Below are 54,583 nucleotides of genomic sequence, written 5' to 3' on the forward strand. Positions count from 1 at the left end.
GCTCGCCCGGGTAGTTGAGCAGCAGGACGTCGCCGCTCTCGGCGAAGGCGTCGGCGCTGGGCGCCGCCCCGGGGTCGAGGGTGGTGAGGGCGGCGTTCCACTCCGAGGTGAAGGAGTCGCGCACACGCTCGCAGAGGGAGCGGAGCGCATCGAGGTCGTCCGGCTCCGGAGCGAAGGCGTCCGGCCAGACCGGGGGGAAGCCGTAGACCTCGCCGGGCACCGTGAGCGCGCTGGGGTGGCCGAGCACGACGTCGCCGTAGGGCACGCGGAGTGCCTTCAGCGCCACGCGCGCGGTGAAGGCGAGGTGGTCGACCACGATCGCGTCGGGCTGCACCTCGTCGAGGATCACGCGCAGGCGCGCGGCGACGCCGGCCGGATCCCAGAGCAGGTCGGTGAGCCGCTCCCGTGCCTGGTAGGCGAGGGTCGGGACCATCCCGCGCCGGGTGGCGTCGAAGAAGCCGCGGAGGGACGCGCCCTCGTCGGGCGCCTGCTCCTCCGCGCGGATCGTGCCCGGGTTGGAGCCGCGCCCCAGCCGGAGCGCGATGTGCTCGAATCCGAAGCCGTCCACGATGGAGCGCGTCGCGTCGCCGGTCGCCACGACGACGCGCTCGCCCGCCTCCTGCCACGCTGTGCCGAGGGTCGCCAGCGGCAGCAGGTGCGACGCGTAGTCGGGGCTGATGATCAGCAGGGTCACGAGGCCCCCAGCACGAGCGGCGAGCGGAGAGGACGCTCCTGGTCCGCGGTCGCGTGCGCGTAGACGCCCGAGAGGGCATGAGCCATGGCCTGCACCGTGTAGCGCTCGGCGACCATCGCACGCCCGCGGGCCGCGGCGTGCTCGCCGAGAGGCCCTCCTGCGAGATCCAGTGCGGCGGCGGCGCCGGCGGCGAGCGCCGCGGGGTCGGCGGTGTCGACCAGGAAGCCGGTCTCCCCCTCCTCGACGTAGGTCGCGGGCCCGCCTGTCGCCGGAGCGACGACGACCAGTCCTGCGGAGAGCGCCTCGAGGAGGGCGATGCCGAACTCCTCCTTGACGCTCGCGCAGACGTAGGCGCCTCCCGGAGCAGAGAGCCCCGGTCGGCCGTGCCGGATCGCGCCGAGCCAGCGGGCCACGGTCCCGTTCGGGCGGTGGCCGGCCAGGAGCAGCCCGTCGGACGCGACGGCGCGGATGCGGTCGAGCTGCTCGCGCTCGTCAGGACTCGGGTCGGCGAGGTCGCCGCCGACCAGGAGCAGGTTGGCGCGCTCCCGGAGCGAGGGGTCGGACGCCCAGGCCTCGGCGAGCGCCGCCATCCCCTTCACCCGGTGCAGGCGGCCCACGCTGAGCAGCAGCGGGAGGCCGCGGCGGTGCTCGGGCAGCTCCTCCAGCAGGAGGTCGAGCGAGGCCAGGTCTCCGCCCTCGTCCAGCGCGACCGGCTCACCGGCGGCGGAGGCGCGCGCAGCCGCCTCGCCGCGCTCGACCAGGCCGACGTCGATCCCCTCCGGGACGATCGTGTGCCGCTCCGGGTGCGCGGTGATGTCGACGCCGATCAGCTCGCGGATGGTCGCCGCCAGCTCCTCCCGCGGGAACAGGACGGTGTGCGCGGCGTCGGCGGCCAGGCGCTGCACCAGGCGCACGCGGAACCAGAAGTGCTCGGCGGCGTCGCGCTCGCCGAAGTCCGCGCGGGTGAGGGCGCCGGACGCGTCCAGGCCCGCGATCAGGGCGTGCGGATCCGGAGCGAGGGTGAACACGACGGGGATCTCGAGCTCCCGGGCGACCGCGGCCGCCGCGAGGGATCCGACGTCCGCCATCCGCAGGTGCAGCACGTCGACCCGGCCGGCCTCGCGCAGGATCCGGCGGATGCCGCGCTCGGCGGCGATGCGGCGGCTCCACGCCTGGGGCATGGCGACGTGCGGCCCCACGAACGGGACCGGAGCGAAGCCGTGGCCGGAGTCGGGCAGCTCGCCGAGCGCGCGCTCGGCCTCGGCCGGGGTCCCGCGCGAGAGCGTGAGCACCCGGTCGATGCCCTCCTGCTCGACGAGCGAGTCGCCCAGGCGCACCAGCAGGGTCGCGATGCCGCCGTTGTCGCCGGCGCCCACCCGCGTCAGGGTGCCGTCGATGTCGGCGTGGACGAAGAGCTGCGCGACCGTCGGTCCGGCCTCCACGGCCGGTGCGGGGGCGAGGTCGCCCAGGGCGAGCCGGGCGAGGGGCCCGATCGGCGCCGCCTCCTCGGCCAGGCCGGTGAGCAGGAGCTCGGCGTCGTCGGAGCCGCGCTCGCCGAGCGCGTCCGTCGCGGCGGCCCGCGCCTCCAGCCCCTCCGCGCGATCGGCGGCCACGTGCAGGAGGGTGCGCTCGGCGATCGTGCCGGGCACGAGGCCCAGGGTCTCGACGAGCCGTGCCCGGGCCGCCGCTTCGCGCTCGCCGAGCAGCGCGCCCTCGAGCGCGACGGCGACGAGGTCGGGGGTCGAGGAGGCCCAGAGCAGGACGGTGCGCTGCGCGAGCATGCCGGAGAAGCCGCCGTCGCGGACCAGGCGCAGCAGCGGTCCGAGCGCGGCGGGGCGGGGCAGGCGCCCGCCGAAGGCCCAGGCGGCGTGCTCGCGGAGGTACGGGCGCTCGTCCTCGAGCAGCATCAGCAGCGCGAGGTCGGCCTCCTCGTCGAAGACCTGCGCGAGCGAGTGCACGGCCGCGATCGCAGTGAGCTGGTCCGAGGGGTCCAGGGCTGCGCGGGTGAGCAGGCGCACCGCGCGGCCGCCGCCGTCGCTCACCGCGGCGACCGTCAGCTCGTCGGCCATCCGGACGGCCTCGAGCAGAGTGGGAGCGGCGCGCACGGCGTCGAGAGCGGTCTGCGTGGCCATGGTTCACCTGGTCTGTCGGAGCGGAGAGTGCGACGGAGCGCGACTCCCGACCGCTGGAGCGGCCCAGGAGGAGCGGACCGGTACCGAGCATGCCGTGTGGGCGGCTGGGATTTCGCCACTTGCGTCGGATCTCCTCCCGCGGTACGGCCTCCTGTCAAGGGGGTGATGGCCGCAGTTCGTTTGCGCAACGCGCGAGGATCCTCAGCCGCGGGTCCACTCCAGGAGCCGCTCGACCGGCCAGGTGGTCACGATCCGCTCCTCCGGGACGCCGAGCCGCTCCGCCCGCTCCGCCCCGTAGTCGAGCAGGCCCAGCTGACCCGGAGCATGCGCGTCGCTGTCGATCGAGAACAGGCAGCCCTCTTGAGCGCGAGCGCGATCAGCTCGTCCGGCGGGTCCTCGCGCTCGGGGCGGGCGTTGATCTCGACCGCAGTGGAGTGGTCGGCGCACGCGCGGAACACGGCCCGGGCGTCGAAGGTCGACGGCGGGCGGGTGCCGCGCTCGCCCGACACCAGCCGCCCTGTGACGTGGCCGAGGACGTCGGTCCGCGGATCCGAGGCCGCCGCGACCAGCCGGGCGGTCATCTCGCGGGAGGGCAGCCGCAGCTTCGAGTGGGCGCTCGCGACGACCACGTCGAGGCGGTCCAGCAGCTCGTCCGTCTGGTCGAGCGCGCCGTCCTCGAGGACGTCGACCTCGATCCCGCTGAGCAGCCGCAGGGTCCCGGTGTCGAGGCCCGCGAGATGGGCCAGCTGCTCCTCCAGCCGCTCCGCGCTGAGACCGTGGGCGACCCGGAGCCGCGGCGAGTGGTCGGTGAGCGCCAGGTACTCGTGGCCGAGCGCGCGGGCCGCGTCCGCCATCGCGAGGACGGGCGTCGCCCCGTCGGACCACTCGCTGTGGCTGTGGAGGTCGCCGCGCAGCCGTCCCCGCAGAGCACTCGCGGGCGGAGGAGCGGAGCCGCGCAGCTCCGCGAGGTAGTCGGGCACCCGGCCCGACCGCGCCTGCTCGATCACCGTGAAGGTCGTGTCGCCGATCCCGGAGGCCCGCCGCACGAGGGCGAGGTCGTCCCGCTCGGCGGACGCCATCCCCTCCAGCACCGCGGCCGCCCGGCGGAACGCCTTCGCCCGGTAGCGGGAGGCCCGCTCCCGCTCGAGCAGTGCTGCGATCTCCTCGAGTGCCGCGATCGGGTCCATGCGCCCGGTCTACCACGGCGCCCGCCGCGGCCTCACCCCCTCGACGGTGGCCTCGGCTCCGGCCCCCGGCCTCATCCCGCCTCGGCCCCGCCCCGGTCCCGGCCCCTCGACGCTGGGAACCGGCCGAGCCCCGTTGCCGACCGCAACGATCGAGATATATCGTGATTCTCGTCCACTCGCGATGTATCGCGTTTCAGAAAGGCACCCCGGTGCAGGAGGAGGAGCTCATGTCCCTCGAGAAATGGCTCGTACAGGCCGGCGAGACGAAGGTCATCGACCTCGACGTCGTCCGCTCGGTCAAGGTCGCCCTCGTCGGCGGCCAGATCGACGTCATCGCCCACGACGAGCCGACCGCTCGCGTGGAGGTCCACAGCGTCGACGGTCGCCCGCTCAAGGTCTCGATGGACGGCGACCGCCTCGAGATCGACCACGTCCAGCTCCGCTGGGACACCATCGTCGATGTCGTGAAGGGTCTCGGCCGCCGCGGCGACCGCGCCGACATCAGCCTCCTCGTCCCCCGCGGCGTCGACCTCAAGTTCGACACCGTCTCGGCCGACGGCCTGGTCTCGGGTCTCCACAGCGACGCCCGCGTCTCGACGGTCGGCGGCGACATCGTCGTCGACGGCCTGCACGGCGACATCGAGGTGAACACCGTCCACGGCGAGCTCTCGGTCCGCAGCCACACCGGCCGCGTCACCGCGCGCACCGTCTCCGGCGACGTCACCGCGACCGGCGAGCTCACCCGCTTCACCGTCGACGGCGTCTCGGGCAGCGTGTTCGTCGACGCCGAGGGCACCCCCGACCGGATCCAGGCCAACACCGTCAGCGGCGACCTCACGATCCGCGTCGACGAGGGCCTCGGCGCCCGCTACCGCATCAACACCGTCTCGGGCACGCTCCAGCTCGACGGCTCCGTCGTCAAGGGCACCTTCGGCCGGGGCTTCACCTCGACCACGGGCTCGCTCGACTCGAAGTGGGTCGACGTCGCCGCCAACTCCGTCTCGGGAGACGTGGTCGTCGTCCGCCGGTCCGTCGCCGCGTCCTCCGCCTCGGTGGGCGAGGGCTGGGGCTCCCCCGGCGCCGGCCCCGCCGACGGCCGCCGCCCGATGGACGGGAGCTCGCTGTGAGCCCCGTCTTCGCGCACGGCCGCCTGCGCCTCTACCTGCTCAACCTCCTCGCCGAGTCGCCGCGTCACGGCTACGAGCTGATCCAGGCGCTCAGCGAGCGCTTCGGCGGCACCTACGCGCCCAGCGCCGGCACGGTCTACCCGCGCCTCGCGAAGCTCGAGGAGGAGGGACTCGTCACGAAGGAGGCCGACGGCCGCAAGACCGTCTACTCCATCACCGACGCCGGCCGCGCCGAGCTCGCGAACCGCGCGACCGACCTGGGCGACATCGAGGAGGAGCTCACCGACTCCGTCCGCCGGCTCGCCGACGAGGTCCGCCTCGGCGTCGCGGAGGCGATGAAGAGCCTCCGCGCCGACCTGGCCAGCGCCGCCCGCGACTCGCGGGAGCCCGGACGCCGACCGGAGCACTCCGCCGAGGAGCCGCGCCCGCAGGACACGTCCGGCACCCCCTCCGAGCAGCCCGCGCCGGAGCAGACCGCGCCGGTTTCGCCCGACGCGCGCACCGCCTCGCGGATCGCCCTGCGCGACGCCGAGGTGCTGCTCACCGAGTTCCGCGACGAGCTGCGCGCGGAGCTGCGCACCGCCGCCTCCTCGGGATCCGTGACGACCGCGAGCGTCGACGCCCTGCGCGCCGCGCTCGACGAGGCCCGCGCCTCGGTCCGCTCCACCCTGGACTGAGCCCGGACACCTCACCGCCGGGAGGGCGGGGATCCCGCCCGGGGTCCCCGCCCTCCCGGCGCTACTGCCGCCCGACCGCCAGCGCCTCCTCCTCCACGTCGAGGAACGCCAGAGCGCTCACCACCGCCGGCTCCTGGTACCGCCCCTCGGAGCGGGCGCGGAGCACCGCCTCCCGCTCGGCCGCGATCATCACGCGCCGGAGCCGGTTGTAGGCCTGCGGGAGCGGCTCCACACCCTCGCCCTCCGGCGGGTTCTCCAGGGCGTCGGCGAGGAACGTCGCGTTCCGCCGCAGCCGGTCGAGAACGCGGTCCTCCACTCCGTCCTGCGGCTCCGCGTCGAGCCGGGCGAGCCCGGCGGCCTGCGCCTCGGCGAGCAGCATCTGCTTCTCGACGTGCTCCTGCATCTCGTTCGGGGCCGGCAGCTTCAGGGCGCGGACGAGCCGCGGGAGCGCGAGCCCCTCGACGAGCGTCCCCGCCACCACGATGAAGGCGAGGAACTGCAGGAACGCGCGCTGCGGCGTCTCCGCGGGCAGGAGGAACGCGGCGGCGAGGGTGACCACGCCGCGGATGCCCGCGAACGACACCCCGATCGCGGTCGGCCAGGTCCACCCGCGCTGCTGCAGCCGGCGCGGACCGTGCCGGAACAGCAGCGTCGTCATGCACATCCAGGCCACGCGGCTCCCGACCAGCGCCGCGAGCACGGCCGCGCCGATGCCGACCGTCTGCCAGACCCCGATGCCCGAGTCGGCCGTCGCCTCCACCACCGACGACAGGCTCAGCCCGATGAAGAGGAACACCGCGTTCTCGAGCAGGAACTGGATCGTCCGCCAGTTGAGCGACTCCGCGATCCGCGCCTGCGCGGACTGGATGACCGGCGCCCGGTAGCCCAGGTAGAGCCCCGCGACCACGACCGCCAGCACCCCGGAGCCGTGCAGCAGCTGCGCCGGGATGAACGCGACGTAGGGCGTCACCAGCGAGAGGCTCGTGTCCAGGACGGACGACTGCACCTGCTTGCGCACGAACCCGAGCAGCACGGCGATGCCGATCCCGACCCCGCCGCCCACCGCCACGGCCAGCACGAAGTCGAGCGCGATGCGCCCGGGAGTGACCGTGCTGACGATCGCCAGGAGGGAGGCGTTCAGCGCCACCAGCGCGGTCGCGTCGTTGAGGAGGCTCTCGCCCTCGAGCACCGTGAGCATGCGCCGCGGCAGGCGGAGCCGCCCCGCGATCGCCGTGACCGCCACCGCGTCCGTGGGCGCCACGATCGCGCCGAACGCGAGGGCCGCGGCGACCGTGATCGCCGGGACGACCATCCAGGCCACCGCGCCGACCACCGCGACCGTGAAGACGACGAGCCCGACCGACAGCAGGAGGATGCTGTCGCCGCGAGCGCGGACGTCGAGGACGGAGGTGCGGATCGCCGCCGCGTAGAGCAGCGGCGGCAGGATCCCGAACAGCACCACGTCCGGCTCGACCACCACCTCCGGGATCCCGGGGACGAAGGAGGCGAGGGCTCCGACGGCGACGAGCGCCACGGGAGCGGACCAGTTCACCCGCCCCGACAGCCCGGTGACCAGGACGGTCACCACCACGAACGAGACGATCCAGACGATCGCGACGACGGGCTCCTCCATCGCGTCACTCCTCCCGGGCGTCCGCGCGCCACGGCCCCATTGTGGCCGCCCGGAGAGCAGCCCGGACAGCCGCCGGGAGGGTGCGGCTAGCGGCCGGCCTCGTGGATGTCGCGCGCCTTGGTGACCTTCGCCGGGTCCACCGGGTTCATGCCGAGCACGATCTTGCCGCGCGAGTGCCGCTTCTCGAGGTCGTCGAAGGCGTCCTGCACCTGGTCGAAGGGGTAGAAGCCCGAGACGAGCACCCGCAGCTTCTGCTCGCCGACGAGGCCGACCAGCTCGCCGAGGATCTCGGTGTCGCGCTGGGCGGTCTCGGCGTCGGGCCAGACGGCGCGCAGCTCGATCTCCTTGCGGTCGTCGCTGGAGTGGAATCGGCCGGCCGCGATGCCGAGCTCGTCGGCGAGGGCGTCGTTCTCCCCGCCGAAGTTGTCGAGGAACACCGTGACCCCGCCGGGCGCCGCGGCCCGGATGCGGTCGGCGATCCCGTCGCCGTAGACCACCGGCTTCACGCCGATCTGGCGGAGGTAGTCGAAGTTGCGCTCGCCGCAGGTGCCGATCACCGTCGCGCCACGGAGCTTCGCCAGCTGGATCTCGAGACTGCCGACTCCTCCGGCCGCCGCGGAGACGAGGACGGTGTCGTCGGGTCCGACGTGCGTGGCCTCGAGCGCGCGCCACGCGGTCACTCCGGCGAGGAACAGCGCGCCGCCGACCTCCCAGCTCACGGAGGCGGGCTTGGCGACGAGGTTGCGGCGCGGCACCACGACGTGGGTCGCGTGCGAGCCGACGAGCGCGTGGCCGACCACGTCGCTGCGGAGCTTGATGTCGGTGACGCCCTCGCCGAGGGCGACGACGACGCCCGAGAAGTCGGTGCCCTGGCGCATCGGGAAGGCCGCGGAGTGGTCGGAGTCGAACTGGCCCTGCCGGATGAACGCCTCCATGTGGTTCACCCCGGCGGAGAGCACCTCGACCAGCACCTCGCCCGCCCCGGGCTTCGGCCGCTCGACCTCGACGATCTCGAGGACGTCCGCGTCGCCGAAACGGCTGTACTGGACGACGCGGGCGGCGGTGGGGCTCAGACGGGACATGCGCTCATCATCCGCCCCCGCCGCCCGAAGCCCCTGACCCCCGAACGGGGGCGTGCGACTCAGGAGGGGTCGCTCGGGCAGTACAGCTGGGTGCGCGGACCGGAGCGGTCGATGACGTGCTCGGACATCGGCCGGCCGCAGAGCGGGCATGCCTGCCCCGCGGGCGCCTCCTGCTCGGGCTGGTCGTACGGGCCGAGCGGCGGCGGGCCGATCCAGGGGAACAGCCGCGCGTTGAAGCGCTGGTAGAGGGAGCCGGTCTTCTTCCGCGTCATATCCTTAGTGTACTAACCATCAGGGCACGATGAGAGGATGACGCCGTGGAAACCGACCCGCTCGCCCTCCAGAACCAGGTCTGCTTCTCCCTCGCCGTCGCGGCGCGCACCGTCATCGGGCTGTACCGCCCCGTGCTCGAGCCGCTCGGGCTCACGCACCCGCAGTACCTCGTGATGCTCGCGCTCTGGGAGCGGAGCCCCCGCTCGCTCGCCGACCTCGGCTCCGCGCTCCGCCTCGAGCCGGCCACGCTCAGCCCGCTCGTGAAGCGCCTGGAGGCGAGCGGCCACGTCACGCGCGCCCGGAGCAGCGACGACGAGCGCCGCCTCGACGTCGCGCTGACCCCCTCCGGAGCGGCCCTCCGCGAGCAGGCCCTGCAGGTTCCTCCGCAGATCGTGGAGCGGCTCGACGTCCCCCTCGAGGAGCTCACCGCGCTCCGCGACAGCCTCACCGGCCTGATCGGAGCCGCGACCCGCGACGGCCGCTGACCCCCCGCTCGGGGCGCCGGCCGCGAGGACGCCGGCCGTCGCTCCCCGCCGCACCGGGAAACTCCCGGTCACAGCGCGGGATCAGCCTCCGCTCGGCCCGCTCCCGGCCGTCTTGACTGCCCCCTCGCACGGAGTAGTGTCATCGCTCGTGACACACGAGGGGCCCCCGTCCGCCGCGGACGGATCATCGGCCGACGCGACCGAGCTGCGCACCGCCAAGCACTTCTTCATCGGCGAGCCGCTCCCCAGCGACAAGCTCGAGGGACAGCTGCTGCAGAAGCGGCTCGCGCTCCCCATCTTCGCCAGCGACCCGCTCTCCTCCGTGGCCTACGCGCCGCAGGAGCTGCTGATGATCCTGCTGCTCGGCGGGCTCTCCTTCCTCACCTTCGCCCCCTGGGTGGCCGCATGCGTGGTCGTCCTCCTCGTCGTGGTGGTGCTGAGCTACCGCCAGCTGATCCGGGCCTACCCGTCCGGCGGCGGCGACTACGAGGTCGCCCGCACCAACCTGGGCGAGACGGCGGGCCTCACGGTCGCCGCCGCCCTCCTCGTGGACTACGTGCTCACCGTGGCCGTGTCGGTCGCCTCCGGAGTCGACAACATCATCTCCGCAGTACCCGAGCTGGCGCCGCTGCGGGTCGAGCTGGCCATCCTCTTCGTGGTGCTGCTGGCGGCCGTGAACCTCCGCGGCGTCTCGGAGTCGAGCCGCGCCTTCGCCGTCCCGACGTACCTCTTCGTCGCGAGCGTCTTCGTCATGGTCGTCGTCGGCCTGGTCCGCACCGCCTTCGGCGACACCCCGGTCGCGGAGTCGGCGGGCTTCACCGTGCAGGGCGAGCAGCTCACGCAGGCGGCCGTCGTCCTCCTGCTGCTGCGCTCCTTCGCGAGCGGCTGCGCGGCGCTCACGGGCGTCGAGGCCATCTCGAACGGTGTGCCCGCGTTCCGCGCCCCGAAGGTCAAGAACGCCCAGCGCACCCTCGTCGCGATGGGCACGATCGCGATCGTGCTCTTCGTCGGCCTGACCGCCCTCGCCCTGCTCTCGAACGTGCACTACGCCGAGAACGCCTGCCACCTGGTGGGCTTCGCCGACTGCGCCACGACCCCGCAGCGCTCCGTGATCGCGCAGGTCGCCGCCGCCACGTTCGGCAACAACACGATCCTGTTCTTCATCATCCAGGCCGCGACCGCCGCCGTCCTGCTCCTCGCGGCGAACACCGCGTTCAACGGCTTCCCGCTGCTGGGCTCCGTGCTGGCCCGCGACGGCTACGCGCCCAAGTCGCTGAACACCCGCGGCGACCGCCTCATCTACTCCAACGGAGTGATCATCCTGGCGCTCGTCGCCGCGATCATCCTGCTCGTCTACCAGGCCTCGCTCACGAGCCTCGTGCAGCTGTACATCATCGGCGTCTTCGTCTCGTTCACGCTCGGGCAATCGGGCATGGTCAAGCACTGGGTGCGGATGATCCGCAACGGCGAGGGCTCGCGCACCGTCTACACGAGCCTGGCCATCAACCTGTTCGGCGCGACGCTGACGTTCGCGGTGCTCGTCGTCGTCACGATCACGAAGTTCACCCACGGCGCCTGGCTCGTCTACCTGGTGATGCCGATCCTCGGCGTCCTGATGGCCGGCGTCTACCGCTACTACCGCGACGTCGAGAAGGAGATCGAGGTCGACCCGACCACGACCTTCGGCGCCAACGGCGACCACGCGATCGTGCTGGTGGGCCGGATGAACAAGCCCACGCTGAAGGCGCTCGACTACGCCATCGCGGCGCGGCACGAGACGCTGGAGGCGGTGCACTCCTCCATCGACGACGCGCAGACCGCGCAGCTGAAGGCCGACTGGGCGCAGATGGACATCGAGGTGCCGCTGCGCTGCGTGGCCTCGCCCTATCGCGACATCTCGTACCCGCTGATCAAGTACATCAAGGCCCACCGCCTCGAGCACGGCTCCGAGATCACGACGGTCTACATGCCGCAGTACATCGTCGGGCACTGGTGGGAGGCGTTCCTCCACAACCACAAGTCGCGGCGGATCCGCCAGAAGCTCCTGCTGGTGCACGGAGTGACGGTGGCGCTGGTGCCGTGGCTGCTCGACTCGTCCGAGCTCATCTACGGGCGCCGCTCCCGGCCGATCCCCGGCCAGACGCGCCGCGGCGAGCCGGTGCGCCCGGTGACCCGCCGCCCGATCCCGCCCGCGTCCTCGCTCCCCCAGGGAGCCGCCGGCGAGGGCGCTCCGCGCATCCCGCAGCGCCCGGCCGCGCAGAACCGGCCGCGCTCGAAGCGGCGCTGAGGCGACGGGAGCTGCCGGCAGCGGCCCGGAAACGGGTAGAGGGCCCGCGGCGTGTGCCGCGAGCCCCCGATTTCCCCTTAGTGCCTTCCCCCGAAGGCGGCCCGCCCCAACGGGCCGTGTCCGACGCTATCGGTGGGCTATGCACCGGCGCATCCTCCTCGCGACGGATGCCCGTGCTCCCTTGAGACGACAGGCTCGTCCTCCGCCGTCTCAGACGATGGCCCCGCGCACCCCTCGGCCGGTGAGCCACCAGACCGCCGCGACGGCGACCGCGGCCGCCGCGCCGCCGCCCACGAGCAGGATCGCCGCCCGCACCACGTGCGCCCGGTAGGCGGCGTCGAGCGGATCGATGCCCGCACCCGCCAGCACGATCCCGGCGGGAACCACCGCGGCCGCGAGCACCACGGCCGCGGCCGCGATGCGCACCGGCTGCCGGCCGTCGGAGCGGAGCTTCCGGGGACGGCGACCGATGTACCAGACCACCGCGCCGATCCCGAGCCCGAGCAGCCCGAGCACACCGCTCGCGTACTGCGCCCATCGGAAGCCGGGGAAGGGCCCGAGCTCCTTCTGCAGCAGCGGGATCGCCGAGACGAAGAGGCCGCCCCGGTGGGTGAAGCCGTCCCACATCACGTGGCTGGCGGCTCCGATCGCGATGCCGGCGGCCGCGAAGACGAGCACGCGGATCCATGCGGCGGCCCCGCGGGGAGGCGAGCGCCGGGGACGCAGGCGCGAGCGGACCAGCGCGGGCGCGAGGTCGCGCCAGGCCGGAGCGACGACCGCGCTCCACAGCGCGAGGCCGAGCATCCCGAGCAGCAGGTCGACGGTGACGACGCCGAGGAGGGAGTGGGTGGACTCGCGGGCGACGGCGATCGGGAGGTACATGCCGATGTCCGGGACCATCGCGCCGATGGCCACGGCCGCGGCGGGAATCCGGCCGTTCGAGAACGCGAGCGCGACGACGGCGTGGCTCGGCGTGAAGGGCATGACACGCACGCTATCCCGGCAACGCGACCGGCGAGTGTCCGCGTCGCGGAGCGCGCGTCACCGATCGCGGTCCGGCTCCTGCGCTCCGCTCCGGCTCGTCGGCCTCCCGGGGCCGGCGGTCAGTCCGAGGAACGTGATCCCCAGGACGAGGAACACCGGCCAGACCGGATTCCCGAGGACCGCGAAGACCGCTCCCGCCGCGAGGAACAGCGGACCCGTGACCGCGTTCCAGCGCCGGGACGCCTCCTCCGACGAGATCCGACCCGAACCCTTCCCGTGCTGTGCGCGCGCCATCCCTCACGCTAGATCGCCTCCGCGGGGCCCGCCTCCCCCGTCCGGCGGAGCCGCGCGCTCGGGGAGCTCCGAGCGCGGCGACCGTAGAATCGTCCGGAAGTCCGGCCCTCCGGGCCCAGCGGCGACGGATCGGAGCGGGTGTGCGGAAGGCGTTCGCGATCCTCCGCCTGGCCCTCGCCGGGCTGGGCGCGGTCGGACTCGTCGGCGACTTCTTCTACACCCTGGGCTTCCGCGCGTTCCAGATCGACAACTTCTTCGCCTACTTCACGACGCAGTCGAACATGGCCGGGGTCGTGGTGCTGGGCCTGTCCGGCCTGGTCGCCCTCGCGCGCGAGCGGGAGCCGCGCTGGCTCAGCACGGTGCGGGCGCTCGTGCTCACCTACATGGTCGTGTCGGGGATCGTCTTCGGGCTGATCGCGGTCGAGGCCAACAACCGCGGCGTGCGGGTCGACGTGCCCTGGTCGAGCGCGCTCCTGCACTTCGTGATCCCGACGCTCGCGATCCTCGACTGGATCCTCGGACCCGGCCGCCGCCCGGTCGCCTGGCGCGGGGCGCTGACCGTGCTCGGCTTCCCGATCGTCTGGGGCGTCATCACCCTGGTCCGCGGGGCCCTCATCGGCTGGTACCCGTACTTCTTCCTCGACCCCGGCCAGGTCGACGGCCCCGTGATGTTCGTGCTCTACGACGTGATCGTGCTGAGCCTGATCTCCGGCATCGCCGCGTTCGTCCTCGCGCTCAGCCGGGTGCGGCCGCTCGGGGCGGCGCACGCGTCGGAGTGGCGGGGGCCGCTGGCGCGGCTCCGCGAGCTCGTCAGCCGGGGACGACGGCGAACGGCTCGAGCGCCGTCTGCGCGAGGGTGACCAGCTCGTCGTCGCTGAGATCCTGCAGCGAGAGGGCCTGATCCGCTCCGACCAGCCCGACGAGCACCGCCTCGCCGGTCGACGGCTGAAGATTGAGCCACTCGGTGATGCCCGCCTCGGAGCCGACGAGCGACCAGCGCGCGGGGGCGTCGGCCTCCCAGAACGCCTCGTCGAAGCGCAGCCACAGCGTCTCGACGACACCGGAGCCGAGGGCCGCGACGGCCGCGCGCTGCGCGAACGGGAGCGGCGGGTCGAAGGCGATCGCGTCCGTCTGGAGCACCCCGATCGGCACGGTGACCAGCACCCGGTCGGCTGTGAACGACTCGCCGGTGCCCAGGCGGATGCTGACGCCGGTCTCCGTGTAGCCGATGCCGCTCACCACGGCGCGCAGCGAGACCTCGACGTCAGCGAGCAAGGTGTCGACCAGGGGCGCGAGCCCGTCGGTCAGCAGCGCGTCGCCGGAGTCGTCGCTCAGCTCCTCCGCGGTCGTGGCGGCGGAGGCGTCGCCCAGTCCGTACCAGGAGGAGAGCTCCTCGGGAGCGGCGCCGGTGCGCAGTGCGGTCGTCCCGGCGAGGTGCGCCGCCACGCGGGCGGCGTCGCCGTCGCCGGAGCCCGGCTCGGCCTCGGCGGGATCGGGCGCTCCGGAGCCGGCGAACGACTCGGCGAGCGCCAGATCCTCCGGCTGCTCCGCTCCCCACTCGAGAGCACGGGTCAGGGCGTCGGCACCCGTGGTGCCGGTGTCGAGAGCCGCGCCGTCGGCATCGCTCGAGCGGACGTCGGCGAGGTCGACCGCGGTCGTGACCACGCCCGCGTCCGCGATGCTCTCGCGCAGGGCGGCTCCCGCGCCGGTGAGGGCCCAGGCTCCGGTCTCGACGGCGATCGGCCAGCCGTCCGGAGTCGCGGTGGCGATGCGGCCGCCGGTGCGCTCGCGCGCCTCGACCACGGTGACGTCGAAGCCCGCGTCGGACAGGCGCCGCGCGGCGACCGCTCCGGCGAGACCGGCCCCGACGATCGCGATCCGCTCGCCCTCGTCGGCGACGGCGCTGATCTCGGCGGCCGCGCGGACCCCGGAGCTCCAGGCGCCCTGGAGCGTGCCGGGCGCCTCCGTGTCGGTGGCCTCGCCCGCGAGGAAGACGCGGTCGAGGACCGCGGTGCCCAGGTCGGTGCGGTGCTGCGGCGTCGCGCCGACGGGCAGGTAGGAGACGGAGCCGAGCGCGTACGGATCCTCGGCCCAGGCGGAGCGCACGAAGGCGGCCGGCGCGGGGACGGCGGTGGTGCTCGGCGTGGGCACGGGGGCCTTCGTGACCGAGCGGGTCGGCGTCGGACGCGACGGCGTGCAGCCCGCGAGGGCCAGGAGCCCGACTCCCGTGGCGGCTCCCGAGAGGAAGAGGCGGCGTCCGATCGTCATCCCGGACATCCTACGTTCTCGGCGTTCGGCCGGGGCGGCGCGGTGCTGACCCCACCCGGGCACGCGGCCCACTTCGAGGTGCGGGGTGACGGCGGGACGGCGAGCGGATAGCGTCGGGGCAGCGCGGACCGGGCCGCGGCGACGGGGGACGCGGCATGGACACGACACGGACGCGGACCGCGACGACGACGGCCGGGGCCCCTCCCCGCAGTCACCTCCACGCGGTGCTGCTCGGCGCACTGGGGATGATCGTGGCCCCGCTGCTCGTCGTCCTCGCGACCACGGCCTGGTCCTCCCCCGGACCCGAGGAGTACGTCCGCATGGCGCTCGGCTCGGTGGTCGCGGCGTGCGTCTCGGTGGTCGGCGCCTGGTGGCTCGCCTTCGAGCGGCGCAGCGCCGGGGCACCCGGTCGCACCTGGTTCTGGGGCGTCGCGTGCCTCTTCACGGTCAGCGCGGTCTCGACCGTCGGAGCCGCCGCCGACCGCCTCACCGGCCTGATCACGGGCTGAGCAGGTGGACGTCCAGGCGCGGTCACCGCGCTCGCCTCACTCCTCGGCGACCGCCCCGATGGTCGCGAGTCCCTCCTCGAGCGAGCGGCAGCAGCATCGGTGCCGGTGATCGCCCCGACGAGACGACCGAGCGGCTCCGGCTGTTCCGTCCCGCCGAGAGCGATCTGGACGAGCTGTGGCGGCTGTACTCCGACGAGCGGATCGCGGCGGGCGACCCCCTCCTCCGGCACGACTCCGTCGAGCAGACCCGGGCGGTGCTCGCCCGCCGGACGGCGCAGTGGGCACGGGACGACCTCAGCAGCTGGGTCGTCCGGCTGCGGAGTCCCGAAGGCGGCGCGGACGGCGCGATCGGGATCGGCGGATGCACCCTCCTCGCCGACACGGCCTGGAACGTCGCGTTCACCGTTCATCCGGACCACTGGGGCAGGGGGTACGCCCAGGAGGTCGCCTCCGCAGGCATCGCGCGGGCGCGGCGGCTCCGACCCGAGCTCCCCGTGACCGCGGTCGTCGCGGAACACAACGAGCGATCGCACCGCACGGTCGCTCGACTCGGTCTCGACCGGAGGTGGGAGGGCCCCGACGCGCACAGCCCCGACCCCGCGGCTCGCATCGTGCTCTCCTCCGACCGCCTCCTCTCCGACGATGAGATCGGCCGCCTCACGAGCTGAAGGCGCCGCGTAGCGCTGATCGCCGCAGGCAGCAGCGGAGCCGAGACGCCTGCGCGAGACCGGGACGTCACGTTCCGGTGCGCCTCCTGGCCCCATCTTTCTTCCCGGCGGGCGGCGCTGCGCACGAGTGGGTGGGTGGGCGGCGCGGCACTCGCGCTGACCCCTCTCGCGATCGCGCTCGGCTGGCGAGTCGGGGCAGGAAGGGCGCGGAGGTACTCGCCGGACCGGGCATCCGAAGCCGGTCGCCTCGAGGGGCATTAGCGTCGTCGGATGGCGAGCATCACGTACCCCGCACCCCTCCGCGCCGGAGGCCGGGTGGAGGTGCCCGCGCCCTCGATGGGAGTCCCCGCGCACCTGCACGACCGGCTGCAGGACGCCGCGCGCCGACTCGGCTCGGCGGGATACGACGTCCGGGTCCGGCCGCACGCCCTCCTCGGCGGACTCGCTCCGGCGTCCGCCGCGGATCGGGCGGCCGACCTGCACGACGCCTTCCGGAGCGGGGACGCGGTCCTTCCTCCGTGGGGCGGCGAGCTCGCCGTCGAGCTGCTGGAGAGGCTCGACTGGCACGCCCTCGCGGAGGCCCGGCCCTGGTTCGTCGGCTGGTCGGACGTCTCGACGCTGCTCCTGCCCCTGACGACGACGACCGGGCTCGCGACGATCCACGGCGCCAATCTGATGGACGAGCCGTGGGAGCTGCCGGTCGGGTTCCACCGCTGGACGGAGGTCGCCGGCCTCGAGCCCGGAGCCGCGTTCACGCAGCACGCCGCGCCGCGACGCCGGAGCCGTCCGTGGGGTGCGTGGGCGGACGAGCCGCTCGACCGCGATCGGGCCTACGAGGAGCCGGCCCGCTGGCGCTCGCTCGACGGGGCAGCGGACGCGGCGATGTCCGGCCGCTTGATCGGCGGATGCCTCGAGACGGTGTCCCTGCTCGCGGGCACGCCCTACGGCGACGTGCCGGGCTTCGCTCGCCGCTACGCGCCGGAGGGCACCGTCGTCTACTTGGAGGCGGCCGGGTCCGACTCCGTCTCGGTGCTCCGGATGCTCACCTCCCTCCGCCTCGCGGGCTGGTTCGAGCAGGCGACCGGCGTCCTGATCGGCCGGACCGAGGGCGCGTCCCTGCCCGAGCTGAGCCAGGAGGACGCGGTGCAGCGCGCTCTCGGCGATCTCGGCGTGCCGGTGATCCTCGACGTCGACACCGGGCACCAGCCGCCGCAGATGCCCCTGGTCAACGGCGCGCTCGCCGAGATCGCGCTGAGCGGGCCGACGGCCTCGATCACGCAGCGGCTCGTGCCCTGACGGCGCGTGCGGAGAGATCCCGTCGAGCAGTGCCAGCGCCTCGCGGCCCGGTCGTTGCCGCTCCCGGCCCTCCTCCGCCCGCCGAGCGCAAGGCCGAGCGGCGGGGAGGCGCCGAGTGGTAGACCTGGGGGCATGAGCAACGACATCCGCGCACTCGCCGAGGGCGAGAGCTACCTCGCCTTCTTCCAGGGCGGGCCGTTCGACGGCCAGACCGAGAACCGCGTCAGCACCGAGGGGGGCTACGAGAAGGAGGTCGACGTCTACGCCGCCGTCGACGGCCAGGAGACGCACCTCGTGTACAACGCCGTCTCCGCGAAGGAGGTCGGCGAGGCGGTCCACGTGACCTACTCGATCGACACTCCCGACTCCGACCCGATCGAGGACCCGGAGGACCGCGGCGGCGGATTCCAGTAGTCCGCACCACCCTTCGGATGCCGCTCCGGCGTCGCGCTCAGCGCGGCCGGGGTGGCATCGGCATGTGAGGACGCGCCACTCCGGAGACCACGCCTCCCGCCGCTCCTAGGATGATGGTTCCTCACTGTCTCGGCCGATTCAGGTCCGCGTTCCTCGGGAGCCGCCGTGTCCGATCCGCTGATCCGCCCGATGCCCCTCCGCGGCGACTCCGCCCGGCACTGGCTGCGGGCCCGCCACGCCGAGGCCGGGCCCGACCCCGCGTTCGCCGTCACCGGGCAGGAGGCGGCCGCCGAGGGCGTGCTCCTCCGGCGGATCTGGCACACGGCCGGCACGATCGACTTCCGCCCGAGCCCCCGCGCCGACCCGGGGTCGGTGGTGCTCCTGCTCCCGCTCGAGGGCGCGTTCACCGTCGCCAGTCGGGAGGAGCGCGAGTTCGTCGGCCGCGGCACCCTCGCGGTGCTGCCCGCCCGATCGGGAGCGACGATCAGCACGAGCGCTCCCAGCTCCCGGCTCGTCCTGGTCGTGCGGCCCTCGGGCGACACGGATCCGCCCGTCGGCCTCACCGTGGTCTCCTCCCCCGCGGCACCGGTGCTGGTCGCCGCCGCGAACGCGGTGCTCGACGCCGGGCTGCCCATGAGCCCCGGGCTGCACACCGCGCTGCGGGGCCTCGCCGCGGCCGTCGTCGCGGAGTGACAGGAGCTGTCAACCCTCCCCGCCCCGGCCATCCGCTCGCAGGGACGTCCTCGAACATCAAGTGACGCCGATCGTCGGCGCCGGAAGGAGCACTCGCCATGGCCGAGATCACCGCCCACCACGGACTCTTCAAGGACACGGACCTGCACGTCGACGACACCGGCGGATCGGGCCGCCCCGTGGTCCTCATCCACGGCTGGCCCCTCTCGGGCGAGTCATGGAAGGAGCAGGTCCCCGCGTTCGCCGAGGCCGGCTACCGCGTCGTCACCTACGACCGCCGCGGCTTCGGGCGCAGCGACAAGCCGCTCACCGGCTACAGCTACGACACGCTCACCGAGGACCTGCACACCCTCCTCACCGAGCTCGACCTGCAGGACGTCACCCTGGTCGGCTTCTCGATGGGCGGCGGCGAGGTCGCCCGCTACTTCACGAAGTACGGCGCCGAGCGCCTGCACAGCGTCGTCTTCGCCTCGGCCGTCCCGCCGTACCTGATGAAGACGGACGACAACCCGGACGGCCCGCTCGAGAAGGCGCAGGCCGCGCAGATGACCGCGGGCCTCACGAAGAGCGAGGACGACTTCTACGACCAGTTCACCACCGACTTCTTCTCGGTCGACGGCGTGCTGAAGGTGACGGAGGAGCAGCGCCAGGAGGCGATCGCTCTGGCGAAGCAGTCGGCCAAGCACGCGGCCCTCGCCTGCATGACCGCGTTCGCGACCACCGACTTCCGCGAGGACCTGCCCAACGTGTCGGTGCCCGCGCTCGTCATCCACGGCGACGGCGACGGCACGGTTCCGTTCGAGGGCTCCGGCGCCCGCACCCACGCGGCGATCCCCGGCTCCGAGCTGCACGTCGTCCACGGCGCCCCGCACGGAGTGACCGTGAGCCACCCGGAGGAGTGGAACCGCGCCGTCCTGGAGTTCCTCGCGAAGTAGCGGCGGCACTCCCGCATGCTGGTCGAGCAGCCCCGCAGGGGCGTATCGAGGCCCGTCGCACGGACACGGATCTCGATACGCGCCCTGTGCGCTGCTCGATCAGCAGGAACCGGTCACCCACGCGCGATGCTCGCTCAGCAGGAGCCGGAGCCCCCGCGTCAGCCCTTCTCCGCGCCCTCGGTCGTGTTCATGATCCGCCGCTGGAAGACGAAGAACAGGACGGCCACCGGGATCGACATCAGCACCGCGGCCGCGAGCTGCAGCGGGTACTGGTTGCCGGTGCCCAGCTGCCCCGACACGAGCGACGCGACTCCGGTCGTCAGCGTGTTGAGCTCCGGCGACTGCCGAGACACCACGAAGTGCGAGAACTCGTTCCACGAGCCCTGGAACGACAGGATGAACAGCGTCACGATCGCCGGACGCGCCATCGGCACCACGATCGAGCGGAAGGTCCGGAACACTCCGGCCCCGTCGATCCGCGCGGCCTCCTCGATGGAGAGCGGGATCGAGTCGAAGAACTGCTTCATGATGAAGATCCCCGCCGCGTCCACGATCAGCGGGACGATCATCCCCGCGTAGCTGTCGTAGAGGCCGAGCTGCTTGAGGATCAGGAACCGCGGGATCAGCAGCACCACCGCGGGCACGCTCATCACTCCGATGAACAGCGCGAACAGCAGGCCCCGTCCGCGGAAGCGCAGCCGCGACAGCGCGTAGCCGGCCAGCGAGTCGAAGAAGACCCGGCCGACGGTGACGAACACGGTGACGATCACCGAGTTGAGCGTCCACAGCGGCAGCGGGACGTCGGTGAACAGCCGCTCGTAGGAGGCGAACGACCAGGTCGCGGGCAGCAGCGACAGCGGGTTCGCGGTGGCGTCGGCGTCCGACTTGAACGACGACGCGACCGAGATCAGGAACGGGTAGATGTACACCAGCGCCAGCGCGATCAGCAGCAGGTAGCCGCCGATCAGCGACGCGCGGCCGCGGGCGCCCAGGCGGATGCGGCGGTGCGGCACCGGTGCGGCGGGCTCGGGGCTCTCGGGGGCGCGGGTGCCGGGCTCGGTCAGCGTGCTCATCGGATGCCTCCCGTGGTGAGGGTCGTCGCGGCGTCGGCGCGGGCGGCGCGGCGGGGGCGCCGACGCGGCTCCCCCTTCTCGCGGAGGAGCGCCCGCTGCAGGAGCGTCAGCACGACGATGATGAAGAAGAGGATGAAGGCGATCGCGGCGCCCTGACCCCAGCGGAGATCCGTGAACGAGGACTCGTAGGCGAGGTACGCCGGGGTGAGCAGCGTCTTGCCCGGCGCCCCTCCTCCGGTGAGGTAGATCTGGTCGAACACCTGCCAGGTGCCGATCAGTCCGAGGGTCAGCACGGTGAAGAGCGTGGGCTTGAGCATCGGCAGAGTGACCGAGAAGAACTTCCGGAGCGGGCCGGCGCCGTCCATGAGCGCCGCCTCGTCGATCTCGGCGCCGATGTTCTGCAGCGCCGCGAGGAACAGCAGCATGAACGTGCCCGAGGTGGTGAAGATCGCCATCGTGATCAGCACGCACATCGCGACGGACGGGCCGGACAGCCAGTCCCACCAGGTGAGGCCGAGCGGGGCGCCCGCGGCCAGCGGCCCGGAGCCGTCGACGCCGACGGCGCCCAGGAGCGAGTGCAGGACACCGGTCGGGTCGGCCATCCAGGTCGGCCCGTCGGCGCCGAACCAGCCGAGCACCGCGTTGACGACGCCCGAGGCGGAGAAGAGGAACAGGAAGATCACGGTGATCGCGATCGAGGAGGTGACGGAGGGGAAGTAGAAGGCGGTGCGGAAGAAGCCCCGGCCCCGCAGGATCCGCCGGTTCACCTGCACGGCGAGGAAGAGCGCGAGCGCGGTCTGCAGCGGCACCACGAGCAGCACGTAGTAGACGTTGTTGCGGATCGCGGTGCCGAAGTCCTTCTGCGCCAGGCCGGAGTCGGTGAGCACCGCGCGGTAGTTGTCGGCTCCGACGAACTGCGCGGTCGGCCCGAGGGGCGAGCCGAGCCCGTTCCAGTTGCTGACGCTGACCCAGAGGGCGAGGCCGATCGGGACGACGAGGAACACGCCGATCACGACGATCGCCGGGAGGGTGAAGAGCCAGCCGTAGCGGGCCTCGTGCCCGCGGATGCCGGAGCGGCGGCTCCGGGGGGCGGCGGTGGTGCTCATCGATGCGTCTCCTTCGACTCACGTGCGCGGGGTGGGCGTGCCGGTCGGGCACGGGGAGGCGGCGGTCGGGTCCGCCGCCTCCCGGCCGGGCTACTTCGCGTTCGCGGTGTCGAGCGCGTCCTGCAGGTTGGTCTGCAGGTCGCCGAGGATCGACTCCGGGTCGCCGGTCGCGAGGCCCTCGAGCGCCGAGTTGAAGTCGGTGATGACGGTCGCCGCGCCGGCGAAGGCCACGGGGCTCACCGCGTAGTCGTTGCCGGAGACGAAGGCGGCGTTCTCGGGGTACTTCGTCGCGTACTCGGCGGCTCCGGTCTCGGTGGAGGGGATGACTCCGAAGGCGTCCGAGAAGGCGAGCTGCTGCTCGTCCGAGGTCAGGGCCGACACGAGCGACTCCGTCTTCTCGGCCGTGGCGCTGCCGACGGGGATGCCCCAGCAGTTGCTGAAGGTGAAGGTCGACTTCCCGCCGGGGCCGGCGGGGAGCTCGGCGACGCGGTAGTTCACGTCGGGGTAGTCGGCCGCGAGCGCTCCGTTGATCCACGGGCCCTCGATGACCATCGCCGCCGCGCCCTTGCCGAACGCCTCGCCGGACCAGCCGGAGTCGAGCGCGGCCGGGAACTTCAGCACGCCGTCGGTGAGCAGCGTCTTCACCTCGGTCAGGCCCGCGACGTTCTCGGGGGTGTCCGCGGTGACGGTGGTGCCGTCCTCCGAGAGGAGCGATCCGCCGGCCTGGTTCATGAAGGTGCCGATGCGCGCGTACTCGGCGCCGAAGGAGAGCCCGGTCACTCCGTTCGCGGTCAGCTTCGTCGCCGCCGACTCGAGCGAGGCCCAGTCGGTGGGGACGTCCGCGTCGGTGAGGCCGGCCGCCGCCCAGAGGTCCGTGTTGATCACGAGGCCGAGCGTGGAGAAGTCCTTGGGCTCGCAGTAGAACCGGTCGTCGTAGCTGAACGCGTCGCGCAGCGCCGGGTAGAAGGCGTCGGCGTCCCCGGCGTCCTGGGCGTACGGCTCCAGGTAGCGGTTGCTCGCGTAGGTCTGGAACTGGTCCCAGCTCATGTAGAAGAGGTCGGGCGGGTTGCCGCCGGAGAAGCCCTGGCCGAGCTGCTGCGTCAGGTCGCTGGCGGCGACCACGTCGACCGTCGTGCTGTTCTGCTCGCCCCAGGCGTTCACGGCGTCGGTGACGGCGGTCGTCTCGGCGTCGCCGGACGAGCCGATCATCACGGTGAGGGCGGAGTCGCCGCCCGCGTCACCGGAGTCGGAGCCGCTCGAGCAGGCGGCGAGCGGGAGCAGCAGGCCTCCGGCGAGGATCGCGGCACCCCAGCGTGCCGCGCGGTGGGTGGGGGTCATGGTCTGGCCTTTCGTGGGGAGGGGCGCCGGTCGGAGTGACGGCGCCTCAGTCGGCGGGGTGGTGGAGGGGTGTTCGGAGCACGAGGTGGGGCTCGATCAGGCGGTGGGCCTCGCCCGGAGCGAGCGAGCGGTGGACGACGTCGTCGCCGCGCTCGCCCAGCAGGAGCTCGAGCGCGCCCGCGGCCACCGCGTCGAGGTCCTGCTCGATGCTCGGCAGGCCGACGGCCGCGGCGACGGGGGTGTTGTCGAAGCCGACGATCGGGAGGGAGGGCCGGCCGACGGCCACGGCTGCCATCGAGGCGCCGAGCGCGAGCGAGTCGGAGACGCAGACCAGCCCGTCGAGCTCCGGGGTCGAGCGGAGGAACTCGATGGCCGCGATCCGGGCCTGCTGGACGTCGTCCTCGGAGGAGGCGGCGAGCAGTGGCGCGTCGCGGAACCGCTCGCGGTGCACCCGCTCCCAGCCGCTGCGGCGGTCGTCGCCGGTCGCGGATCCGCTCGGCCAGCCGAGGAAGCCGATGCGGGAGCAGCCGCTGTCGGCGAGGTGCGCCGTGGCCTGGGCGAGCCCGGCGGCGCCGTCGACGTCGACCCAGAGGTGCTGCGGGTCGTTGCGGTCGTCGACGCCCCAGGGACGGCCGAAGGTGACGAAGGGCACGGCCTGCTCGATCAGCCAGGCGGTCCGGGGGTCGCCGTAGAAGGTGGAGGTGAGCACGAAGGCGTCGACGTCGGCTCCGTCGCGGAGGCGCCCGATCCGCTCGATCTCCTCCTCCGGGCTCTTCGCCGTGTAGAGGAGGATGCGCATGCCGCGCGCGTCGGCCTGCTCGGTGACGGCGTGGAGGAAGCGGTCGAGCAGGCTGCCGGAGATGCCGTCGAGCACGCGGTCCATCCGGACGCCGATGGTGCCGGACTTGCGGGTGCGGAGGCGGCGGGCCGAGGCGTGCGGCCGGTAGTTGAGGTCGCCGATCGCCTTCTCGACGCGCTCGCGGGTGCTGTCGCGGACGATGTGCGGGCTGTTGAGCACGTTCGACACGGTCTGGCGCGAGACGCCGGCGGCACGGGCGACGTCCTCGACGGTCGGCAGTGCCATGCGTCCTCCTCGACGTGCTCTTGATCGTTCCAATCCGGCGGGATCCACCGGTTTGATCGATCAAATCCTTCGGTAAGGTTACCTCCGACGACGCCGCTGTCAACCGTCCGCCACGCTCCGGCACCTCCGGGGCCGGCGGAGGACGATCGGCGGCACGCCCCCAGCACCGACGATCCAGTGAGGAGTCGACCGTGACGACCGAGCGCGACGACCGACAGACCCCGCCCCGCCAGCCCCTCCTCCACGACTCCCTCGTCCTGCTCCGCGCACCCGTGCAGCTGTGGTCGGACGAGGCGGGCGAGGTCGGCTCCCGCCCCGTGCACGGGCTCTACCTCGGCGACGTGCGCGTGCTCGCGGGCGCTTCCCTCCGGGTGGGCGGCGCGGCGCTCGAGGCGATCGCGACCGGCCGCGACGGCGCCTCCTCCGCCCGCTTCACCGCGCTCGCCCGCCATCTCGACGACGCCGCCGCGGACCCGCGGATCCGCGTGGTCCGCTCGCGGGAGGTCTCCGCCGGCGGCGTCCGCGAGAGCATCCGCCTCGAGTCGGCGCTGCCCGACGAGGTCGCGACCACCGTCGAGCTGACCCTCGACCCCGACTTCTCGCTCGTGCACGTGGTGAAGGCGGGGCTCCGCGACGAGCCCTCCTTCGCGACCGCTCTGGTGGACGGCGGCCTCGACTGGACCCACGGCCCGGTCCGCGCCGAGCTGCGCGCGCCCGGCGCCTCGATCTCGGGCACGGTGCTCACCTGGAGCGTCGTGGTCCCGGCCCGCGGGAGCGTCGAGGTCGTGTGGAGCGTCGCCGCGGAGGACGCCTCCGCCGTGGTCGCCGCCGCGTCCGGACCGGCCGAATGGGCGGGGACCGCGCTCGAGACCGGCGACTCCCGCCTCGCCTCCTGGTGCCGCGCCGCGCTCGACGACCTCGACGCCCTGCGCATGGTCACCGTGGAGCGCCCCGGCGAGCCCTTCCTCGCCGCGGGAGCGCCGTGGTTCTTCACCCTCTTCGGGCGCGACTCGATCTGGGCGGCGCGGATGCTCCTCCCCCTCGGGACCGGGATCGCCGCCTCCACCCTCCGCGTCCTGGCCGGCCTGCAGGGCACCCGCCACGTCGCGGACACCGCCGAGCAGCCGGGCAGGATCATGCACGAGCTGCGCGCCACGACCCTCGAGATCCCCGGCGAGGGCGTCTCGCTGCCCCCGCTCTACTTCGGCACGGTCGACGCCACCGCGCTCTGGGTCTGCCTCCTCCACGACGCCTGGCGCTGGGGGCTCCCGGACGACGAGGTCGAGGAGCTGCTGCCCGCTCTGGAGGCGGCGCTGCGCTGGCTCCGCGACGACGGCGACTCCGACGGCGACGGGTTCCTCGAGTACGTCGACACCACGGGGCACGGGCTCGCCAACCAGGGCTGGAAGGACTCGGGCGACTCGATCCAGTGGCGCAACGGCACGCTCGCCGAGGGTCCGATCGCGCTCTGCGAGGTGCAGGCCTACGCCCACGAGGCCATGGCAGGCGGAGCGGCGCTGCTCGAGCACCTCGGCCGTGACGGCTCGGAGTGGCGCGAGGCGGCGTCGACGCTGAAGGCGCGCTTCGCGGAGGCGTTCTGGATCGACGACGCCGACGGCGGCTACCCGGCGATCGCGCTCGACGCGGCCGGGCGCCCGGTCGACACGATCACCAGCAACCTCGGCCACCTCCTCGGCACCGGCATCCTCTTCCCCGAGCACGCCGCCCGGGTCGCCGAGCTGCTGGTCTCCCCCGGGCTCGACTCGGGCTTCGGCCTGCGCACCCTGGACACCGGCTCGGGCGGCTACTGGCCGCTGTCGTACCACGGCGGCTCCGTCTGGGCCCACGACACCGCGATCGCCGTCACCGGGCTCGCCCGGGAGGGCTTCGGGGCGGAGGCGACGACCCTCTCGCGCGGACTGATCGCCGCGGCCGAGGGCTTCGGCTACCGGATGCCCGAGCTGCACTCGGGCGACCCCGCCGCCGAGGTGCACGCGCCGGTGCCGTACCCGGCGGCCTGCCGACCGCAGGCCTGGTCGGCGGCCGCCTCCGTCGCCGTGCTGTCGGCGGCGCTGGGGCTCGCTCCCGGAGGCGACACCCTGGTCGTCGCGCCGCTCTCGCCCGCGCTCGCCGGGCCGATCCGCGTGGACGGGATCCGCTACCGCGGCTCCGTGGTGCCGGTGGACTGGGACGGCAGGATCTGAGGCGCCGCGCCGCTCAGGGCGGACCGGCTCAGATCAGGCCGGCTCAGGGCAGGCGCGCTCAGGGCAGGCGCGCCACGACCGCGCGCGCGATGCGCCGGCCCGAGCGGTTCGCCCCGATGGTCGAGGCCGTCGGGCCGTAGCCGGCGAAGAAGACGCGCTGATCCGTCAGCGAGGCTCCGTCGGCGACCGCGATGCCGCCCTCGCGCTCGCGCAGCCCGAGCGGAGCGAGGTGGCGCAGCTCCGGCCGGAAGCCCGTCGCCCAGATGATCGCGTCGGCGCGCGTGAAGGAGCCGTCCGGCCAGCGCACGCCCTCCTCCTCGATCGACGAGAACATCCCCCGCTCGTGCAGGAGCCCGCGCTCGATCCCGGCGACCACCCGGCGGGTGCGCTGCACGCCCGTGCCGCCGACGATGCTCGGGAGGGGCAGCCCGGCGCGGGCGGCGCGGTCCTGCTCGGCCACCGCCTCCACCGCCGACTCCATCGCCAGCTGCTCGCCGTCGTGGTAAACCACCGGTCGCCGCGTCGCCCACGTCAGTGAGCGCGCCACCCGCTCGAGCTCCAGCAGGAAGCCGATCGCCGAGGTGCCGCCGCCGACCACGAGCACCTGCTTCCCGGCGAAGTCCTCGGCGCGGACGTACTCGGTCGGGTCGATCTGCACGCCGCGGAAGCGGTCGCGCCCGGGGTAGTGCGGTACGAAGGGCGATCCCCAGGTGCCGGTCGCGTTGACGAGCAGGCTCGCGCGCTCGACCGCGCGGTCGGACTCGACGACGAGCGGCGACCCCGTGTCGTGCGGCGTCGCACTCGTGACGCGCCGCACCGACTCCGGACGGCGGATCTCGAGACCGAGCTCCTCCTCGTAGCGCCCGTAGTACTCGCGGACCACGTCCCGTGCCGGTCGCCGGTGATCGGCCGTGCGGAACGAGAGCCCCATCCGCTCCATGCCCGGGAGATCGTGCACGCGGTGCGCGGAGCCGAGCCGCAGGGCCTCCCAGCGGAACTGCCAGGCCCCGCCGGGCTCCGGACCGCGGTCGAGGACGATCAGGTCGCGCCCGGGGACGAGGCCGAGACGGCGCAGGTAGTAGGCCACGGACAGACCCGCCTGGCCCGCGCCGATCACCACGACGGGACGCGGTGGGGCGACGCTGTCCACGGTGCTCCTGACGCGGTCGAGGATGGGCGGCCGTCCGGCAGATCGAGGCCCGGGGTGGCGTGTCCCCCGTCTGCTAAACTACCGCGTAGATTTCAACTTTCCCTGTCTGCTCTTTTCCCCAGCCGGCTCACTGCCCGTCTGGCCTGTCATCGTGAGGGGGTCACCCATGGGGCGCGGCCGTCAGAAGGCGAAGAACACCAAGATCGCCCGTGAGCTGAAGTCGTTCAGCCCGGCGGTCGATTACAGCGCGCTCGAGCGCGAGCTCAGCCACCCGGACGAGCCGGACTACTCGAAGTGGATCGACGCCGAGGACGACGGCGACGACACGGACCTCGTCGAGGAGCCGCACCAGAAGCGTGCGTGACTCCTCCCGTGAATCGGGGCCGCTCCCTCGGGGCGGCCCCGATTCGCGTGCGGACGGCGATCCGGCGGGCGAGCGACCCGACCTGGAGCGCGGGTCGCTCGGCTGAGCACGTTCTCCCGCTTTCCGCCACTGAGTGCAGAATGTCGGTGCCCCCTGGGACACTGACCGGATGAGCACTTCCCCGCCCGCACGGCTGCCCGTGTGGCAGTCGGAGCGTCGCGGGAACGACCTCGACGAGGCGCGCGACTTCTACGCCGGCTCGTACAACGGCTCCGGCTTCCGGGCCGAGCGCTCGGTCGTGCCGTTCGCGTTCCGCTACACGACGACCGGGCCCGGGCCCGTGAGCCTCCACTCCGCCTCCTTCCTCGGCCGGGTGCGCGGCACGGTGGCCCCGAGCGACGTCTACGTCGCCCTCTGGCTGACCGCGGGGCGCGCCTCCCTCGACCTGGGGCGCGACGAGCACCGCCTCGTCGTCGGACGCCCGGCCATGTTCCCGAGCGGCCGGCCCTTCGGCTTCGAGGCCCTCGAGTACCGCGACGCGCTCGTGCACTTCGAGGCCGCCCACCTCGAGGCGATCGCCGCCGAGCTGCACGGCACCGAGCCCGGCCCGCTGCGGTTCGCCCCTGTGGCGCGCGACACGACCGCCTGGTGGGCGGCGATCCGGCTCCTGCGCGACACCCTCGCCTCCGCGCACACGCCCACCGTGCTGCAGCGCGACGGCGTCGCCCGCATCGCCGCGCTCGCCGCCCTGCAGACCTTCGCCCACCGCATCGCCCCGCTGCCGGCCGTGCCGCCCTCGGTCAGCGCGCGGCGCCTCCGCCGGGCCGTGGAGTTCGTGCAGGCCAACGCCGATCTGCCCCTCGGAGTGGCCGACATCGCCGACGCAGCGGGGCTCACGGTCCGCGGCGTGCAGCTGGCGTTCCAGCGCGCCTTCGGCGAGACCCCGCGGCACTACCTGCGCGACGTCCGCCTCGAGCGCGCGCACGAGGAGCTCTCGGCCGGATCGATCGGCTCGCTGGTGGTCGGCGACGTCGCCGCACGCTGGGGGTTCATCAGCGGCGGCCGCTTCGCCCAGCACTACGCGACGCGGTTCGGCGAGCTCCCGAGCGAGACCCTCCGGCGCTAGCCCCGCCGATCCCCGACGACGGTTCCGCCGAGGGGCGTTCGGGCGTACTGTCCGAGGACCGCCCGCTGCCCCGCGGGCCGCGTCGATGGAGCCGCGAATGTTCGAACCCGGAGGATCCGCGCGGCCTGTCGCGCGGGTCGGCTACGTCACCGCCGCCCTGCTGGTCGGCGCGATCCTGGTGGGCGGCGCGGTCGGCGCCGCCGTCGCCCTGGTCCTCTACCTGCCCGGCGTCCTCGCCGCCGACGGACCGCCCGGGCTGGTGAGCTTCGGCCTGCTCATGGGAGCGGCCTCCGGCGCGGGCATCGGAGTCGTCGGAGGCGCGGGAGCGGTCGCCGGCATGGTCGCGGTGCGCGTCGCGAGCCGCCGCGACGGCCCGTTCGTGCTCGGCACCAGCGCGGGCGCCGGCCTCGGCGTGCTGGTCGCCTCCGCGAACCTGCTCGTCAGCCGCGACGCCCCGACCTGGGCGACCGCCCTGCTCGCCACCGCGGCCGCCTGCGCGCTCTGCGCTGCGGGCTCGTGGCTGCTGACCCGGCACGAGCACTCCTGGGAGCGCGCGCACGCCGCACCGCGCTGATCCGCGGCGCCTCCGGAGGTCAGCCCGCGTAGGACCCGACCAGGCGGACCGCTCCGCCGTCGACGCCCTTCGCGCCCTGCTCGAAGCCCTCGAAACCGCGCGCGGCCGTCGAGACGCGGCCCGCGACCCACGACGGGACGCCCGAGCGCTCGAGGCGCGCGATCACGCCGTCGGCCGCCTCCGCCGCGACGACGGCGAACATGCCGATGCCGAGGTTCCAGGTGCCCTCGGTGCTCTCGAGCGTCGCGCCGGACATCCCGGCGAGCGCGCGGAACACGTCGGACGGGCTCCAGCTCGCCCGCTCGACCTCGACCCAGGAGCCGCGCGGCAGCACCCGGGCGAGGTTCGCCGCGATCCCGCCGCCGGTGACGTGGCTGATGGAGTGGACGGCCGGGCCGAGCTCGGCGTCGTCGAGCAGGTCGAGGAGGGGCCGGGTGTAGAGGCGGGTCGGCTCCAGCAGCACCTCGCCGACCACGCCGCCCAGCTCCTCGGAGCGGTCGGTGAAGCCGATGCCGCGCTCGGCGAGGATGTGGCGCACGAGCGAGTAGCCGTTCGAGTGCAGTCCGGAGGAGGCCATCGCCACCACGACGTCGCCGTCGCGCACGCGGTCGGCGCCGCGCACCTGGTCGGCCTCGATCGCGCCGACCGCCGCGCCCGCCACGTCGTAGTCGTCGGGTCCGAGCAGGCCCGGGTGCTCGGCCGTCTCGCCCCCGACGAGCGCGGTGCCCGTCTCGGAGCAGGCGCGCGCGATGCCGGCGACGATGTCGGCGATGCGAGCCGGGACGACCTTGCCGCACGCGATGTAGTCGGTCATGAAGAAGGGGCGGGCGCCGACCACGACGATGTCGTCGACGACCATGCCGACGAGGTCCTGCCCGATGGTGTCGTGCTTGTCGATCGCCTGGGCGAGCGCGACCTTGGTGCCGACGCCGTCGGTCGAGGTCGCGAGGAGGGGGGCGCGGAAGTCGCGGAGGAAGGAGACGTCGTACAGGCCCGCGAAGCCGCCGACCCCGCCGAGGACCCGGCTGTCGTGCGTCGCCGACACCGCCGACTTCATCAGCTCGACGGCGAGGTCCCCCGCCGCCGTGTCGACTCCTGCGCGGGCGTAGCTGCTCGTCTCATCACTCACGCGACGACCCTACCGACTGCCCTCTCCCGCCGCGGCGCGGATCCGGGTCCGCCGCACCGGCGGCTCCCGCTCCGCGCCCGCGGTCACGCGTCCCAGGCCACGTAGTGCAGCTCGGCGCGGTCGCGGCTGCGGTGGAGGTCGAGGTAGGACCGGGCGATGACCTCGGCCGCCGCGTCCGGGTGGCCGCCGTCGATGAGCGCGGTGATCGCCACGTGGGCGGCGTAGACGCCCCGGGGCTCGAGCGCGGAATGGAGGTTGAGGACCCAGTTCCGCAGGCCCCCGACGCAGTCGCCCGCATCGACGCCTGCGACCGCTCGATCGAGCTCGGCCGGGATCTCGTCGAGGCCGCCCACCGCGACGGATCCCTCTCCCCCGACTTCACCCACGACGACCTGATGGCCCTGCTCTGGATGGCGGGCACGACCAGCCGCGAGTCCGCGGCTCCGCAGGGCTGGCGCCGCGTCCTGGACCGCAGCCTCGCCGGAGCCTGGACGGCTCCGAGCAGCTGAGCGGCCGCGCGGCTCCCCGACCGACCGCCCGGCCGATCCGCCGGTCGACGCCGCCCTGAGCACCCCCGCGACCACGGATCCGCCCACGGCGAACCATTAGGGGATGAGTCCCCCGCGTGCCAGGATGGACCGTCAAACCCCCCTGCTATCCCCTTGGGAGCCCCTCCGGCATGTGCGGAATCGTTGGGATCGTGTCCTCCGGACCGGTCAACCAGTCCATCTACGACAGCCTCTCCCTCCTGCAGCACCGCGGCCAGGACTCGACCGGCATCGCGACCGCCGACGGCAGCACCCTGCACATCAAGAAGGCCGCGGGACAGGTCCGCGAGGCGTTCCGCACCCGCGACATGCGCTCGCTGCTCGGATCCATGGGCCTCGGCCACGTGCGCTACGCGACGAAGGGCAACGCCGAGCGCGAGGAGGAGGCCCAGCCGTTCTACGTGAACGCGCCGTACGGCATCATCCTCGTTCACAACGGCAACCTCACGAACACGCGCGAGCTCACCGAGGAGCTCTTCCGCATCGACCGCCGCCACCTCAACACCACCTCCGACACGGAGCTGCTGGTCAACGTGCTGGCGAACGAGCTGCAGGCCTCGATGTCGGGCCGCGACCTCGACGCCGACGAGGTGTTCGACGCCGTCGCCCGCGTGCACGAGCGCGTCGAGGGCTCCTACGCCACCATCGCGCTGATCGCCGGCGTCGGGCTGCTGGCGTTCCGCGACCCCTTCGGCATCCGCCCGCTCATCGTCGGCCGCCGCAGCAACACCGGCGCGCCGGACGACTGGGTCGTCGCCTCCGAGTCGCTCGTGCTCGAGGCGCAGGGCTTCGAGATCGTCCGCGACGTCGCTCCCGGCGAGGCGGTCTTCATCACCCCCGACGGCCGGATGGCCAGCCGCCAGTGCGCGAAGGATCCGCGACTCATCCCGTGCTCGTTCGAGTACGTCTACCTCGCCCGCCCCGACTCCGTGATGTCCGGCATCTCGGTCTACGAGGCGCGCCTGCGCCTGGGCGACCGGCTCGCCGACACCATCGCGCAGTACACCCCGGGCGGAGCGATCGACGTCGTCATGCCGATCCCCGACTCCTCCCGCCCCGCCGCGATGCAGGTCGCGCAGAAGCTCGGGATCGAGTACCGCGAGGGCTTCTACAAGAACCGCTACGTCGGCCGGACGTTCATCATGCCCGGGCAGGCGGTCCGCAAGAAGTCGGTGCGTCAGAAGCTCAACGCGATGTCGAGCGAGTTCAAGGGCAAGAACGTCCTGATCGTCGACGACTCGATCGTCCGCGGCACCACCTCCAAGGAGATCGTCGACATGGCCCGCGCGGCCGGCGCGAACACGGTCACCTTCGCATCCGCCGCGCCTCCCGTACGCTACCCGCACGTGTACGGGATCAACATGCCCTCGCGCCAGGAGCTCGTGGCCCACAACCGCCGCATCCCCGAGATCTCGGAGGCGATCGGCGCCGACCAGCTGATCTACCAGGAGGTCGCCGACATGAAGGCGGCGATCCTCGAGGGCTCGGACGTCACCGACCTCGAGACCAGCTGCTTCACCGGCGAGTACGTCACGGGCACCGTCACCCCGGAGTACCTCGACTGGGTGGAGCGCACTCAGCTGAGCTGAGCTCTGCACAGCGCCGGGCGCGGCGCAACGGGTGCCGCGGATCCGTGCGCCGCTCCATGATCGGAGGGTGCGCGGCCCCGCGCGCATGCACCCGAGGAGTCCCCCGTGATCTACCGAATCCTGCCGTTCCTGCTCACCTTCGTGGCCAAGAAGATCTCGAAGTCGCAGAAGGCCAAGCGCGCCGCCACCAAGCGCCCGACGTCCACCCCGAGCAGCAGCCGCCGCTCCTCGTCGCGCCGGGGACGCTGACGCCGCGGTCCCGTCCGCGAGCGCGAGCCGCGGGCGGGACCCTCAGCGCAGGGCGGAGTGCCGCGGCCGCAATGCGGCCCGCCTCCGCCTGCTAGACCCGGTCGGACCCCGTCCGCGGGTCGTCCTCGTCGGACGTCGTCCGCACGTCGGGCAGGGCCTCCTCGGCCACGGGCTCCTCGGCCGCGTCCTCGCGCTCGACGATCCGCTCGGCGGTGGTCCGGACGACCTTCCGGCCGACGACCCGGTCGAGCAGCACCACGACGAGCCCCGCGAGAGCGCCGAACAGCGTCACGAAGAGCAGCAGGCTGAAGCCGAAGACCTGCCCGCGGGAGAAGCCCTGAGTCTCGGGCAGCGCGAAGGTCAGCACGAAGGCCGCGATCGCTCCGAGCCCGACGCCGAGGGTCAGGATGCGCCAGACGCGCGGGGAGCGGCGGACGTCGACCTCTTCGCGGGTGACCTCGGGGCGGGCGGGATCGCTCATGCCTCCATTCTCCCCCGCGCGGGCGAGGGCGAGGCACCGTGATCGCTCAGAGCGCGTGCACCAGCCGGCCCGCCTGCGCGCGCAGCTCGCGGACGACGGTGCGGACCGAGAGCCGCTCCGCCCGGTCGGGCCGCATCAGCGCGACGATGTGCCGCACGGAGTCCACCCCGCGGAGCGGCTTCACCACCACTCCCGCGCCGCCCGCCGTGTAGCGCGGGAGCACCGCGATGCCCAGGCCCGCCGCGACGAACGCCTCCGTCACGCGGGTCGACGCGAAGCGCTGCTCCACCCGCACCGCCTCGCCGGACGCGGTCTCGATGTCCTGCATCACGCGCTCGAACGGGAACCCGTCCGGGACGCCGATCCAGGTCTCGCCGACCAGATCCGCCGCCGAGACCGTCGCCCGGTCCGCGAGGCGGTGCCCGGCCGGCAGGCCGATGTCGAGGGGCTCGATCATCAGCTCCGCCATCGCGAGGCCGCGGCCGGCCCAGGCGCTTCTGCCGGTGGGCGAGTGGGCGAGCACGATGTCGAAGTCGGCGGTCAGGTCGGCGAACTCGTCGGTGCCGGGGTCCGCGTCCTCGCACTGCACGACGAGTCCCTCGACGCTGCGGAGCGCGACCAGCGCGTTCGGGAGGAGCATCTGGCCCGCAGTGGGGAAGGTCGCGATGGTGACCTCGCCGATCGGGTTGTTCTTGAACGTCTGCCAGACGGCGTCGGCCCGCTCGAGCGCGATCGCGATCTCGGTGGCGCTCCGGGCGAGCTCGCGTCCCGCCGCCGTGAGCACCACACCGCGGCCGGAGCGCTCGATCAGCGGCACGCCGGCCTCGCGCTCGAGCACCTTGAGCTGCTGCGAGACCGCGGAGGGCGTGCGGTGCGTCGCCTCCGCCACGGCCGTGATCGAGCGGCGCATCGAGAGCTCGCGGAGCAGTTCCAGCCGTCGCACGTCCATGTAGAGAAACTACACGTCAGGTCAAGAACAGTTCGATTGTCCTACGGAACACGGGGCCGGACACTGGACGTTGTACACAGCATCCCGGCGGATGGATCAGAAGCCGCCGCAACGAAAGGCAGAACACTCATGAGCATCGCAATCCTCGTCGTCCTCAGTGGCCTCGCCGCATGGGGCACGGTGTCGACGGTGCTCGTCGCCAGCCGCGACGGCTACCGTCAGGTCCCCGCGCAGCACTGAGCCCCGCCGCTCCGCGACAGCACCTCATCGCGTTCCGACGCCGTCTCCCGACCGGGAGGCGGCGTTCTCGCGTCTCCGGGGGCTGGTGCCGCTCCTCGGGGAGCGCCTCCCCGCCGCGGCTCCCGGGGGTCGACCATCGGCTCGCACCGCACACGACGACGGGCCCCCGACCGGAGTCGAGGGCCCGTCGTCGTGTGCGGTGCGGCTACTTCGCGGCGGTGCGGCGGCGCAGGCGCGCGACCGTCATGCCCAGACCGAGCAGCAGAGCGGCGATCCCGGCGGCGAACGCGGGGGTCGCGTCCACTCCGGTCTCGGCGAGGTGGTGCGAGCCGGCGACCGGAGCAGTGGTCGGCGTCGGCGCGGGGCCCGTGGTGGGCGGCGTGGTCGGCGCGGGCGTCGGCTCCGTGGTCGGTCCGGGAGTCGGGGTGCCCGCTCCGGCGCCGGCCGCGACGGCGAAGCCGACGCTGATCTCGGTGCCGGTGGTGTCGAGCGCGAACGTCGCGGTGTGCGCGCCGCCCGCCAGGCTCTCGTCGATCGGGACCGAGAACGAGGCGCGACCGGTCGAGTCGTCGGTGACGGCCCGGGTCGGGTCGATCGTCGCGGTGCCGACGACGGTGCCGTCGACGCTCGCGGTCACGGTGGTGTCGGCCGCGGCTCCGGTGCTGAACAGGAGCGAGGAGAGGTCGACGGTCATCGTGTCGCCGACCGCGTACTCGCCCGAGTCCGGGACGTTGTCGGTCAGGCCGATCGTGCGCTGCACGGGGTCGGGGCTGACGGTGCCGAGGTCCTGGATGTAGCCGACGAAGGCGTCCAGGTCGATGCGGCCGGAGTCGGCCGTGCCGGTGCCCTCGGTGAAGGTGCTGAAGCCGTCGCCGCCGCTCGCGAGGAAGCTGCTGGTCACGACGGTGAAGGTCGCGGCCGGGTCGATCGGCTCGTTCTGGAAGAACACCTGCGAGATGCGCGAGCCCTCGGGCGCCGTGGCGTCGAAGACGTACGTGAGGTCCTTCGAGGTGGAGAGGTTCAGCTGCGGGTGGCTGGAGCTGCCCACCCACTGCTCCTCGAGCAGGTCGGAGATCTGCTCGCCGGTCAGCTGCAGGGTCACCAGGGTGTTCGCGAAGGGCTGGGCGTCGGAGGCCTCGGCGTAGGTGACCACGCCGTCCGCGTCGCCGGGCTGGTCCGGAGTCGCGGTGTAGGACAGGTCGTCGCGCAGGCCGCCCGCGTTCGAGAAGGCGATCTGCGTGCCGAGCTCACGGGTGGCCCACAGCTGGGCGTCCGAGACGAGGTTGCCGAGGGTCGACTCCGAGCCGCGGTTGGTCGTGGTGCCGTCCGGGCGGTAGGCGCGCGAGATGTCCTCGGTGATGGTGCCGACCTTCACGCTGCCCTCGCGGACGGCGACGGCCTGGGCGTCGGCGACGATGGTCTCGACCTCGGGGTCGGGCTCGAAGGCGCCGACGACGATCGTCTTGGCCGGGTCGTCCGAGGTCGGGTCGTCGACGACCTTCGTCAGCGGCACGACCTCGCTGGTGAGCGAGGTGAGCTGCTTGGTCGCCGGGTCGACGGTCAGGGACATGCGGCCGATGTTCTCGGCGTAGCTGCCGGTCTGCGACACGACGGTCGGGAAGGCCCGGCCCGCGTCGATGCCCGCGTCGTACTCCTGGTGGCTGTGGCCCGAGACGATCGCGTCGACGTTCGGGGCGACCGCGTTGACGATCGCGCCGAACTTGGGGTCCGCCTCCGGAGTGTTCAGCTCGGCCGCGTCGGCGTCGGCTCCCTCGTGCAGGAGCAGGACGACCACGTCGGCCTCGTCGTTGGCGGCGTCGCCGTCCTGGAGCTGCGCGGCGACCTCGTTGACGTTCTCGGCGATCGGCTCGATGGAGAGCGTCGAGATCGTGGCGGGGCTGACGAGCTTGCCGAGGTCCTCGGTGATCGCGCCGATGAAGGCGACGGAGACGCCGTCCTGCTCGGTGATCACGTACGGGGAGTAGGCGCGCTCGCCGGTCGCGGTGTCGTAGAGGTTCGCGTTCACGTAGGGGAACGCCGAGGCGTCCACGACGCGGCCGTCGACGTCGGCGCGGCCCTGGTCGAACTCGTGGTTGCCCAGGGTGCTGACGTCGAGGCCCATCGCGTTGAGCGAGTCGAGCGTGGGGATGTCGCCCTGCACCTTCGACACGAAGGTCGAGGCGCCGATGTTGTCGCCGGCCGAGACGAACAGCGTGTTCGGGTTGGCGGCGCGGTAGGAGTCGACGGCACCGGCGAGCACGGCGGCTCCGGCGACGGCGCGGTCGGCGGCGAGCCGCCCGTGGAAGTCGTTGATCGAGAGGATGTCGATGGCGACATCGCCCTCGGCCGCCACGGCGGGCGTGGCGCCGAGGAGGGCCGCTCCGGCGACGGCGCCGACGGCGGTCGCGGAGAGGAGTCGGGTGAGGCCGCGTCGGCCCGGGGAAGTACTGCGCATCGTGAAGGGGACTCCAAGCATCGAGCGGTGGATCCGGAGAGGATTCGTGCCGCGTGAGGGGGTTATTCCCAGACAACCCGACGGCGGAGCCCAGGTCAAACGTTCTGGAGACGGCTCGCCGCCGCGTTTACGAGAAGTTAACTCGCCGACGCTCAGCCGACGCGCAGGATGGGAAGGAACGGCGTGAGGTCCGCGCGCACTCCGGAGGCGTGAATCCGCCCGCTCGCGAGACCCTCGCTCCACGGCAGCGAGCCGGTCGCGAGCGGCAGCCAGGTCGCCGCGTCCATCTCGATCACGTTCGGCGGAGTCCCGCGGGTGTGGCCCGGGCCCTCGACGCACTGGGCCGCGCCGAACGGCGGAACGCGCACCTCGACGCTGCGTCCGGGGACGTTCGTCTCGATGATCTGCAGGAGGAACCGCACCGCCGTCGCCGTCGTGTTCCGGTCCGCTCCTCCGGCGAGCGCCGCCCGCACCGCGGACTGCCCGCTCGCCTCGTCGATCCTGCCCTTGGCCATCCACCCATCCTGCCGCCGCCGCTCGCTCCCGGAGGCCTCCGCGGGGCTCCGCCCGGCGTGTCGGCGTCCGCAGCGCCGCCCTGCGGAGGAGGACGTCACAGGGACCAGCCCCGGCGCGGGGCGCCCTATCCTGTCAGGGTGAAGATCCTCGTCCTCGGTTCGGGTGCCCGTGAGCACGCCATCATCACGGCTCTCCTCGCGGAGGAGGAGCACCACGAGATCATCGCGGCGCCCGGCAACGCCGGCATCGCGCGTGACGTCGAGGTCATCCACTTCGACACGAACAGCCCCCGGCTGGTCAGCGACTTCGCGGTGGAGCAGGGCATCGAGCTCGTCGTCATCGGCCCCGAGGCGCCCCTGGTCGCCGGAGTCGCCGACGCGCTCCGCAAGCGCCGCATCCCCACCTTCGGCCCCGACCGGGCCGCCGCCGCACTCGAGGGCTCGAAGACCTTCGCGAAGCGCGTGATGGACATGGCCCGCGTGCCCACCGGCCGCGCGACCCGCGTCTCCACCCTGGTCGACGCCACCCGCGCCATCGACGAGTACGGACTCCCCTCGGTCGTCAAGGCCGACGGCCTCGCCGCGGGCAAGGGCGTCCTGGTGACGGAGTCGCGCAGCGCCGCGATCGCGCACGCCGAGTTCTGGCTGCAGTCCGGCGACGTCCTCATCGAGGAGTTCCTCGCCGGCCAGGAGGTCTCCCTCTTCCTCCTCTCCGACGGCCACGACGTCGTCCCTCTCTCCCCCGCGCAGGACTTCAAGCGCCTGGGCGACGGCGACGAGGGGCCGAACACCGGCGGCATGGGCGCCTACTCCCCGCTCCCCTGGCTCGCCGACCGCTGGGAGAGCGAGCGCGCCTTCGTCGACGAGGTGATCGACACGGTCGCCATCCCGACCATCCGCCAGCTCGAGCGCGAGCGCACCCCCTTCGTCGGACTCCTCTACTGCGGCCTCATCGTGACCGACGCGGGCCTGCGCGTGATCGAGTTCAACGCCCGCTTCGGAGACCCCGAGACCCAGGTCGTCCTCCCCCGCCTCGCCTCCCCGCTGTCCGCGCTGCTGCACGCGGCGGCCACCGGCGCGCTCGCCTCCGTCCCGTGGCCCGCGTTCACGGACGAGGTCGCCGTCACCGTCGTCCTCGCGAGCGAGGGCTACCCCGAGAACGCCGTCACCGGACGGACCATCACCGGACTCGACGCGGCGGCGGACGTCCCCGGCGTCACCATCGCCCACGCGGCGACCCAGCTGGTCGACGGGAGCTTCGTCGCCACCGGCGGCCGCGTGCTCAACGTCGTCGCGCGCGGCGCCGACTTCGCCGAAGCGCGGGAGCGGGCGTACCGCGCGCTCGACCTGATCCACCTCGACGGCGGGCTGTATCGGAGCGACATCGCGGCGAAGGTCGCGCAGTAGCGCGACCTCAGCGTGATGTCGGCCACGCCGCTCCCCGCGCGGCGTGACGCAGTCAGCTGGGAGAGTGGCCGGGTCTCGGGGAGCGATCGGCGCGTCCGAGACGCTCGGCACGCGTTCCGGTCGACGCCTCGAGGGTGGCCGGGGGTGGAGTGGACCCGCGCTCGGACTCGGACCTCCGCGACGCGGGCTCGCGGCGGAGGTCGGTCGCCTCGCGGGGGGCGGGTCAGGCCAGGGTGCGGAGGGCCTCGGCGAGGTGGGGGTGCGCGAAGGTGAAGCCGGCGTCCTCGAGGCGGGCGGGCACGACCCAGCGGGACTTGAGCAGGAGCTCGGACTCGGTGCGGAGCAGGAGCGTCGCGGGCTCGAGGACGAAGCGCGGAGCCGGCACGCCGATCCGGCGGCCGACGGCGGCGCGGAGCAGCCGGGAGAGCTCGGTGTTGTCGCTCGGATTCGGCGACGCGAGGTTCACCGGCCCGTCGAGGGTCGACTCCTCGAGGAAGCGGATCGACCGGTGGACGTCCTCCACGTGGATCCAGCTGAAGTGCTGACGGCCGCGGGTGCGCCGGTGCTCGTGGTGCACACCGGCCTCGCGGCGCGCGCGCGTCGAGGGCCACGGCCCGTCGAACTGCGGACCGCCGAGGCCGAGCCGCGCCAGCCGCAGCAGGATCGCCGTCGCCGGACCGTCTCCGAGCACGATGGACATCCGCAGCGCCACGCGCCGCACGCCGGGCGTCTCCCCGGCGAAGAACTCCGACTCCCACGCCCGCGCCACGTCGACCGAGAAGCCCTCGCCGAGCACGCCCTCGTCCTCGGTGTTCGCCCGCTCCTCCTCGTGCCGGTAGATCGTGGCCGTGCTCGCGTTCATCCAGACCGGCGGAGGAGTCGCGGCCGCCGCGACCGCCCGGTGCAGCTCCGCGGTGGTCGCCACGCGCGAGCGGAGGATCTCGGCGCGGTTCGCCGCGGTGTACCGGCAGTCGACGCTCTTGCCGGCCAGGTTCACCAGGAGGCGCGCACCGTCGAGCACGCGGGTGATGCCGACGGTGTCGCCCCAGCGCGCGTCCGGCCCGGAGCGGCCGATCCTCCGCACCGTCCAGCCGTCGGCGGTGAAGCGGCGGGCGAGGTCCGTCCCGAGGAATCCGCTCGCACCGGCGAGGACGACGACGGGGTCAGCGGTGCTGCTCATCGCCCCATCGTGCCGCACGGCGCCGGAGTCACGGGGAGGACTCGTCGCAGGCGCGCTGCCGGGACGCGGAGTGGGTGGAGGCGGGCCTCGATCAGCCGCCGAGCGACCCCGCATCGCGGAGGAGACGCGCCGCGGCGAGCGCCCCGGCCAGCCGCTCGGCGAACCCCGGCGGCACCTCGGCGGGCAGCGCGTCGACCGGCCACCAGGCCACGTCGTCGCTCTCGTCGCTGACGGTCACGGGAGCGTCCGGATCGGCGATCGCACCGTAGCCCACGTCCCAGTGGCGGGAGCAGCGGCCGAAGCCGTCGCCGAGCGCGTGCCGGTCGAGGTCGAGGGGCAGGACGCCGAGCGGCTGCAGTCGTGCCGCTCCGCTCTCCTCCTGCGCCTCGCGGAGGGCCGCGTCGGCCGTGGAGTCGTCACCGGGCTCGACGTGACCGCCGAGCTGCACCCAGAACCGGCCCTTGCGGTGGAAGCAGAGCAGCACCTGCGCCAGATTCGGCGAGAGCACGAAGCAGCTCGCCGTGACGTGCTCGGGGCCGCCGTCGCGCTCGAGCGCCGACTCGCCGCGCTGCTCGAGGAACGCCAGGTACTCGTCCCGCAGGTCCGCGAGCGCGCCCGCGTCCCACTCCCGCAGCTCGTCCGCCAGCCGCGTCCCTCGCTCCCCCGTCACGCGATGGACCCTACCTCCCCTCCGCGAGCTGCCACTCCGGTGCGCGACACGGCGTGCGTGGCGTAACGGAGCGGCAGCTTCCGGGGAGGGAGCAGGGACGGGAGCGTCAGACGGAGAGGCCGGAGAGGCCCTCGCGGTCGACGCGGCGGTGGAAGCGCATGCCGGCGAGACCGCCGAGCACGGCGCCGACCAGCGCGACGACCAGGGCGGCGAGCGCCGTCACGACCGCCGCGGCCGTGGCGTCGCCGGCGTCGAGCGGGATCGTCGGGAAGCCGCTCACCGCGGAGAGCGCCTGGCTGCCGCCGGTGATCGCCGAGACGATGCCCACGACGATCGCGACGACGACCGCCCAGGCCCACACTCCGACGCCCTGCTTCGCTCCGCTGAAGCGGGCCATGCGGCCTGCCACGTAGCCGCCGCAGTAGTAGGCGACGAGGAGGATGACCAGCAGTGCGATCGCGCCCGCCCAGCCGAACGCGGCGGGGTCGGCCGCGAGGTCGCCGGTGACGTCCTGGGTGCCGATGACGGCGGCCCCGATCGCGGTGACGAGGGCGGTCAGGAGGACGGCGAGTCCGGTGGCGGCGAGCCAGCCGAAGAAGGCGCAGCCGATCTTGAAGCCGCCGAAGCGGTCGCGCTCGCGCTGGTGGATGTCCTTGCGCGCAGCCGCACGGGCCTGCTTCGCCTCGGCGGAGTCGGGGTCGACGGGCGCGCGGTGCTCGGGGGCCGAGTGCGCCGAGTCGGAGCGGTCCGTCGAGGCGGAGCGGTCCGTCGAGGCGGAGCGGTCCGTCGAGGCGGAGCGGTCCGTCGAGGCGGAGCGGCCCGGAGTCGCGGAGCGGTCCGAGGAGGCGGAGCGGTCCGGAGTCGCGGAGCGGTCCGGAGTCACGGAGCGGTCCGTCGCCGCAGCCGCTCCCGTATCCCCCGCGGAGTCGATTCGCGCCGTGCCGCCCGCCGCCGAGCCCTCTGCCCGTCGCGGCAGTCCGCCGTCAGCCGGATCCCTGTCTGTCGTGCTCATGTCGAACCTCCTGGCCGAGCGCCCCGAAGAAGGGCGACACGCTCAGTCAAGACCCAGGGAGCCCTCGGTGTCGCGGGCTTGACGACACGACGGAGCGGTCCGGGCGTCAACCCCCTGCGCCCCCTCCCTCCCACCCGCTTGCATGGAGACACCGACCGACGACACGAGAGGGAGAGTCATGACTCCGGAATCCCCCGAGCAGACACCGCCCGGCACCGAGGCCGAGCTGACGCCGAAGGCCGACCACGGCGAGACCACCTACCGCGGCACCGGCCGCCTCAGCGGCAAGGTCGCCCTCATCACGGGCGGCGACAGCGGCATCGGCAAGGCCGTCGCGATCGCGTTCGCGCGCGAGGGCGCCGACGTGGCGATCTCGTACCTCGACGAGCACGACGACGCCGAGGACACCGCGACGTGGGTCCGGGAGGCCGGCCGCGAGGCGCTGCTCCTCCCCGGCGACCTGCAGGACCCGGCGCACTGCCGCGCCGTCGTCACCGAGACCGTCGAGCGCTTCGGCCACCTCGAGGTGCTCGTCAGCAACGCCGCCTTCCAGATGAGCCGCGAGAGCGTCACCGACATCCCGGACGAGGAGTGGGACCGCACGATCGCGACGAACATCAGCGCCTACTTCCACCTCGTGAAGTCGGCGCTGCCCCACCTGAAGGAGGGCGCGTCGATCATCGCGACGAGCTCGGTGCAGTCCGACCAGCCGTCGTACCAGCTGCTCCCCTACGCCGCCACGAAGTCGGCGATCCTCAGCCTCACCGCCTCGTTCGCGCAGGCGCTCGGCGAGAAGGGCATCCGCGCCAACTCGGTCGCGCCCGGCCCGATCTGGACGCCGCTGATCCCCTCGACCATGCCGGAGGAGGCCGTCGCCGAGTTCGGCGAGCAGGTCCCGCTGGGCCGCCCCGGGCAGCCGGCCGAGGTGGCCCCCGCCTACGTCCTCCTCGCCTCCGACGAGGCGAGCTACATCAGCGGGTCGACGATCGCCGTCACCGGCGGGAAGCCGATCCTCTGATCACGCTCCAGGGCACCGCTCACCCGCAGGATTCCGCGATAGGTTCCTGCGGGTGAGTGTCCACATCCGCAGCATCGAGACGGCGGTGCCGACCACGGTCCTGCGCCAGTCCGAGGTGCGCGACCTCTTCGCGTCCCAGCCCGCGATGGCCCGGCTCGGGTCCCGCCTGATCGGCGCGGCCTTCGACGCGTCCGGGATCGACACCCGCAGCACGGTGGTCGACGAGCTCGACCGGGTCGAGCGGGAGGGTGCGAGCGTCTTCTACGACGCGGGGAGCGGCCTGGTGCTCGACCCGGGGACGGCCGCGCGCAACGCCGTCTACACCGAGCGCGCTCCCGAGCTCTTCACGGAGGCGGCCCGCCGCGCCCTCTCGTCCGCGTCGATGACCCCCGAGGACGTCACCCACGTGGTGACGGTCTCCTGCACCGGCTTCTACGCCCCGGGGCCCGACTACCAGCTGGTCCGCCGCCTCGGCCTCGCACCCTCGACGCAGCGCTTCCACCTCGGCTTCATGGGCTGCTACGGCGCCTTCCCCGGCCTGCGCGCCGCCCGCCAGTTCTGCGAGGCCGACCCGGAGGCGGTCGTCCTCGTCGTCGCGGTCGAGCTGTGCACCATCCACCTCACCAGCTCCAACGACCCGGAGCAGATCGTCGCGACCTCCGTCTTCGCCGACGGCGGTGCGGCGGCCGTCGTCACCGCCCGCGAGGCCGCGCCCGGCACCCCGGTGCTCGAGCTCGACGCGCTCGCCACGACGCTCACCGACGAGGGCGAGACCGAGATGGCGTGGACGATCGGCGACCACGGCTTCTCGATGCGGCTGAGCACCTACGTGCCCTCGATCATCGGAGCGAACATCGAGGCGGCCGTCGCCCCGCTGCTGGCCGGCGCCGAGGTCGAGCGGAGCGACGTGCAGCGCTGGGCGATCCACCCCGGCGGCCGCAGCATCCTCGACAAGGTGCAGGCCTCGCTCGCCCTCAGCGACGAGCAGCTGGCCCCGTCGCGCGAGGTGCTGCGGACCAACGGCAACATGTCGAGCGCGACCGTCCTCTTCATCCTGCGGCGCCTGCTGCACGGCGAGGCGGCCGACGGCGAGCGGATCGGCGCGATGGCGTTCGGCCCCGGCCTCACCGTCGAGCTCGCGCTGCTCACCAAGCGGGGCGGGGAGTGACTCCGCGAGCCCCTCTCGCGCCGGACCTGCGCCACCGCGAGGTCTCCGAGCAGGAGCTGATGGACGACCCGGACTGCGACCGCACCCTGCTCGACGCCACCTACGCCCGCTTCGGCACCGTGAACCGGCTGGTCTCGGGGTGGCGTGGCCTCTACCGCTCGCGCCTGCGTCCGCTGCTGCGGCCCGACGAGCCGTTCCGCCTGCTCGACATCGGCTCCGGTGGCGGCGACGTCGCCCGCTCCCTCGCCGGCTGGGCCCGCGAGGACGGCCTCCGCCTGGCGATCACCGCCGTCGATCCGGACGAGCGCGCCTCCGCCTTCGCCACGTCGACGCCCGCGCCGCCCGGAGTCGAGTTCCGCCGCGCGAGCAGCGCCGACCTGGTCGCCGAGGGCGAGCACTTCGACCTGGTGACCTCCAACCACGTGCTGCACCACCTGTCGCCGGAATCACTCGCCGACCTGCTCGCCGACAGCGAGCGCCTGGCCCCGCGCGCCCTCCACAACGACATCGAGCGCTCGCGGCTGGCCTACACGGCCTACCTGCTGGCCACGCGACCGATCGCGGCCGGCTCGTTCCTCCACTACGACGGGTCGCTGTCGGTGCGGCGCAGCTTCACCGCCGCCGAGCTGCGGGCTGTGGCGCCCGAGGGGTGGCGGGTCGAGCGCGCGGCGCCCTACCGGCTGCTGCTCGCGCGGGGCGAGGTGTGAGGACGCGGCGGAGGGCGAGCGCTTCCGGTCCGCTCTGGCTGCGCGCCGCCGCCGTCAGCTACTCCGCCAACTGCGCCCTCGGCACCGCCGTCGCCACCGGCGCTCTCCGCACGGGCCGCTGGCACTGGATCCATCACGCGCTCTACATCTGCACGTCGACGCTCACCGCTCTGGCCTGGGCGACGCTGCGGCGGTCGGACCCCCGCGCCGCGTCCGCGCTGGCTCCCGCCGCCGTCCCGCTGGCGGTGATCCCCTTCGCGGGGACGCACGGACGCCGGCACCCGGCGATCGCGCTGGCGGCGGCTCCGTTCGTGCTCGCCGCTCTCGGGCGGACGCGGCGGCCGGCGCGGCACCGAGGCGTGCTCCAGCGTCTGAGGGCCGGGTCGGCCCTGCGCTGACGCGCCCCGGCTTCTAGCGCGGGGGCTCGACGTCGCGGTCGGGGTCGGAGCGGTACGAGCGCAGCGCCTGCCAGCCGGCGATCGCGAGGATCAGCGCGCCGCAGAGCATCGTCAGCAGGTTCGGCACCGAGAAGCCGCTGCCCACGACCGAGTTGATGCCCGCGCCGAGCACGAACACACCTCCGAGGAGGTAGAAGATGACCCTCGTCTTCACCGTTCCACCGCTTCCCTCGAGCCTGCACAGGACCCTCGATGCTACCGCGCGCGCCCCGGGCCGCCGCCGCTCCCCCCTCTGCGCGATCGATCGGGGCAGGATCGAGGCATGGAGTTCCTCGATGTCGTCCGGCGCCGGAAGACCACCAACGGCGCGTTCCTGCCCGACCCCGTCTCCGAGGAGCACCAGCGGCTCCTGATGGAGGTGGCCGGCCGGGCGCCCTCGCAGCTCAACAGCCAGCCGTGGCGGTTCGTGCTCGTCGAGGAGCGCGAGACGATCGACCGGATCGCCGCGATCAGCGGCGAGAGCATGACCACCGCGATGTCGAACGGCACGTTCTTCGAGCGCTACAAGCCCTACTTCCGCTTCAGCAGCGAGGAGATGGAGCGGCGGCGCGACGGGATGCTGTTCGACAAGCTGCCGGCTCCGCTCCGCCCCTTCACGAAGCAGGTCTTCACGAAGCGCGGGCAGTTCCTGATGAACTCCCTCCGCGTCCCGCAGACGCTCGGCGAGGAGAACCGCCGGCTCGTCGCGGGATCGCCGCTGCTGCTCGGGGTGATGCTCGACCGCTCCGAGTACCGGCCGGGCGAGCTCTCCTCCTTCTACTCGGTGTTCAGCATGGGCGCCGCGATGGAGAACGTCTGGCTGAGCACGGTCGAGCTGGGGATGGGGATCCAGTTCGTGTCGTTCCCGATGGAGGTGCCGGGAGCGTGGGCGCGGATCGAGTCGCTGCTCGCCGTGCCCGACGAGCTGGAGCTGATGGCGGTGTACCGGCTCGGCTACCTGCCTCCGGAGCAGCGGCGGCCGGCGATCGACTGGTCCTCGCACCAGCGGAAGCTTCCGTCGCAGTACGTCTTCCGCGGCACCTGCGCGACTCCGCAGGAGGGGTGGGACGCGCCGGCCGGGCCGTGACGGGATCCTGAGCGGCGCGGCCGGCAGCCGGAGGTGCCCGCGCTCGCTCCCGGGCCGGCCCCGGCCGACGGGAGATCCGCGACGGAGCATCGACTCTCGCTACATGCGTCGGCTAACGTGGCGCCCAGCACGCCCGGCAGTGCTACGTCCCGTCCGCGGGACTGTCAATGGGGGTCCGGCGTGTCTCCCGCCCGATTCCCCGCACCGGGGTCCGAGCGGATACCGTCCCCCGAGGAGCCGTCCGCCAGGGCCGGCCCGATGAACGAAGGGGGCCCGTGGCCACGCTCATCTACGGACCGCAGAACCTCGAGATCGAATTCGAGGAGCGCGTCCTCGCGCACCTGAAGGTCGCCGTCCTCTCGAAGCTGCGCCGCAACGAAGCCTTCTCGCTCTCGTGGATGGAGGACGCCTCCACCGGACACGGCCGGAGCTCCGTCTGGCTGCACCCGTCGGTGCCGCTGCACTTCCGCTTCACCGAGGCGCACCAGCCCAAGCTCAACCGCGCGTGGATCGAGCAGATGCTCAGCGTCGCCAGCATGCACGGCGAGCTCTCGGTCCTGCCGGAGCCCGAGGAGCAGCGCCAGGGCTCCTGAGCTCCGCCGCTCCTGGGCCCCGCTGCCCCCTGATCGCACGGCCGTCAACCCCGTCCCCTCTGCGGGGGACGCGAAGTACCGTCGAGAAGACGTCCCCGGAACCATCGGCGGACGTCGACGGACGGAGACGACCATGACGGACACCGCGCGAGCGACCGGCCTGCCCACCCTCACCCCGGTGCGGACGCTCCGCAAGGAGCAGCCGATCGAGCCGCGCCGCGTGCCGGACTCCGTCTCCGTCGGCTCCCAGCCGGTCATCGGCTGCCGGATCGACGTGAGCGGCCGCTCCTTCGTCGTCGAGCTCGACATGGCCGGCATCTTCCTGCGCCAGGTGCGCCGGAGCCTGCGCGAGGGTGAGGGCGGCCTCGTGCTGCTGCGCCACGTCGACGGGATCGAGATGATCCCGTTCTCGCGCGCGACGCCGTTCGACGTCTCGGACATCGTCTGCCCCGAGGGCGTCGAGCCCGCGGACGCCCGCTCGGCCCTGGGGCTCCGCGACCGCTGAGCCGCGACGGGTGGCGTGCTCCGCCCCGCGCCCGCCGCTGAGCGGGATCAGTTGGGGAGCGACGCCTCGATCAGGTCGACGATCCGCGGGTCGTCGGGCTCGACCGTCGGGCGGAACCGGTGGACCGTGCCGTCGGCCGTGATCAGGAACTTCTCGAAGTTCCACTTTACCCGGCCGGCCTTGCCGTTCTCGTCCTCCGCCTTGGTGAGCTCCGCGTAGAGCGGATGCGCCGAGCGGCCGTTGACGCGGACCTTCTCGAACATCGGGAAGGTGACCCCCCAGGTCGTCGAGCAGTACGCCTTGATCTTGTCCTCGTCGCTCAGCTCCTGGAGGAACTGGTTGCTCGGGAAGCCGAGGACCGTGAATCCGCGCTCCCCGTAGCTCTTCTGCAGGGCCTCGAGCTTCTCGTACTGCGGGGCGAGGCCGCAGCGGGAGGCGACGTTGACGATCAGCCGCACGGGCGGGTAGTCGGCGAGGGTCGACGTGGTGCCGTCGATCGTGGTGAGGGGGATGTCGGCGATCGTGTCGGGCACGGAGGGCTCCTTCGGACGTGGTGCGTCGACGCTACTCCCCGCCGCCGAGGGAACCCCGAGTCGTGGAGGCGGCTCGCTGCGGGTTCCCGCGACGGTCCGGGGTTCCCTCGGCGCGCACCTGCCTCCACCATGGGGGGATGGCCGCCTCGCAGCAGATCGTCTCGGTCGGCGGGCGGAGGCTGCGGCTGACGAACCTCGACAAGGTCGTCTACCCGGAGACGGGCTTCACCAAGGCCGACGTGCTCTCCTACTACGCCTCCGTCGCCTCCGCGATGCTTCCCCATCTCGCGCGCCGCCCGGTCACCCGGAAGCGCTGGGTCGACGGAGTGGGCACCGCCGAGCATCCGGGCGAGGTCTTCTTCGAGAAGAACCTCCCCTCCTCCGCCCCCTACTGGCTGAGCCGGACCCGGCTCGCGCACTCGTCGCGCGACGTCGAGTACCCGCTGGTCGACGACGTCGCCGGGCTCACCTGGCTGGCGCAGCAGGCGGCGCTCGAGCTGCACGTCCCGCAGTGGCGGGTGGGCTCCGACGGCGAGCGCCGTCCGCCCGACCGCCTCGTGCTCGACCTCGACCCGGGCGAGGGTGCCGGACTCGCCGAGTGCGCCGAGGTCGCGTTCCTCGCCCGCGACCTCCTGGAGGGGATGGGGCTGGCTCCGCTGCCGGTGACCAGTGGGAGCAAGGGGATCCACCTCTACTGCCCACTGGACGCCTTCGCCTCCAGCGACCAGATCTCGGCGGTCGCGCACGAGCTGGCGCGCGTGCTCGAGTCGGACCACCGCGACCTCGTCGTCTCGGACATGAAGAAGACCCTGCGCGAGGGCAAGGTCCTCGTCGACTGGAGCCAGAACAGCGCGGCGAAGACGACCATCGCCCCCTACTCCCTCCGGGGGCGCCTCCGGCCGGCCGCCGCCGCGCCCCGCACGTGGGAGGAGCTGGGTGCCGACAACCTGCGCCACCTGTCGCCCGACGAGGTGGTGGAGCGGCTGCGGAGCGACGGCGACCTCCTCCGCCCGCTGCTCGCCGCCCGGGGTGCCGGGCTCGAGCCGACCCCGGAGCGGATGGCGGGCTTCGCCGCGACGGACGCCTCCTCCGACCGCCTGGCGACCTACCGCAGCATGCGCGACGCGTCGAGGACGCCGGAGCCGGTGCCCGAGGCGGGGTCCGCGGGCTCCTCCTCGGGCGACTCCTTCGTCATCCAGGAGCACCACGCGCGGCGCCTGCACTACGACTTCCGGCTCGAGCACGACGGCGTCCTGGTCAGCTGGGCGGTGCCGAAGGGCCCGCCGCTGGAGGGCGACCCGAACCGGCTCGCGGTGCAGACCGAGGACCACCCCCTCGAGTACGCGACCTTCGAGGGCACGATCCCGGCCGGCGAGTACGGCGGCGGCGAGGTGCGCATCTGGGACGAGGGCACCTACGCGCTCGAGAAGTGGCGCGAGGGGAAGGAGGTGATCGCGGTGCTGACCGGCCGCCCCGACGGCGGGCTCGGCGGCGAGCCCCGTCGCTACGCCCTGCTGCACACGGGCTCGAGGGAGGGCGCCGAGAAGAACTGGCTCCTGCACCTGATGGCGCCGGGTCCCGCTCACGGGCACGGGACGCAGCGACGGGGCCGGGCGGCCGCGTCCGCCGCGTCGCCCGCTCCCCGCCCCGCACCCTCCGCAGACCGCCCGGCCGAGGACTCCGCTCCGCGCCGCCACCGCCCCATGCTCGCCACGGCCGGACGCCGCGGCGACGTGGACCCCGGGGCCGCGATCGAGATGAAGTGGGACGGCTACCGCGCTCTCGTGCGGGTGCAGGGCGGCACCGCGACCCTCACGAGCCGCAACGGCAACGACCTGACCGCAGCGTTCCCCGATCTGCTCGCCCCGCTCGCCGAGGCCGCCGCCGACGCCGTGCTCGACGGCGAGATCGTCGCCCTCGACGCTCGCGGGCGCCCCGACTTCGGCGCCCTGCAGACCCGCGGCGGGCTGACGAAGCCGCGCGAGATCGAGGCGGCCGCCCGGTCCACTCCGGTGCACCTGATGGTCTTCGACCTGCTCGAGCGCGCAGGAGAGGACCTGACCGGGAGCGACTACGACACCCGTCGCTCGGCACTGGTCGAGCTCGTCGACGAGAACGAGCGCGTGCACGTCCCGTCCGTGTTCGACGGCGACCTGGAGGAGGCGATGGCCACCAGCCGCACCCTCGGCCTCGAGGGCGTGGTCGCCAAGCGCCGCGACTCGCGCTACCAGGAGGGCAGCCGCTCGCGCGACTGGATCAAGCTCACCCACCACCGGCTGCAGGAGGTCGTGATCGTGGGATGGCGCGAGGGCGAAGGCGGCCTCCAGGGGTCGGTCGGGGCGCTGCTGACCGCGATCCCCGGCGAGGACGGGCTCGCGTACTCCGGCCGTGTGGGCACCGGCTTCAGCGACCGCGAGCGCCGCGGACTGGTCGACCGCCTGGCCGAGCACGCCACCGAGGAGCCCGCCGTCTCCGTCCCTCCGCTCGAGTCGCGCGGAGTGCACTGGGTGTCGCCCGTCCTGGTCGGCGAGGTCCGCTACCGCGAGCGCACCGCCTCCGGCACCCTCCGCCAGCCGGTCTGGCGCGGCTGGCGCGCCGACAAGGCCGCCGAGGACGTCCGCGTGGAGGAGCCGGGCAGCTGACCCTCCGGTCTTCCGACTGCGAGGCCCGGCATCGCCGCTCGCGCCGCCGATCCGCTGCGGCCCCGGGCACCTCAGTCCAGGCGCACCCCGCGCAGCAGGAGGAGGGTCGCGCCGACCGCGGCACCGGTGCCGATGAGGACGCCGCCCGCTCCAGCCGCCGCCGCGAGGACGCCGAGGAGACTGGGCAGGGCGATCAGCCCGAGGCGGTTCCCGGCCAGGCGCAGCGCGAGGGCGCGGCCGTGGCGGTCGGCGGGGGTGCGCTCGATCAGCCAGGACATCGTGATGGGCTGGCCGATCCCGAGGCCCAGGCCGAGGGCGGCGACCGCGACGAAGAGGAGCACGGTCGGCGCGGGCAGGGCGACCAGCACCAGGCAGAGCGCCGAGATCAGGATGCCGCCCACCATCACCCGGGTGCGCCCGAGCCGGGCGGTGGCCGCGCCGAGGAGGAGCCGCGAGGCCATCGACGCGAGCGCGCGCACGGTGAGCAGGGCTCCGACGACGCCGGCCGGGAGCCAGCGCTCGGCGCCGAGGGCGGGGAGGTAGACGACGGTCAGGTCGACGGCGGCGACGACGGTCGCGCTGGTCAGCAGGGCGCGCGCGAGGCCCGGCACCCGGAGGAGACCGAGCGTCGAGCCCGGAGCCGCCGCCCCTTCCGCCGCGGGTCCGCGCGGGGACGGGCTGCGGATCCCCGCCGTCGAGACGAGCAGCAGCACCGCGAGGATCCCGCCCACGAGGAACAGCGGCGCCGGGTCGGGCCGCACCGAGCCGCCCGCGAGCACCGGGATGAACGCGGGCCCGATCGCCTGCCCGAGCGACGCGGCGAACGTGTAGTAGCCGAAGCGGCTGTCGAGCCGCGTCCCTCCGGTGCCGCCCGCGACGACGGTCTGCTGCCCGACCACGCAGCCCAGGTGCCCCGCGCCGAGCAGGGCGATGCCGAGGAGCAGCCCCGCGACGCTCCCGCCCGCCAGGAGCAGCACCGCGGCCGCTCCCACCGCGACGAGCGAGCCGACGGCCATCACCGCCCGGGCGCCGACCCGGTCGACCAGCCCGCCCACCGGCAGCGCGATCAGCAGCGGCACCAGCGCGAACGAGGCGCCGAGCGCCCCGAGCGCCCAGGCCGGCACGTCGAGCCGGATCGCCTGGTAGACGGCGGCCGGCCGGAGCAGGAACGCGACGGCCTGAATGAGCACGGCGTGCGCGAGCAGGGACGGAGTCGCCAGGCGGTTCCGCACGCGCGCTCCTTCCCGCGGCGCTCGGCCGAGCACCCGCTCCCCCATCCTCCTCCCGGTGCCGCCGCCGAGTCGCCCGGGAAGGATCGTCCTGCCCCCTCGAACGGGCCTTCTCGTGCGACTCAGCCCTGCGGCGGCGGCGAGGGGAGCGCGTGCGCGGGCAGGGTGCCGAGGCGGTGCCGGCCGCGGAGGAGGAACCAGGCCAGGCCGATCCCGACGACCGCGGCGATCACGACGACCGCGCTCCAGCGCAGCTCCTCCCCGTAGACCTCGACGCGCGGCCACGCGAGGTCGACCGTCATCGCCGCGCCCCAGAGCACCGCGACGACGTTCACCGGCAGGCCCGCGCGGCCGAGCGAGAAGCGCCCGGGCGCGGCTGCGGGCCACCGGCCGCGGAGCCGGGCGATCAGCAGCGGCACCGTCACCAGCAGGTAGGCGAGGTAGATCAGGATGACCGCCACGCTCGTCACGGCCGTGAAGATCGCCGGCGTCCCGATGTTCACCACCAGGATCAGCACCGCGAGCACCCCCACGACCAGCGCCGGCGCCACCGGTGTCCCGCGCCGCGGTTCGACGCGGGCGAGCACGCGGCTGCCGGGCAGGGCGTTGTCGCGGGCCATCGCGAAGATCAGTCGGATGGCCGCCGTGTGCACCGCCAGCGCGCACACCGTGATCGCGACGACAACGCAGAGCAGGAGGACCGATCCGAGGGGGCCGCCGAGCACCTGCAGCACGATCCGCTGCAGCCCGCCCGACGCCTGCCCGAGCGCCGGGTCGGCGAGGTCGGGCGCCGAGAGGATGCCCAGCAGCAGGATGAGGCCGCCGAGGACGAAGGAGGCGGTCACTGCCCGCAGGATCGCCGTCGGCGCGGTCCGGCGCGGAACGACCGTCTCCTCGCCGAGCGAGCCCGCGGTGTCGAACCCGTACATCACGTACGCCGACGCGATCGCGGCGATGAGGAACGCGCCGGCGTACCCGCCCGGCGTGCTCCCGCCGTAGCCGCTGGTGTCGAGCAGCACGGTCGGCGGATGCACCACGTTCACCGCGAGCACCGCCACCAGCAGCACCGCCGCGACGAGCTCGATCAGCACGCCGACGCTGTTGATCCGGGCCATCAGCTGCACGCCGCGCGCGTTGACCGCGGTGGTGAACGCGATCAGCAGTCCTCCCCAGACCACCGCGCTCACCCCCGCGGAGCCGCCGAGCTGGAACCCGCTCCAGATCTGCGGGAGCGTCGCCTGGTACGCCAGCACGACGGCCGCGAGCGTGACCACGGACGCGGTGGCCATCAGCCAGCCCGCCATCCAGCTCACCGTCGGCCCGGCGAGGCGCTTGCTCCAGTTGTAGACGGAGCCGGCGACCGGGTAGCGGGCGGCGAGCTCGGCGAAGCACAGCGCGACCATGAGCTGCCCGGTGAACACGATCGGCCAGGACCACCAGTAGGCGGGACCGCCGAGCGCGAAGCCGAAGGAGAAGAGCTGGAACGTGCCGGTCAGGATCGAGATGTAGCTCACGCCCGCGGCGAAGCTGCCGAAGCGGCCGATGCCGCGGGTGAGCGAAGGGCGGTACCCGAACTCGGCGGTCCCGTCGTCGACGTCCTCGGCGGTGCTCATCGGGCTCCCCCTCGCGGGCACGCTCGTCGCACCGAGGTCAGGATGCCAGCCGCCGCCCGGCCGCACGACTCCCCCGTCCCGGGCGTCCGTCAGCGGGTGCTCAGCGCTCGCCCCGCTCCCGGTGCACAGGACTCGGGCGGCCCCCGCGGACGGGAGCGGCGTCAGCCGTGCGCCGCGAGCCGGGTGCGCTGGGGCACCAGGAGCTCGAGCAGCTCCTCGACCCCGTCGACCCGCTGCGGCTCGACCGGGTGCCCGGGTCCGCACGGCTTGTAGGCGGGCGGATCCACGTTCAGGACGTGCCCGACGGGCCGCCCCTTCTCCCAGACCGTGAGGAGGAAGGCGCCGTCCCGCTCGTCGGGGGCGCCGATCTCGAAGACCCGGCCGCGCACGATGGCGCACTGCGGCTCCTTGCGCGCGAGGCGCACCCAGAAGGGATGGTCTCCGGTCATGGTGTCCGTCCTCCCCGGCCGACCCGCGGCCGTGCCCGTAGCGGTCGGCCGGTGATCGTGTCGTCGGCGACCCGCAGGGCCACGGTACGTCCGCCTCCCCTCAGCCGATCAGGGGGTTCACTGCGGAGCCTCGCAGTGGTAGCGGACGCCGGTCGCGCCCGGACGCGCACCACGGGGAACCACTCACTGCTCGTAGGAGTCCTCGTAGTCGGCACCACTGGTCAGCTCGCCGTCGCCGGGCTGCACCGGATGCTCGCCGGTGAGCGCGTCGATACGAGCGCGCAGCCGCGCCACCTCCGCCGCGTTGTCCGGTTCGGGCAGGTCGCTCGGCGTGGTCTCGACGATGAGGGCGGCCGCGGCGTTCACGAGGAAGGTGGCGTCGACCGTCCCGCCGTCGGCGCCGATCCCCGTGTACTCGACGGTGTCGGCCGCGCCCTTCGAGGCGAGGGCGACGGCGTACTCGACGAGTGCGTCGGCCGCCTCGTCCCCCACCAGGATCGTCTTGTCGGCGAAGAGGATGT

The 54,583-nt window shown here is 73.5% G+C and carries 54 protein-coding genes and 2 pseudogenes (1 of these 56 cut by a window edge); 27 read left to right on the plus strand and 29 right to left on the minus strand.

Annotated elements, in window-relative coordinates; all coding sequences use genetic code 11:
• The 3 genes and pseudogenes from C5C36_RS12635 to C5C36_RS12645 all read right to left on the minus strand — a co-directional run.
• Positions 1–694, minus strand: a pseudogene (locus C5C36_RS12635) (glycosyltransferase); the annotation flags it as partial.
• The gene (locus tag C5C36_RS12640; RefSeq protein WP_104263103.1) at positions 691–2,826 is read right to left on the minus strand and encodes a glycosyltransferase; all 2,136 of its coding nucleotides are present in this window, start codon (positions 2,824–2,826) and stop codon (positions 691–693) included. The gene C5C36_RS12640 and the pseudogene C5C36_RS12635, both read right to left, overlap by 4 nt.
• Positions 2,827–3,027: 201 nt before the next feature.
• Positions 3,028–4,013 (minus strand): annotated as a pseudogene (locus C5C36_RS12645) (PHP domain-containing protein).
• Between the two features lie 227 nt (positions 4,014–4,240).
• On the opposite strand from C5C36_RS12645, the gene C5C36_RS12650 reads away from it, so the two are divergent.
• Both C5C36_RS12650 and C5C36_RS12655 read left to right on the plus strand, forming a co-directional pair.
• A complete protein-coding gene (locus C5C36_RS12650) occupies positions 4,241–5,140 on the plus strand; it encodes a hypothetical protein (protein ID WP_258063310.1) in 900 nt (299 codons plus the stop codon).
• Positions 5,137–5,817 carry a PadR family transcriptional regulator gene (locus C5C36_RS12655; RefSeq protein WP_104247409.1) on the plus strand — a complete coding sequence of 227 codons (681 nt, stop codon included), beginning with the start codon at positions 5,137–5,139 and terminating at the stop codon, positions 5,815–5,817. The genes C5C36_RS12650 and C5C36_RS12655 overlap by 4 nt, the downstream gene beginning before the upstream one ends.
• Positions 5,818–5,878: 61 nt before the next feature.
• Here C5C36_RS12655 and C5C36_RS12660 read toward each other — a convergent pair whose 3' ends face one another.
• The 3 genes from C5C36_RS12660 to C5C36_RS12670 all read right to left on the minus strand — a co-directional run bounded on the left by C5C36_RS12660 (position 5,879) and on the right by C5C36_RS12670 (position 8,804).
• Positions 5,879–7,450, minus strand: a complete 1,572-nt coding sequence (locus C5C36_RS12660; protein ID WP_104223748.1) for a sodium:proton antiporter — start codon at positions 7,448–7,450, stop codon at positions 5,879–5,881.
• Between the two features lie 86 nt (positions 7,451–7,536).
• On the minus strand, positions 7,537–8,532 hold the full coding sequence (locus tag C5C36_RS12665) for an NADP-dependent oxidoreductase (protein ID WP_104223749.1): 996 nt from the start codon (positions 8,530–8,532) through the stop codon (positions 7,537–7,539).
• Between the two features lie 59 nt (positions 8,533–8,591).
• The gene (locus C5C36_RS12670; protein WP_104223750.1) at positions 8,592–8,804 is read right to left on the minus strand and encodes a hypothetical protein; all 213 of its coding nucleotides are present in this window, start codon (positions 8,802–8,804) and stop codon (positions 8,592–8,594) included.
• 45 nt (positions 8,805–8,849) lie between these two features.
• Here C5C36_RS12670 and C5C36_RS12675 point away from each other — a divergent pair, with 45 nt between their 5' ends.
• Positions 8,850–9,290: a MarR family winged helix-turn-helix transcriptional regulator gene (locus C5C36_RS12675; RefSeq protein WP_104223751.1), complete on the plus strand. Its 441-nt coding sequence runs from the start codon at positions 8,850–8,852 to the stop codon at positions 9,288–9,290.
• A gap of 148 nt (positions 9,291–9,438) precedes the next feature.
• Positions 9,439–11,577, plus strand: coding sequence for an APC family permease (locus tag C5C36_RS12680; protein ID WP_374952928.1), 2,139 nt, complete (start codon positions 9,439–9,441; stop codon positions 11,575–11,577).
• A 210-nt stretch (positions 11,578–11,787) separates the two neighbouring features.
• On the opposite strand, the gene C5C36_RS12685 is transcribed toward C5C36_RS12680, so the two are convergent.
• Both C5C36_RS12685 and C5C36_RS12690 read right to left on the minus strand, forming a co-directional pair.
• A complete protein-coding gene (locus tag C5C36_RS12685; protein ID WP_104309840.1) occupies positions 11,788–12,561 on the minus strand; it encodes a DUF4184 family protein in 774 nt (257 codons plus the stop codon).
• A 57-nt stretch (positions 12,562–12,618) separates the two neighbouring features.
• Positions 12,619–12,855: a hypothetical protein gene (locus tag C5C36_RS12690; protein ID WP_104309841.1), complete on the minus strand. Its 237-nt coding sequence runs from the start codon at positions 12,853–12,855 to the stop codon at positions 12,619–12,621.
• A gap of 140 nt (positions 12,856–12,995) precedes the next feature.
• On the opposite strand from C5C36_RS12690, the gene C5C36_RS12695 reads away from it, so the two are divergent.
• Positions 12,996–13,715, plus strand: coding sequence for a Pr6Pr family membrane protein (locus C5C36_RS12695; protein ID WP_104233845.1), 720 nt, complete (start codon positions 12,996–12,998; stop codon positions 13,713–13,715).
• On the opposite strand, the gene C5C36_RS12700 is transcribed toward C5C36_RS12695, so the two are convergent.
• Positions 13,666–15,123, minus strand: coding sequence for an NAD(P)/FAD-dependent oxidoreductase (locus C5C36_RS12700; RefSeq protein WP_159940124.1), 1,458 nt, complete (start codon positions 15,121–15,123; stop codon positions 13,666–13,668). The two genes, C5C36_RS12695 and C5C36_RS12700, sit on opposite strands and share 50 nt — an antisense overlap.
• Before the next feature lie 155 nt (positions 15,124–15,278).
• On the opposite strand from C5C36_RS12700, the gene C5C36_RS17655 reads away from it, so the two are divergent.
• From C5C36_RS17655 to C5C36_RS12725, 6 genes are all read left to right on the plus strand, one after another.
• Positions 15,279–15,632 (plus strand): hypothetical protein, encoded by a 354-nt coding sequence (locus C5C36_RS17655; protein WP_181133814.1) that lies wholly within the window; start codon positions 15,279–15,281, stop codon positions 15,630–15,632.
• Entirely contained in the window at positions 15,557–16,300 is a 744-nt protein-coding gene (locus tag C5C36_RS12705; RefSeq protein ID WP_181133815.1) for a GNAT family N-acetyltransferase, read from the plus strand. Before C5C36_RS17655 ends, C5C36_RS12705 begins: the two co-directional genes overlap by 76 nt.
• Before the next feature lie 270 nt (positions 16,301–16,570).
• Complete coding sequence (locus C5C36_RS12710; protein WP_104288434.1) at positions 16,571–17,596, plus strand: S66 peptidase family protein; 1,026 nt, start codon at positions 16,571–16,573, stop codon at positions 17,594–17,596.
• A 132-nt stretch (positions 17,597–17,728) separates the two neighbouring features.
• Complete coding sequence (locus tag C5C36_RS12715; RefSeq protein WP_104223758.1) at positions 17,729–18,010, plus strand: oligoribonuclease; 282 nt, start codon at positions 17,729–17,731, stop codon at positions 18,008–18,010.
• 165 nt (positions 18,011–18,175) lie between these two features.
• Positions 18,176–18,703, plus strand: a complete 528-nt coding sequence (locus C5C36_RS12720) for a hypothetical protein (protein WP_104309843.1) — start codon at positions 18,176–18,178, stop codon at positions 18,701–18,703.
• Between the two features lie 98 nt (positions 18,704–18,801).
• Entirely contained in the window at positions 18,802–19,638 is an 837-nt protein-coding gene (locus C5C36_RS12725; protein WP_104247393.1) for an alpha/beta fold hydrolase, read from the plus strand.
• 158 nt (positions 19,639–19,796) lie between these two features.
• On the opposite strand, the gene C5C36_RS12730 is transcribed toward C5C36_RS12725, so the two are convergent.
• The 4 genes from C5C36_RS12730 to C5C36_RS12745 all read right to left on the minus strand — a co-directional run bounded on the left by C5C36_RS12730 (position 19,797) and on the right by C5C36_RS12745 (position 24,239).
• Complete coding sequence (locus C5C36_RS12730; protein ID WP_104238713.1) at positions 19,797–20,711, minus strand: carbohydrate ABC transporter permease; 915 nt, start codon at positions 20,709–20,711, stop codon at positions 19,797–19,799.
• Complete coding sequence (locus C5C36_RS12735) at positions 20,708–21,817, minus strand: carbohydrate ABC transporter permease (protein ID WP_104238714.1); 1,110 nt, start codon at positions 21,815–21,817, stop codon at positions 20,708–20,710. The genes C5C36_RS12730 and C5C36_RS12735 overlap by 4 nt, the downstream gene beginning before the upstream one ends.
• A gap of 90 nt (positions 21,818–21,907) precedes the next feature.
• The gene (locus C5C36_RS12740; protein ID WP_104250796.1) at positions 21,908–23,155 is read right to left on the minus strand and encodes an extracellular solute-binding protein; all 1,248 of its coding nucleotides are present in this window, start codon (positions 23,153–23,155) and stop codon (positions 21,908–21,910) included.
• A gap of 46 nt (positions 23,156–23,201) precedes the next feature.
• Positions 23,202–24,239: a LacI family DNA-binding transcriptional regulator gene (locus C5C36_RS12745; protein ID WP_104247390.1), complete on the minus strand. Its 1,038-nt coding sequence runs from the start codon at positions 24,237–24,239 to the stop codon at positions 23,202–23,204.
• Positions 24,240–24,430: 191 nt separating this feature from the next.
• Here C5C36_RS12745 and C5C36_RS12750 point away from each other — a divergent pair, with 191 nt between their 5' ends.
• A complete protein-coding gene (locus C5C36_RS12750; protein WP_104309844.1) occupies positions 24,431–26,443 on the plus strand; it encodes a glycogen debranching N-terminal domain-containing protein in 2,013 nt (670 codons plus the stop codon).
• A gap of 58 nt (positions 26,444–26,501) precedes the next feature.
• Here the strand turns inward: C5C36_RS12750 and C5C36_RS12755 are convergent, their stop codons facing one another.
• Complete coding sequence (locus tag C5C36_RS12755; RefSeq protein ID WP_104257889.1) at positions 26,502–27,593, minus strand: FAD-dependent oxidoreductase; 1,092 nt, start codon at positions 27,591–27,593, stop codon at positions 26,502–26,504.
• 166 nt (positions 27,594–27,759) lie between these two features.
• Between C5C36_RS12755 and C5C36_RS12760 the strand changes: the two genes are divergently transcribed.
• The 3 genes from C5C36_RS12760 to C5C36_RS12770 all read left to right on the plus strand — a co-directional run bounded on the left by C5C36_RS12760 (position 27,760) and on the right by C5C36_RS12770 (position 29,657).
• The gene (locus C5C36_RS12760; protein ID WP_097167615.1) at positions 27,760–27,957 is read left to right on the plus strand and encodes a DUF3073 domain-containing protein; all 198 of its coding nucleotides are present in this window, start codon (positions 27,760–27,762) and stop codon (positions 27,955–27,957) included.
• 169 nt (positions 27,958–28,126) lie between these two features.
• On the plus strand, positions 28,127–29,083 hold the full coding sequence (locus tag C5C36_RS12765; protein ID WP_104309845.1) for an AraC family transcriptional regulator: 957 nt from the start codon (positions 28,127–28,129) through the stop codon (positions 29,081–29,083).
• Positions 29,084–29,180: 97 nt separating this feature from the next.
• The gene (locus C5C36_RS12770) at positions 29,181–29,657 is read left to right on the plus strand and encodes a hypothetical protein (protein ID WP_104226816.1); all 477 of its coding nucleotides are present in this window, start codon (positions 29,181–29,183) and stop codon (positions 29,655–29,657) included.
• A gap of 19 nt (positions 29,658–29,676) precedes the next feature.
• Here C5C36_RS12770 and purM read toward each other — a convergent pair whose 3' ends face one another.
• Positions 29,677–30,786, minus strand: coding sequence for a phosphoribosylformylglycinamidine cyclo-ligase (gene purM, locus C5C36_RS12775; RefSeq protein WP_104223764.1), 1,110 nt, complete (start codon positions 30,784–30,786; stop codon positions 29,677–29,679).
• Between the two features lie 83 nt (positions 30,787–30,869).
• Entirely contained in the window at positions 30,870–30,998 is a 129-nt protein-coding gene (locus C5C36_RS18110; protein ID WP_258062282.1) for a hypothetical protein, read from the minus strand.
• A 36-nt stretch (positions 30,999–31,034) separates the two neighbouring features.
• On the opposite strand from C5C36_RS18110, the gene C5C36_RS12780 reads away from it, so the two are divergent.
• The 3 genes from C5C36_RS12780 (at position 31,035) to C5C36_RS17660 (ending at position 33,172) form a co-directional block, all read left to right on the plus strand.
• A complete protein-coding gene (locus C5C36_RS12780) occupies positions 31,035–31,295 on the plus strand; it encodes a hypothetical protein (RefSeq protein WP_104309846.1) in 261 nt (86 codons plus the stop codon).
• Positions 31,296–31,465: 170 nt separating this feature from the next.
• A complete protein-coding gene (gene purF, locus C5C36_RS12785; protein ID WP_104223766.1) occupies positions 31,466–32,923 on the plus strand; it encodes an amidophosphoribosyltransferase in 1,458 nt (485 codons plus the stop codon).
• 105 nt (positions 32,924–33,028) lie between these two features.
• On the plus strand, positions 33,029–33,172 hold the full coding sequence (locus C5C36_RS17660; protein ID WP_181133816.1) for a hypothetical protein: 144 nt from the start codon (positions 33,029–33,031) through the stop codon (positions 33,170–33,172).
• A 91-nt stretch (positions 33,173–33,263) separates the two neighbouring features.
• Here the strand turns inward: C5C36_RS17660 and C5C36_RS12790 are convergent, their stop codons facing one another.
• The 4 genes from C5C36_RS12790 to C5C36_RS12805 form a co-directional block, all read right to left on the minus strand.
• The gene (locus tag C5C36_RS12790) at positions 33,264–33,653 is read right to left on the minus strand and encodes a hypothetical protein (protein ID WP_104233832.1); all 390 of its coding nucleotides are present in this window, start codon (positions 33,651–33,653) and stop codon (positions 33,264–33,266) included.
• Positions 33,654–33,699: 46 nt separating this feature from the next.
• Entirely contained in the window at positions 33,700–34,602 is a 903-nt protein-coding gene (locus tag C5C36_RS12795) for a LysR family transcriptional regulator (RefSeq protein ID WP_104309847.1), read from the minus strand.
• A gap of 445 nt (positions 34,603–35,047) precedes the next feature.
• The gene (locus tag C5C36_RS12800) at positions 35,048–37,297 is read right to left on the minus strand and encodes a bifunctional UDP-sugar hydrolase/5'-nucleotidase (protein ID WP_181133817.1); all 2,250 of its coding nucleotides are present in this window, start codon (positions 37,295–37,297) and stop codon (positions 35,048–35,050) included.
• A gap of 152 nt (positions 37,298–37,449) precedes the next feature.
• Positions 37,450–37,812, minus strand: coding sequence for a sterol carrier family protein (locus C5C36_RS12805; RefSeq protein WP_104223770.1), 363 nt, complete (start codon positions 37,810–37,812; stop codon positions 37,450–37,452).
• Between the two features lie 138 nt (positions 37,813–37,950).
• Here C5C36_RS12805 and purD point away from each other — a divergent pair, with 138 nt between their 5' ends.
• Positions 37,951–39,219 (plus strand): phosphoribosylamine--glycine ligase, encoded by a 1,269-nt coding sequence (gene purD / locus C5C36_RS12810; RefSeq protein ID WP_104226811.1) that lies wholly within the window; start codon positions 37,951–37,953, stop codon positions 39,217–39,219.
• A 223-nt stretch (positions 39,220–39,442) separates the two neighbouring features.
• Here purD and C5C36_RS12815 read toward each other — a convergent pair whose 3' ends face one another.
• From C5C36_RS12815 to C5C36_RS17665, 3 genes are all read right to left on the minus strand, one after another.
• Entirely contained in the window at positions 39,443–40,399 is a 957-nt protein-coding gene (locus C5C36_RS12815; protein ID WP_104226810.1) for an epimerase, read from the minus strand.
• Between the two features lie 91 nt (positions 40,400–40,490).
• A complete protein-coding gene (locus tag C5C36_RS12820; RefSeq protein WP_258059461.1) occupies positions 40,491–41,069 on the minus strand; it encodes an NUDIX hydrolase in 579 nt (192 codons plus the stop codon).
• Positions 41,070–41,175: 106 nt separating this feature from the next.
• On the minus strand, positions 41,176–42,081 hold the full coding sequence (locus C5C36_RS17665; protein ID WP_219814897.1) for a hypothetical protein: 906 nt from the start codon (positions 42,079–42,081) through the stop codon (positions 41,176–41,178).
• 178 nt (positions 42,082–42,259) lie between these two features.
• Between C5C36_RS17665 and C5C36_RS12830 the strand changes: the two genes are divergently transcribed.
• The 4 genes from C5C36_RS12830 to C5C36_RS12845 are packed head-to-tail and all read left to right on the plus strand — an operon-like array spanning position 42,260 to position 45,372.
• Entirely contained in the window at positions 42,260–43,099 is an 840-nt protein-coding gene (locus C5C36_RS12830; RefSeq protein ID WP_104295684.1) for an SDR family oxidoreductase, read from the plus strand.
• A gap of 52 nt (positions 43,100–43,151) precedes the next feature.
• Positions 43,152–44,267, plus strand: coding sequence for a type III polyketide synthase (locus C5C36_RS12835; RefSeq protein ID WP_104309849.1), 1,116 nt, complete (start codon positions 43,152–43,154; stop codon positions 44,265–44,267).
• Positions 44,264–44,974: a class I SAM-dependent methyltransferase gene (locus C5C36_RS12840; RefSeq protein WP_258060494.1), complete on the plus strand. Its 711-nt coding sequence runs from the start codon at positions 44,264–44,266 to the stop codon at positions 44,972–44,974. The genes C5C36_RS12835 and C5C36_RS12840 overlap by 4 nt, the downstream gene beginning before the upstream one ends.
• A complete protein-coding gene (locus C5C36_RS12845) occupies positions 44,971–45,372 on the plus strand; it encodes a hypothetical protein (protein WP_104297498.1) in 402 nt (133 codons plus the stop codon). Before C5C36_RS12840 ends, C5C36_RS12845 begins: the two co-directional genes overlap by 4 nt.
• Before the next feature lie 13 nt (positions 45,373–45,385).
• Here C5C36_RS12845 and C5C36_RS12850 read toward each other — a convergent pair whose 3' ends face one another.
• Positions 45,386–45,586: a hypothetical protein gene (locus tag C5C36_RS12850; protein ID WP_104223776.1), complete on the minus strand. Its 201-nt coding sequence runs from the start codon at positions 45,584–45,586 to the stop codon at positions 45,386–45,388.
• A 108-nt stretch (positions 45,587–45,694) separates the two neighbouring features.
• On the opposite strand from C5C36_RS12850, the gene C5C36_RS12855 reads away from it, so the two are divergent.
• The 3 genes from C5C36_RS12855 (at position 45,695) to C5C36_RS12865 (ending at position 47,596) form a co-directional block, all read left to right on the plus strand.
• The gene (locus C5C36_RS12855) at positions 45,695–46,498 is read left to right on the plus strand and encodes a nitroreductase family protein (protein ID WP_104233823.1); all 804 of its coding nucleotides are present in this window, start codon (positions 45,695–45,697) and stop codon (positions 46,496–46,498) included.
• 275 nt (positions 46,499–46,773) lie between these two features.
• Positions 46,774–47,091 carry a hypothetical protein gene (locus C5C36_RS12860; protein WP_244229547.1) on the plus strand — a complete coding sequence of 106 codons (318 nt, stop codon included), beginning with the start codon at positions 46,774–46,776 and terminating at the stop codon, positions 47,089–47,091.
• A 133-nt stretch (positions 47,092–47,224) separates the two neighbouring features.
• A complete protein-coding gene (locus tag C5C36_RS12865) occupies positions 47,225–47,596 on the plus strand; it encodes a hypothetical protein (RefSeq protein ID WP_104223778.1) in 372 nt (123 codons plus the stop codon).
• Between the two features lie 47 nt (positions 47,597–47,643).
• Here C5C36_RS12865 and C5C36_RS12870 read toward each other — a convergent pair whose 3' ends face one another.
• Complete coding sequence (locus C5C36_RS12870; RefSeq protein WP_258059459.1) at positions 47,644–48,129, minus strand: glutathione peroxidase; 486 nt, start codon at positions 48,127–48,129, stop codon at positions 47,644–47,646.
• Positions 48,130–48,266: 137 nt separating this feature from the next.
• On the opposite strand from C5C36_RS12870, the gene C5C36_RS12875 reads away from it, so the two are divergent.
• A complete protein-coding gene (locus tag C5C36_RS12875; protein WP_104309850.1) occupies positions 48,267–50,771 on the plus strand; it encodes an ATP-dependent DNA ligase in 2,505 nt (834 codons plus the stop codon).
• A 71-nt stretch (positions 50,772–50,842) separates the two neighbouring features.
• Here the strand turns inward: C5C36_RS12875 and C5C36_RS12880 are convergent, their stop codons facing one another.
• The 4 genes from C5C36_RS12880 to C5C36_RS12895 form a co-directional block, all read right to left on the minus strand.
• Positions 50,843–52,003, minus strand: coding sequence for an MFS transporter (locus C5C36_RS12880; RefSeq protein WP_258072293.1), 1,161 nt, complete (start codon positions 52,001–52,003; stop codon positions 50,843–50,845).
• Positions 52,004–52,122: 119 nt separating this feature from the next.
• Complete coding sequence (locus tag C5C36_RS12885; RefSeq protein ID WP_104309852.1) at positions 52,123–53,613, minus strand: APC family permease; 1,491 nt, start codon at positions 53,611–53,613, stop codon at positions 52,123–52,125.
• Between the two features lie 161 nt (positions 53,614–53,774).
• Positions 53,775–54,062, minus strand: a complete 288-nt coding sequence (locus C5C36_RS12890) for a hypothetical protein (protein WP_104223782.1) — start codon at positions 54,060–54,062, stop codon at positions 53,775–53,777.
• Positions 54,063–54,245: 183 nt separating this feature from the next.
• Positions 54,246–54,583: the 3' portion of a hypothetical protein gene (locus C5C36_RS12895; RefSeq protein WP_104260837.1), read on the minus strand. 7 nt of this gene lie beyond the right edge of the window; only the last 338 of its 345 coding nucleotides appear in the window; the start codon falls outside the window, past its right edge; it ends in the stop codon at positions 54,246–54,248.

It is taken from the genome of Rathayibacter sp. AY1G1 (genome assembly GCF_002932095.1).
In the GTDB taxonomy this organism is placed as follows: domain Bacteria; phylum Actinomycetota; class Actinomycetes; order Actinomycetales; family Microbacteriaceae; genus Rathayibacter.

What these genes read in the sequence shown, in the direction of transcription:
- C5C36_RS12660 (WP_104223748.1), bottom strand. Translation starts at nt 7,450, where the DNA reads ATGGAGGAGCCCGTCGTCGCGATCGTCTGGATCGTCTCGTTCGTGGTG.
- C5C36_RS12710 (WP_104288434.1), top strand. Translation starts at nt 16,571, where the DNA reads ATGGCGAGCATCACGTACCCCGCACCCCTCCGCGCCGGAGGCCGGGTG.
- C5C36_RS12795 (WP_104309847.1), bottom strand. Translation starts at nt 34,602, where the DNA reads ATGGACGTGCGACGGCTGGAACTGCTCCGCGAGCTCTCGATGCGCCGC.
- purF (WP_104223766.1), top strand. Translation starts at nt 31,466, where the DNA reads ATGTGCGGAATCGTTGGGATCGTGTCCTCCGGACCGGTCAACCAGTCC.
- C5C36_RS12855 (WP_104233823.1), top strand. Translation starts at nt 45,695, where the DNA reads ATGGAGTTCCTCGATGTCGTCCGGCGCCGGAAGACCACCAACGGCGCG.
- C5C36_RS17665 (WP_219814897.1), bottom strand. Translation starts at nt 42,081, where the DNA reads ATGAGCACGACAGACAGGGATCCGGCTGACGGCGGACTGCCGCGACGG.
- C5C36_RS12685 (WP_104309840.1), bottom strand. Translation starts at nt 12,561, where the DNA reads ATGCCCTTCACGCCGAGCCACGCCGTCGTCGCGCTCGCGTTCTCGAAC.
- C5C36_RS12780 (WP_104309846.1), top strand. Translation starts at nt 31,035, where the DNA reads ATGGAGGTTGAGGACCCAGTTCCGCAGGCCCCCGACGCAGTCGCCCGC.
- C5C36_RS12800 (WP_181133817.1), bottom strand. Translation starts at nt 37,297, where the DNA reads ATGCGCAGTACTTCCCCGGGCCGACGCGGCCTCACCCGACTCCTCTCC.
- C5C36_RS12700 (WP_159940124.1), bottom strand. Translation starts at nt 15,123, where the DNA reads ATGACGATCGGACGCCGCCTCTTCCTCTCGGGAGCCGCCACGGGAGTC.
- C5C36_RS12730 (WP_104238713.1), bottom strand. Translation starts at nt 20,711, where the DNA reads ATGAGCACGCTGACCGAGCCCGGCACCCGCGCCCCCGAGAGCCCCGAG.
- C5C36_RS12770 (WP_104226816.1), top strand. Translation starts at nt 29,181, where the DNA reads ATGTTCGAACCCGGAGGATCCGCGCGGCCTGTCGCGCGGGTCGGCTAC.
- C5C36_RS12790 (WP_104233832.1), bottom strand. Translation starts at nt 33,653, where the DNA reads ATGAGCGATCCCGCCCGCCCCGAGGTCACCCGCGAAGAGGTCGACGTC.
- C5C36_RS12690 (WP_104309841.1), bottom strand. Translation starts at nt 12,855, where the DNA reads ATGGCGCGCGCACAGCACGGGAAGGGTTCGGGTCGGATCTCGTCGGAG.
- C5C36_RS12890 (WP_104223782.1), bottom strand. Translation starts at nt 54,062, where the DNA reads ATGACCGGAGACCATCCCTTCTGGGTGCGCCTCGCGCGCAAGGAGCCG.
- C5C36_RS12815 (WP_104226810.1), bottom strand. Translation starts at nt 40,399, where the DNA reads ATGAGCAGCACCGCTGACCCCGTCGTCGTCCTCGCCGGTGCGAGCGGA.
- C5C36_RS12830 (WP_104295684.1), top strand. Translation starts at nt 42,260, where the DNA reads ATGACTCCGGAATCCCCCGAGCAGACACCGCCCGGCACCGAGGCCGAG.
- C5C36_RS12670 (WP_104223750.1), bottom strand. Translation starts at nt 8,804, where the DNA reads ATGACGCGGAAGAAGACCGGCTCCCTCTACCAGCGCTTCAACGCGCGG.
- C5C36_RS12735 (WP_104238714.1), bottom strand. Translation starts at nt 21,817, where the DNA reads ATGAGCACCACCGCCGCCCCCCGGAGCCGCCGCTCCGGCATCCGCGGG.
- C5C36_RS12650 (WP_258063310.1), top strand. Translation starts at nt 4,241, where the DNA reads ATGTCCCTCGAGAAATGGCTCGTACAGGCCGGCGAGACGAAGGTCATC.
- C5C36_RS12805 (WP_104223770.1), bottom strand. Translation starts at nt 37,812, where the DNA reads ATGGCCAAGGGCAGGATCGACGAGGCGAGCGGGCAGTCCGCGGTGCGG.
- C5C36_RS12740 (WP_104250796.1), bottom strand. Translation starts at nt 23,155, where the DNA reads ATGACCCCCACCCACCGCGCGGCACGCTGGGGTGCCGCGATCCTCGCC.
- C5C36_RS12640 (WP_104263103.1), bottom strand. Translation starts at nt 2,826, where the DNA reads ATGGCCACGCAGACCGCTCTCGACGCCGTGCGCGCCGCTCCCACTCTG.
- C5C36_RS12745 (WP_104247390.1), bottom strand. Translation starts at nt 24,239, where the DNA reads ATGGCACTGCCGACCGTCGAGGACGTCGCCCGTGCCGCCGGCGTCTCG.
- C5C36_RS17655 (WP_181133814.1), top strand. Translation starts at nt 15,279, where the DNA reads ATGGACACGACACGGACGCGGACCGCGACGACGACGGCCGGGGCCCCT.
- C5C36_RS12665 (WP_104223749.1), bottom strand. Translation starts at nt 8,532, where the DNA reads ATGTCCCGTCTGAGCCCCACCGCCGCCCGCGTCGTCCAGTACAGCCGT.
- C5C36_RS12875 (WP_104309850.1), top strand. Translation starts at nt 48,267, where the DNA reads ATGGCCGCCTCGCAGCAGATCGTCTCGGTCGGCGGGCGGAGGCTGCGG.
- C5C36_RS12725 (WP_104247393.1), top strand. Translation starts at nt 18,802, where the DNA reads ATGGCCGAGATCACCGCCCACCACGGACTCTTCAAGGACACGGACCTG.
- C5C36_RS12865 (WP_104223778.1), top strand. Translation starts at nt 47,225, where the DNA reads ATGACGGACACCGCGCGAGCGACCGGCCTGCCCACCCTCACCCCGGTG.
- C5C36_RS12765 (WP_104309845.1), top strand. Translation starts at nt 28,127, where the DNA reads ATGAGCACTTCCCCGCCCGCACGGCTGCCCGTGTGGCAGTCGGAGCGT.
- C5C36_RS12715 (WP_104223758.1), top strand. Translation starts at nt 17,729, where the DNA reads ATGAGCAACGACATCCGCGCACTCGCCGAGGGCGAGAGCTACCTCGCC.
- C5C36_RS12885 (WP_104309852.1), bottom strand. Translation starts at nt 53,613, where the DNA reads ATGAGCACCGCCGAGGACGTCGACGACGGGACCGCCGAGTTCGGGTAC.
- C5C36_RS12760 (WP_097167615.1), top strand. Translation starts at nt 27,760, where the DNA reads ATGGGGCGCGGCCGTCAGAAGGCGAAGAACACCAAGATCGCCCGTGAG.